Below are 45,536 nucleotides of genomic sequence, written 5' to 3'. Positions count from 1 at the left end.
GTGCTTTTAAACAACCTACCAACATAAGGAATATCACCTAACACCGGCACTTTATTTGTAGTGTTGATTATCTGCTGTTGGAAAATGCCCCCCAGTACGATAGTTTGCCCGTTTTCAACTAATACTTGTGTTTGAATTTCTTGAGTATCTATCGAAACGGCCTCACCGGTACCTGTTTGTACAGTATCGCCACGTGTATCTTGCGTGATAATTAAGTCTAAAATTACTTTATTATCAGGCGTTATATGTGGCGTCACCTCTAAACTAAGTACTGCTTTTTTAAAGCTTACCGTTGTTGCACCACTAGAAGCCGATTCTGTATAGGGTATTTCAGTACCTTGTTCAATGCGCGCTTTTTGCTGATTGGCAGCAATAATACGCGGGCTTGCAATAATCTCGCCTTTATTCTCTTCTTCAAGCGCACTTAACTCTAAATCGATTAATGTCCCGTTGGCGAGTTTTGCTATGTGGAGGCCTATACTTGCCGCTGGGTTTGTAATAGGTAGATTTACATTTAATCTATCTGTTAAGTCAGGGATTACGCCATTTGAAATGGTTTCAGCGCCTTCTAAAGAACCAGATATACCATCACTACCTTGCTGATCGCTAAATCCCCAACGAACACCTAGGTCCTCAGTTACGTTATCACGCACTGTTACCATACGAGATTCAATAACAACCTGTTGAACCGGTATGTCTAGGGTTTCAATCATGCGTCTAATATTTTCTATGCTCTTAACAGTGTCTTTAACGAGTAAAGTGTTAGTACGCTGATCAACCGACACACTTCCTCGTGGAGTAATGATGCTATTAATATCTGTTTTAAGTAAGTCAGCAAAGTCTTCAGCTTTGGCATAATTCAATCGCATATATTCGCTGTAAAGCGGCTCTAAATCTTCAACTTGCTGCTTTGCTTTTAGATCTTTTGCTTCACGGGCTGCAAGCTCTTCTGCTGGCGCTACCATTAAGATAGAACCATCCATGCGCTTGTCCAACCCTTTTATACGTAATACGACATCAAGTGCTTGGTCCCACGGCACGCCATCTAAGCGCAAGGTAATGTTACCGGTAACGGAATCACTTGTTACTAAGTTAAAGTCGTTATAGCCTGCGATAATTTGTAACGCTGCACGGACTGAAATATCTTGAAAGTTTAAGGTCATTGGTCGACCTTGATACTCTTTACCACCATCTAGGTAAGCATTTTGAGTTTCATCTTTTTCAACTGTGAGGGTAAGAATATTGTCTATTTGCTGATACGTGAATGTAAACTCGGCATTAGGTTCTATAACAACGCGGCTTCGCCCTTCTTCTTTAAATGTTTCGATAGTACTAACAATGGTACCAAAGTCTAAAACATCTAACTCATAAAGTAGATCGTCCAGAATATCTGTATGGTGAAAATCTGCGTAAATTTTGCCGCCACTTTCGTGAACCTCTATAGCAGCTTGAGTGTCTTGTAAAAATACAAGTACCTTTGCCTCACCTTTCTCACCACGTCTAAAATCAATAGATTGGATACGGTTAATGTAGTTTCCACTCACATCACCTGTCAGAACGGCTTCATCTTCAGTTACTGAACCGGTTAATGGGTTATCCGATACACGTATTGAAACTAAGTTGTTATTAACTTCTGTTTCATACATTTTTAATCTGTCTAGATTAACTGTTACCTTTAAACCTTGCTCAGATAACACATTGGTGACACTACTAATACCTGCTTGATTAACTTCAACGTCATTTAATCCTAATTCTAACTCTGCAGTATCAAAAAACATTTCAATACGCGCTGGGCTGTTAAATACTTGAATTTGCGGTTCTAAAGTTATCTCTTCGTCGAAAACAAGCTGTAATTCGGTTTCACCTTTAAGTAATGGGTTATAACGTACATCGTAAAGCAATGGTCCTGCCAAAGCATTGTTAGCACAAACCAAAGCGGCTGTTGCAAATAAAGCTCTCGCAATGCGATTAAACCAAAGAACATCCTTATGCATGTTATTTTTACCTTTTTTATTATTAATTTGCGCCATCAGTTGCCGCCTCTAACATTTCCAGTTTAGTCAGGCGCTCTTTCCAACAACCAGACCCATCAGGGATTAATTCAACTAATTCTATAAAATCGTTACTCACAGCTTTTACCTTGCCATCGTAACTACCCAAATAATTACCAATCGTTACACGATGTAATGTTTCATCTGCAGCAGTTATAAGCGCCCAAACTTGACCACTTGAACCAATTGTACCTTTCATTGCTAAATTATCTAACGGGTATTTTTCTAATGGCTCTCTGCGCCTGTCTGGATCTGGATGTAAACAGTTTTTTATTTGCGTCAGTTTGTTCTGAATTATTTCAGGTTGAGGTGCCACAAATGGACTTCGTAAATTACCTGCACTATATTCAAAAATCTCAAATTGAGTAAGTTCAGGAATCGACTCAACTTTAGGTGTTGTGCTCGCTTTTACCTGGTCAATAAACTCTTTTTGTTCTGAGGTATCGTCGTTACACCCCACTAACGCAAAACTAGCCAATATCGGCATTAAATGAAGGAGCCTCATTTTTTAACTCCTTCTTCATAACGGTAAGTTTTTGCAACAACACTAAATGTTAGTTGTTTTTCGCCAGAAGACGTAATAGAAAAGTCATGCAAACTAACTATTCGTGGTAACTGAGCAACTTTGCCAACAAATTCACCAAATTCATGATAAGTACCTACTACTTCTATTTTGATAGGTAGCTCGGTATAAAACTCTTTCTCTACTTCAGGTAACCAACCAATTTTTAAAAATGTTAAACCGCTCGTTGTGCCAACATAAGATAAATCGTCAAGTAAGCCTGGTATTTCGTTTGATGTCGGTAACCGCTTAAGTAATTGAGAAAACTTATCTTCCATTTCTATCATTTGTTGGCGATAAATATCTAGCTTACTCGCTACAGCGTATTTTGTTCTGTAGGTACTTCTTAAGTCGACCTCTTTTGATACCGCATTATGGTAGCTATCAATCTCGTCAGAAACTAACAGGCTATAGCTAAAAAATAATATGAGCCCAGCAACAAATGCACAGCAAATTACTTTTACAGCAGCAGGCCAATCACCAATATTGTCTAACTCAATTTCATTCCAATCTATTTCGCCAAGCGCTTTAAAATCAAGGTTCATTACGTACCTCACCAATCTCGTCAAATGGTTTTACGTAAAACTCCATACTAAAGTCACTAAGTAAACGCGAAGACTGATCACCTGCAACAATATCCTGCATGGTCAAACGCTCTAACAAATATGAACTTTGTACCTGGCGGATCATGGTAGATAAACGGTTATTTGATTCACTTCGGCCAAGTACATAAATCTGGTTCCCTCTGCGCTCCAGCTTTGTTAAGTAAATACCTTGAGGTACTATTTTTGTTACTTCATCCATAATTTGTGTGCCAAGGTTACGGCTACTTTGCAGCTCTTCGATTAATCGCATTCGCTGCTGTAGGTTTTCTTTTCGTTTGTCTAATTCTCTAATATCACTGATCTTTCGATCAAGCATGCTTATTTCAGAACTTAAGTAATTATTTTTTAAGTTTTGTCCGTCTTTTAATGCAGTGTAAAACATACTTAATAAGTACATACTTAAAAAACAAGCTAAAACAATTCCAACTAGTATGGTTACAAATTTCTTTTTAGATTCTTCGCGCTGCAGTTCTCGCCAAGGCAATAGATTTATATGTGGCATGATGAAAAGCTCCTTAATGCCAAACCTGTTGCAATTGCAAACTGTGTTCGATGACGCTGCATAACATTACGATCTACTTTTGGCGAAATTTCCATATTTGCAAACGGTTCTGCAACAACACTGTGTATACCTAATTCTTCAATTAATAAGCGATCAAGCCCTTTGATCATAGAAGTTCCACCGGTAAGCACAATGTAGTCTATTTGTTCTTTACCACTCGTTGTTAAAAACATTTGCACCGCTCTACGTACTTGCTGAAGCAACGCTGTTTGAAATGGTGCTAATACCTCAAAGGTATAGTTAGGTGGTAAGTCGCCTGATGTTTTACCTATTTCAGCTTCATCAAACCCTTTGTTGTAGTAGTTAACAATACTATTTGTGTATTGATCACCACCAAAAACCTGGTCACGTGTATAAATAGTTTCACCAGCTTGCACAACACTTACAAGCATGAGTACGGCACCAATATCTACAACAGCAACACACTTATTGAAGGCATCGCTTGGTAGTTGTTGATAATAAACGTCCATCGCACGGCTTAAAGCGTAGCTTTCTACATCAACAATCTTAGTATCGAGATTAGCCTCTTCTAATGCGCCAACACGTGCTTCAACACTTTCTGTTCGGGCTGCTGAAAGTAATACATTCATTTTACTCGGATCAGCTTCGTTAGTAGAAAGCTTTTCGAAGTCTAAGCTAACTTCATCAAGGGGGTAAGGTATTAAACTATCTGCTTCAATTTCAATTTGAGATTCAAGTTCTGCATCACTTAACGACACATCCATAAAAATTACTTTTGTAATAACCGTTTGCCCTGACACCGCCACTGCTGCATTTTTAAGTGACTTAGGTAATTTTCTTTTTAATTTTGTTATTACATTACCAATCGCTTCAATATCTTGAATTGTTCGTTCACTCATGGCGCCTTTAGGCATGGGCTCAATTGCTAGGGCCTCTAATCGAAATCCACTTTCAATTTCTCTCAGAAGCACCGCTTTAATCGAGTGCGATCCGATATCAATTCCTACCATCATTGGCGACGGCTTTTGAAATAGTTGACTTAGCATGTTTGCAACTTGGCCTTTGTTTTAATAATAAACAAGTTATAATTTTTTTCTGAAAAAATATTATTCATTTTTTAATCAATATATACTATCAGTCCAAACTCGCAATTGGGAGTCCATTTAGGGAAATATAAGTGATTTTATTAAAACGAACTTTACAATTTTTTATCATTTGTACGTTAATCGGTCTGATAACTTTGGTCAGTCTTTATTACTACGTTAAACCTGATATCCCCAGTGTGCAAGTTTTAAAAGACGTGCAATTACAAACTCCTATGCAAGTATTCACTAAAGATGGCCTTTTGATCAATCAATTTGGTGAAAAACGTCGAATTCCGGTCACTATTGATGAAATCCCACAACCTTTAATTGATGCATTTTTAGCAACTGAAGATAATCGCTTTTATGACCATATAGGTATAGACCCTATTGGCATAGTTCGCTCTGCTATTGTTCTTATTTCTACAGGCGAGAAAAAACAAGGTGCTAGTACTATTACCATGCAACTTGCACGTAATTTTTTCTTAACCCGAGAAAAAGCTTATATCCGTAAAATAAAAGAGATATTCATCGCTCTACATATAGAAAATGTACTTACTAAAGATGAAATTTTAGAGCTTTACCTAAACAAAATCGAGCTAGGTAACCGCGCCTTTGGTATTGGAGCTGCCGCTCAAGTTTATTACGGTAAAGAGTTAAAAGACTTAACGCTTGCTCAAATGGCGATGATTGCTGGCTTGCCAAAAGCGCCTTCGGCGTTAAACCCAATTCGTAACCCTACCCGTGCAAAAGCACGCCGTAATGTTGTACTTGGTCGTTTATTAACTGAAAACTACATAACACAAGACGTGTATGATGATGCAACAAGCCAACCTATTACCGCTTACTTTCATGGTGCTGAAATAGATTTATACGCACCGTACATTTCTGAAATGGTGCGTGCAGAAATGGTTTCACGTTACGGAATAGACAAGGCATATAATTCAGGCTTTAAGATATTTACCTCTGTTGAGTCTAGAGTACAAAAAGCGGCGCAAACCGCGCTAGTTAATAATCTTCATAGCTACGATATGCGTCATGGCTTTAGAGGCCCTACCGCTATTTTATGGGATCCTGAAAAACAATCAGCGCTAAGTGAAGATAAAATACTAGCTAAACTTAATGAAGCCAAAGAGATAGGTACACTGAAAGCAGCTGCTGTCATTAACGTGGATGAAAAAAATGCCACAGTATTGCTTAAAAATGCAGAGCAAATAAACCTGAATTGGGACAACTTAAAATGGGCACGCAAATATATAACTCGTTATCGCCAAGGTTTTGCTCCAACTACGGCAACTGAAATATTAACGCCAGGAATGCAAATCTGGGTGCGTAAAAACAGCAATAACGAGTATGAATTAAGCCAATTACCTGAAGCATCAAGCGCGATTGTTTCACTTGACCCACAAGATGGCCGCATTAAAGCCATTGTTGGCGGCTATAGCTTTGAACAGAGCCAATACAACCGAGCTATTCAAGCAAAGCGCCAAGTGGGGTCAAACATAAAACCATTTATTTATTCTGCAGCGCTTGAAAACGGCTATACGCTCGCCTCAATTTTAAACGATGCGCCAATTAATCAGTGGGATAAAAGCCAAGGTGTGGCATGGCGACCTAAGAATAGTCCGGCTGTTTACAATGGCCCGATTAGAATTCGTCGCGCGTTAGCACAATCTAAAAACGTAATATCAGTCCGTTTGCTCCGAGGTGTTGGTTTGCAACGAACAGCAGATCACTTATTAAAGTTTGGCTTTAAAAATTCAGACATTAACCGCAGTGAATCCTTAGCACTGGGCAGTGCTTCAATTACTCCAATTGAACTAGCTCGCGGTATGAGTGCATTTGCGAATGGTGGGCATTTGATTGAGCCGTACTTTATCTCAGAAATCCAAGATGCTTACGGTAATAGTTTGTTTAAAGCTAATCCTTCAGTGGTGTGTGACGACACTTCAGCTCAGCCATTAACCCCAGACAATACTACTGGATTATTCCCACAACAAAATACTGATACGCCACAATTAAAATGTGCCCCTCAGGTCATATCAAAACAAAATGCATTTTTAATTGCTCAAGCAATGCATAGCGCTGTTTGGGGAGGCGGAAACTGGTCACATAAAACGGGTTGGTCAGGAACAGGTTGGCGCGCTCAAGCATTAGGCCGTCGTGATCTATCAGGAAAAACAGGCACAACTAATGACTCTGTAGATACTTGGTTTAGTGGCTTTAATCGAAATGTTATGACCTCGGTATGGGTTGGTTTTGATAACCCTGGCAACCCGCTAGGCAGAACTTCATATAATAATAATCTTGATAGCGGGCAAATATCAGGGGCTGAATCTGGCGCTAAAACAGCACAGCCAGCTTGGGTTGAGTTTATGAAAGTTGCGCTTGAAGGTAAACCTGAAGCCCCCATAGAGCCGCCAGAAGGTTTAGTGTCTATTCGGATTGATTTAGAAACCGGTTTATTAAGTCATAAAAATGATTACACCAGTCGCTTTGAGTATTTTGACAAAGGCACCGCCCCCACAAAATACGTAATGTCTCAACCAACAGATATATTTGAAGAAGACACTAAAACAGAAGAAGAACTGTTTTAAATAAAGAACGGCAGCCATTGGCTGCCGTTTTTAGTTGATACCAAATTTAGCTGTTCTAAATAAGAATTTTTTAACGCATGTAGCGACACGTTTAGCCCCGCAAAATGATTAGGTATTATTGCGGATTGATACAAGGCCCTTGTAACCTTTATTTTATATTTTGTACCAGCCAATATAAGTCAGAATGAATACCCGCCGCGGTTACTTCCTTACCCGCACCTGGCCCTTGAATCACAAGAGCGTTAGCGCTATACCACTTACTATTAATGACAAAAATATTATCGCCAGGTGTTAAATTAGCTAACGCATCACCAATAGGTATATAAGTAATACCTACTTTAGCGGTTACTTTGTTTTCCGTAATTTCAAGTAAACCCGTGTAACGAAGTACGGAACTTTGTGCTTTGGCAGCTGCAGCATGAGCGTCAATAAAGTCATTGAGGGTGGATTCATTAGCTAAAAAGTCGTCCCAACTTCCTATAGCAAGCGTTTCGGGCATGAGTGCTGATAAGCTTATATCATCAAGGTCGAGTTCTAAACCAAGCTCTCTGGCAAGTATAAGCAGTTTACGCTGCATATCACGTCCTGATAAATCTTCACGCGGATCGGGCTCTGTGAACCCCATCTTTTGTGCTTCAAGCACCAGATCAGAAAATGGTATTGTTCCGTCAAACTTACTGCATAACCACGATAACGTGCCTGAAAAAACACCTTCAATACGAGTGATTTTGTCACCACTGTTTTGCAAGTCTGCCAATGCAAAGTTAACAGGTAAGCCTGCACCTACGCTTGTGTTGTAGCGCCAATGCAAATTTCGTTCACTAATGCTCGTACGCAAAGCTTTATACCATGCTGTATCTGCAGTTCCAGCGTATTTATTAGCACTGATCAAGTGGCAATCTAATGCAATAAACTCCGGGTATAACTGGCTAAATGCCTCGCTTGCGGTAATATCAACAACCACTTTATGCTCATAATCAAGTTCACTAATTATGTTTAGTAATGTTTGGTTATTATAAGCTTTGCTTTCTGAGAGAAAATGCGTTTTCCAATCCGCAATGTTTATACCACTGGGATTAAAAAGTAATGTTTCAGAGCGTATTAACCCGACCAATTTAATTGTAAAGTCACCAGATAAACGCTCGAATTGAGCTGACAACTGCTCTATAAATACCTCTCCCACATTTCCAAGGCCCGCGATTATTAAAGCGACTTCTTGGCCTTTATTAATAAGCTTATCGTTTAAAACACTGAGTATATCGCTATCTATAACCTGATCCGTTAATAGTAAAATGTATCCACTGTCTTGGTGAATAAAGCGCGGCTCGATGGCATGAGCATTTAACGTATCAATAGCCAATACATTCAATTTTGAAATATCATTAACAGGCGCTACAACCGCACAGCCATTTAAGCTCGACTCGCTAATGTTTGCTCTACCCTCAAAATAACTAACAACTTTATATGTTGAAGCAGAGGGGACAACTAAATAAGTTTCACCATTTTGACTAAAGTGATGAATGCTGTGTTGAATAAGCTGGCTAACATCTGCGACTTCGCCTTCGGCCAGCTTTTCAACTGTTAATAAATCGATGTTGTTTAAGGTGGTAATAAAACGCTTTTGTTTTACATTTCCTTCTTTAACTATATCTGTAGGCGTTGCTTGCACATCAAAACTACTACGAACAGATAGTTTTATATCGCTGTTTCTTAAAGGAGAAAGCGTTTTAGCGTGTAAAACAGGATTACCTAATCGCGCTAATAGGTTAGCTTGACCTCTACATACTTTATTGTATTTAACCGCTTTACTAACTTTGCGAGGGTCTGTGCTGTATACACCTTGTGTATCAGTCCAAATACACACCTGCTTAGCATGGCAGTAATTAGCGAGTAGGGTTGCACTATAGTCACTCCCATTGCGACCAAGTGTAACCGTGTCACCCAACGTATTTGATGCAATAAAGCCTGTGACAACATTAATGTAGTCTGGGGTTATAAACTTCGCACATTGCTGCGCATTTTGGGTATGTAACAATTGCCCATTATTTAATGTAAAAAGTGTTCGAGCATCAAGGTCACAAGCATTAATATTTAATTGCGTAAGGTAAAGCGCCAATAAGCGTGCAGACCATACCTCACCATGAGCAAGCAAGGGAGCTTCTTTCAAGCCTTGGTTTTTTATCAATTCACTAATCGCTGTTAGTTCACTATGCAAACGCGTTAAAGCAGTTCGCTTAAGATCTGCATGAAGTAACTGTGTGATTAAATCAGTTTGATGATTATTTAATTGCAGCAATATATCAGCAACGACATGCGTATCTTGTTGCTGATAGCTTTGCCATAACTTTACTAAAGTATCGGTTGTTTTTCCCGCCGCAGATACAACAACACAATCGCCCGGCTGAGTATGCTCTAAAATAATACTCGCAACCCGCTCATACCGCTGAGCCGAACTAAGGCTTGAACCACCAAATTTATGTACTGTTTGTGTCATATTGTTCACCAAAGCGCTGGATGAGCGGCACTTAATTTAATGTCACCGCCTGCTCCTTTGTTTAAATTTGCTTTACTGCCTGGCTTTACAAGCTGAAACACGCGCTCTAAATCAGCTAATAAGTCGTTTATATCTTCTATACCTACTGAAACTCGAATAAGTGTATCGCCCACTCCCGCTTCAAGACGAGCTTTAGGCTCCATGCCAGCATGGGTCATGGTTGCAGGATGGCATATTAGGCTCTCTACTCCGCCCAAAGACTCTGCCAAGCTAAAGTCACGTAAGCTGGTTAAAAACGCCGCAGCATCGTTTACGTCTCCTTTAATATCAAAACTCACCATGCCACCAAAGCCTAGTTGCTGCGCTTTGGCTAATTCATGCTGTGGGTGTGATTCAAGACCAGGGTAATAAACTTGGCGAACAAATTCCGACTTTTCTAGGTATTTAGCAATCGCTAATGCGTTTTCTTGATGCTGCTTTAAACGCACATTTAGTGTTCGCAACCCGCGCAATGTTAAATAACTATCAAATGGCGCACCTGTAATACCTATATTATTTGCCCACCATGCCAGCTCATCGCCCAGCTCTTGTGAAGCAGCAATCACCGCACCGCCCACTACATCTGAATGACCATTGATGTACTTGGTGGTGGAATGTACAACTATATCAACACCAAATTTAATAGGGTTTTGTAATGCTGGTGATAAAAATGTGTTATCGGCAGCGACTAAAGCACCGCACTGCTTAGCAACATCGGTTATTGCTTTAATATCAGTTAAGCGTAGTAATGGGTTACTTGGTGTTTCTATCCAAATTAGCTTAGGTTTAATTGCTAAAATTTTATCTAAACTGTGTGCTTGTGTTAAATCTAAAACTTCTAGCTTGAGCAAACCGCGCTTTTGCAGTGAAGTAAATAAACGATAGCTTCCGCCGTAACAATCATGTGGGATCACTAACGTATCGTCATGATTCAGGATTTGCGTAGCCAAGTGAACGGCAGACATACCCGTAGCAGTAATAATACCGCGTGCGCCACCTTCAAGCTCAGCCAAGGTTTCGGCTAAAATATCACGATTGGGGTTACCACTTCGCCCGTAATCGTATTGACGCTTTGTATCAAAGTCGGCAAACGAATAGGTGGTTGATAAGTAAATAGGTGCGACAACTGCGCCATGATGCTTGTCTGCTTCAACACCACTTCTTACTGCAATGGTTGCTTTATTTTTTTCGCTCATATTCGTCACCTATTTAATTTGGATGTTTAGACGTCTAAAAGAGTAATTTATCTTATTAAAGATGTCAAAACATTTAAAGCTCCAGATGGCTAAACAACTAGTATTTGACTATCTTTTTTAAATCGATAGAATTTCACGCATATTCATATGCATTGTAGTGCATATGAGCAATTATTAATCTGAGGCGACGATACATCTTATGGCTAAATGGAATGGTGAGTATATTCACCCATACGCAGAACACGGGAAAAAATCAGAACAAGTAAAAAAAATTACCGTTTCAATCCCACTAAATGTATTAAAGGTATTAACGGACGAACGCACGCGTCGTCAAATTAATAACTTACGTCATGCAACAAATAGTGAATTACTTTGTGAAGCATTTTTACATGCATTTACCGGTCAACCTTTGCCTAACGACGACGACTTACGTAAAGACAACGCCGAAAAAGTTCCTGAAGAAGTGAAAAAAATAATGCAAGAAATGGGGCTAGAAGTGCCTGTTTTAAACGAAGATTAAACGTAATTTAGACACAAAAAAACCTCAATTAATTGAGGTTTTTTTGTGTCTAAATTACGACTTAGTCGTTATTCCATATAGTTTTCTGGTAAATCAATTTGTGCAACACCTGACTCTACAGCAGCTATTGCAACCGCTTTTGCAATGCGTGGTAATAAACGAGGATCCATTGGTTTTGGAATAATATACTTATCACCAAACTCCAGCTTATCAACACCCGCAGCCGTCAGTACTTCAGCAGGTACAGGCTCTTTAGCAATACTTCTTATCGCTTCTACAGCTGCAATTTTCATTTCATCATTTATTGCACTGGCGCGTACATCAAGAGCACCGCGGAATATAAACGGAAAACACAGAACATTATTAACTTGGTTAGGGTAATCTGATCGACCCGTTGCCATAATTAGATCGTTTCGAGCAGAATGAGCCAGTGCAGGATCAATTTCTGGATCTGGGTTTGAACAAGCAAACACAACTGGTTTTTCTGCCATTAATTTTAAATCATCGGCAGCTAATAGATTAGGCCCCGATACACCAACAAATACATCTGCATCTTCAATAACATCTTGCAACGTGCGCTTGTCTGTATTGTTAGCAAAAAGTTTTTTGTATTCATTTAAGTCATCACGACGAGTATGAATAACACCTTTACGGTCAAGCATATAAATGTGCTCGCGCAAAGCACCACACTTAATTAACAGCTCCATACAAGCAACCGCAGCAGCACCGGCACCCAAACACACAATAGTCGCATTTTCGATAGACTTGCCTTGCACCTCAAGCGCGTTCAACATACCCGCAGCAGTTACAATGGCAGTACCGTGCTGATCATCATGAAATATCGGAATACTGCAGCGCTCAATCAATGCTTTTTCTATTTCAAAACACTCTGGCGCCTTAATATCTTCAAGGTTAATTCCGCCAAACGTGTCGGCAATATTAGCAACTGTATTAATAAAGTCTTCAGTAGTGCGGTGTTTCACTTCGATATCAATAGAATCAAGGCCAGCAAATCGCTTAAACAGTAACGCCTTACCTTCCATTACAGGTTTTGAAGCAAGTGGGCCTAAATTACCTAAGCCTAAAATTGCAGTACCATTAGTGATAACCGCAACCATATTCCCTTTGCCTGTGTATTTATAAGCGTTTGCAGGGTCTGCAGCGATTTCACGTACGGGTTCTGCAACTCCTGGGCTATATGCTAATGCGAGATCTTTTACCGTTTCAGCAGGCTTTGTTAGTTCAATGCTAATTTTTCCTGGAACGGGGTGCGAATGATAGTGTAGTGCTTGTTCACGAAAGTCTGACATAACGCGATTGTATCCTGCAATTAAAGTAAAAGTGAGAGGTGAAGTTTAGGCTACGATACCCTTATTATTTTTAAATTCCAAGCAATATCAGGTCTATCCTGTTATATGCTAGTTCGATTAATTTTAAGAGGTTTTTCAATAACTTTTGTAAATTATATCGACACTTTATAAATAAAAATTCATCCAATAACGGATTCTAAAGGCACATTTGTTCTTTCATTATTTTTTATAAAATATCTTAATAAAGTACTATAAAAATAAGCAAAAATAGGCTTATTCACATACTTTAAAAACATATAACTTCACGTTAGCTGCATTTAACCACTTAGTTAAAAAATGAACTAATTAAAAATATAGAGAATAATTTGCGGTTTGTCTGTAAAGGTTTATGCATATTCAGAATAAGAACAGGAAATAGTTATGCATAGCAGGGAAATATGAAAATCGAGCAATAAGCTAAATAATTTGTTATTTAGTTGTCCTATATTAAAAAACATTGACGCCATTCGTGTAAAACTTAATTTTTTAAATCGAAACGTTATTACTATTAAATTGGTATAACTAAATTAAAAGCATAAAAAAAGCACCCTAAGGTGCTTAATTTAACGAGACAGCAAAAATTACTTCTTGCTACCAAGTGCACCGAAACGCTTGTTGAAACGATCAACACGTCCGCCAGTGTCTAAAACTTTTTGCTTACCAGTGTAAAAAGGGTGACACGCTGAACATACGTCAAGGTGAATGTCTTTACATAGAGTAGAGCTTGTTTCGAATTTATTGCCGCATGAACAAGTTGCAGAAATTACTTCGTACTTAGGGTGAATACCTTCTTTCATAGAAACCTCTAGTTAAGGCCGCATCGCTCTCCAAACCCGAAGTCTGGCACCATACGTCGTTAAAACAAATTTGTTGGTCGCGGATTTTATCCAACTACCATCAAACACACAAGCTATTATTAACTGTTTTGCTAAAAAAGTAGGCAAACACTTAAGCAAGCAATATTTGCTAGTAGGTTTTTAACGTTATTTTTAGTACATTACATCATTAATTTTATGAGTTGAGTTGCTATGTGTTTTGCTGAAGTCGCTATAAAAGTCCCCTTACCGCGCACCTTTGATTATAAAGTAAGTAAGCAACTCGATGGCATGGCATCACCACTTAAACCGGGTATGCGTGTGTTGGTGCCTTTTGGTAACCAAAAAAAAGTCGCCGTTGTTTTAGCTATTAAAAGCATGACCGACGTCCCCGAAAACAAAATAAAATCCATCATCGAAGTCATTGATGACGCGCCTATTTTATCATCTGAACACATTGCGCTTTTGAGTTTTACATCTCGCTATTACTGTTACCCACTCGGCGAAACAATTCATATAGCGCTACCTAGTGCGCTGCGCCAAGGTGAGTCACCGGATAAAACCAGTATCAATATGGTTATGCTGACAGAAAAAGGATCAACACTTCCGTCACTCAAAGCAAAAACTCAACTTAACTTATTAAAGCAACTTGCACAGTCAGGTAAATCATCATTAACCGAGCTTAAAGCACTCGGCTTTAGTAAAAAAACTATCGATAGCCTTATTGCAAAAGCGCTTGTTACACAAACCATAGAACATGATAATCAGTGGCAAAGTACTGCACCAACAGTGGGTAGTAAGCCTACACTGAATAAAGAGCAAGCCGTAGCTTGCACTGCAATTAACCAAAGTAAAGGCTTTAACACGTTTTTATTAGAAGGGGTTACCGGTAGTGGTAAAACCGAAGTCTATCTTCAATGTCTTGAAGAAGTATTAAAGCGAGGTGAGCAAGCCTTAGTACTTGTCCCCGAAATAGGCCTTACCCCTCAAACGGTAAACCGCTTTCGTCGCCGCTTTCCAGATACACCCATCATGTTATGGCACTCTGCACTTACCGATAACGAACGCCTACAAACATGGCGCTTTTGCGAAAAAGGGAGTTGCGCTATTGTAATAGGTACGCGATCAAGTATTTTTTTACCCTTTTTAAAGCTCGGTATGATTGTAGTTGACGAGGAACATGACTCATCATTTAAACAACAAGATACCCTTCGTTACCATGCTCGAGATTTAGCAGCTTATCGTGCATTCCAGCATAAAATCCCACTTATACTCGGCAGTGCTACTCCAGCGCTCGAAACCTTGCATAAAGCCATTAATAACAAGTACCAACTATTAAGCCTGACTGAGCGCGCTCAAACCTCAACCGATAACCAATTTAAATTACTCGACATGAAAGGCCAGCCCGATCAGGCGGGTATTGCTCATGCAAGCCTTGCTACTATGCGCCAACATTTAAATCGTGGTAAACAGGTTATGGTGTTTTTAAATCGTCGTGGTTTTTCACCTACACTTATTTGCCATGAATGTGGTTGGTTAAGTGAATGTAACCGTTGCAGTACTAGTGCCACGTTCCATAAAGCGATTGGTCAAATGATTTGCCACCATTGTGGCGACCAACATCAAGTACCTCATCAATGCCCTGATTGCGGGAGCACGCAAATATTCCCTAATGGCAAAGGTACTGAACAAATAGAAGAGTTTTTAACAAACGAGTTTCCTGATACGCCAGTAACCCGTATTGATCGCGATTCAACTCGTCGTAAAGGCAGTTTAGAAAAAGCCCTAGACGAAATTAATTTAGGTGGAGCGCGCATATTAGTAGGTACGCAAATGCTTGCAAAAGGCCATCACTTTGCTGATGTAAGCCTTGTCATAATTTTAGACGTAGACAGCGGCCTATATTCTTGCGACTTCAGAGCAACGGAACATTTAGCGCAGTTAGTAACTCAAGTAGCAGGACGTGCTGGTCGCTCAGGAGAGCCTGGCCAGGTGTTATTACAAACTCATTTTCCCGAACATCCACTTTTACAAGATTTGGTCAATAATGGTTACCAAGATTTTGCACGCTTTGCGTTAAGCGAGCGTGATGACGCCGATTTACCTCCCATCACAAATATGGCTATAGTCCGTGCACAAGGGCTCAGTATTAAACTAGTCGTCGACTTTTTGACAGATTTGGTTCCAGTTAACGAGGTATCTGGTATACAATTGCTCGGTCCGATCCCTGCCCCATTAGAAAGAATTGCGGGTATGTATCGGTTTCAATTGCACATTCAAGCGCAAGATCGCCGCATATTACATCAGTATCTTGCGCAAATGGTTGATTATTTAAGCACCAGTAAACTTGCACAAAAAGTTCGCTGGAGTTTAGATGTAGACCCTATAGATATGATTTAGGTTAAGGCCAAAATAACGCTATGGCACAGCACGATTACATTAATAAAAAACCAAAAAATAGAAAAAACACCAAAAAAGAACCTGCTAAAAAGCCATTCCCTTATCTTTTGGTAATTGTTGCAGCTTTGCTTGTGGGCGGTTTTGCCTATGGATTATGGTTTATTAAAAATAATGCCGACCCCGAGCTTGTTGAAAAACAAACTAACCCAGCCGAAAAAGAAAAAATAGAAGTGGTCGTTCCTCGTGCGCCTGAATTTATAAAAGAAATCAGAAACCATGAAGTGCAAGTAGAAGTAAAAGAAATTGAACAAAAAGGTCCATATGTTATGCAATGCGGCTCGTTCAGGACTCATGAACAGGCTGAATCGTTAAAAGCTAAAATAGCCTTTGCTGGTCTTATATCTGAAATAAGAGAAACCAAAGGCGAAACGGGTATTTGGTATAAAGTACGTTTAGGGCCTTATAAAACGAAACGCCAAGCAGAAAGTGATAAAAATAAACTCAAGCGTGTCAAAGTCGTCGGCTGCGGAATTTGGGGCTGGACTTGAAAATAAACCATTCACCCATATAACCTCATCATAATCGTTTTTAACGAGTTGCCCCTGCAACTCGATGATGAGGAATAACATGACCACTATTGTAAGTGTACGCCGCGACAACAAAGTTGTAATTGGTGGCGACGGCCAAGTTTCATTGGGTAATACCGTAATGAAGGGTAACGCCCGTAAAGTTCGACGCCTTTATAATGGCAAAGTAATCGCAGGTTTTGCCGGCGGTACTGCTGATGCCTTCACCCTGTTCGAACGTTTTGAAAGCAAACTAGAAATGCATCAAGGTAATCTCACCAAAGCTGCTGTTGAAATGGCGAAAGATTGGCGTAGTGACCGTGCACTCAGAAAGTTAGAAGCCCTTTTAGCTGTAGCCGATGAAACTGCCTCTTTAATTATCACCGGTAACGGCGACGTCGTTCAGCCAGAAAATGACTTAATTGCCATTGGTAGTGGTGGTAACTTTGCCCAATCGGCCGCAACCGCGTTATTAGAAAACACCGATTTAAGCGCTCGTGAAATAGTAGAAAAAAGCCTAACTATTGCAGGTGATATCTGCGTATTTACTAACAACTTCCAAACTATTGAAGAATTATAATAGGAACCGCTATGTCTGCTATGACCCCAAGAGAAATTGTTCACGAGTTAGATCAACATATTATTGGCCAAGCTAACGCAAAAAAAGCCGTTGCTATTGCACTTCGTAATCGCTGGCGCCGTATGCAATTAAACGATGATTTACGTGCAGAAGTAACGCCAAAAAATATTTTAATGATTGGTCCTACAGGTGTTGGTAAAACAGAAATTGCGCGCCGCTTAGCCAAACTTGCTAATGCCCCTTTTATTAAAGTAGAAGCAACCAAGTTCACCGAAGTGGGTTATGTTGGTAAGGAAGTTGAAACCATCATTCGCGACTTAGTTGAAGTGTCTATTAAAATGACACGTGAACAACAAACTAAAAAGTTTAAACACCGCGCAGAAGAAGCGGCCGAAGATCGTATCTTAGATGCACTTTTACCACCTGTTAAAGATCAATACGGTGAAACTCAGCGTGATGAAAACTCATCAACACGCCAAACATTCCGTAAAAAGCTTCGCGAAGGTCAACTAGACGATAAAGAAATTGAAATCGATTTAGCACAAGTACAACCAAACGTAGAAATTATGGCGCCTCCTGGTATGGAAGAAATGACCAACCAGCTACAGGGCATGTTTCAAAACATGGGTGGCGATAAGCGCACTAAGCGCAAGCTCAAAATTAAGGAAGCCTTTAAGTTACTAACCGAAGAAGAAGCGGGCAAATTAGTAAACCCAGAAGAGCTAAAAGAGCAGGCTATATTTGCTGTAGAGCAAAATGGTATTGTGTTTATCGATGAAATAGACAAAATTTGTAAGCGCGGAGATTCATCGGGTCCAGATGTTAGTCGAGAAGGTGTACAACGCGATTTACTTCCGCTTATTGAAGGTTCAACAGTAAATACTAAGCACGGTATGGTTAAAACTGACCACATGCTATTTATTGCCTCTGGTGCATTCCAAATGGCTAAACCATCAGACATGATCCCTGAACTACAAGGTCGCTTACCTATTCGCGTTGAGCTTGAAGCGCTTACTGCAAACGACTTCAAACGTATACTTACAGAGCCTCATGCTTCACTCACAGAGCAACAGCGCGAGCTACTTAAAACAGAGCAAGTTGATGTTCAGTACAGTGATGACGCTATTGAGCGTATTGCAAAAGCGGCATGGCAAGTTAACGAGAAAACCGAAAATATTGGTGCTCGTCGTCTTCATACCGTGATGGAAAAGCTAATGGAAGAGATTTCATACGATGCGTCTGAGCAAGCTGGGTCGTCGGTAGTTATTGATGCGGCTTATGTTGAAAAACATTTAGGTGCACTAGTTGAAGATGAAGATTTAAGCCGCTTTATTCTTTAATTGGTACTATAAGTAGTTATACTAAAAGCCTCCATATTGGGGGCTTTTTTAATGGGATACCAAACATGAAACACGTAACAAAAGTGCATTATCATAGCGTGAGCAAAAATTTAGATGTTTACTTTGACGATGATAGTAAAGCCGTATTTAGTTGTGAATTTTTACGTGTTCACTCTCCATCAGCAGAAGTACAAGGCCATGGCTCTGGCCCTATGAAGCTGGTTTTAAACAAGCAATCAGTCGGGATAAAAAAAATAGTCCCGGTTGGTCATTACGCATTGCGCCTAGATTTTGACGATGGCCATAATAGCGGATTATTTAGCTGGAACTATTTTGCTAAGCTGCAAGAACAGCAGACTCAGTTGTGGAATGAATATTTAGAACGTGTAAGCGAAAACACAAAAAATAAAGACAGTGTGCCAATAAAGTTTATTCCTTAAACTTTATTGGCTCTTTAATAAATTTAGACTTTAAATTTATCTATCGCAGCATATAGTACGCGACCTTGCTCAGATACCTCTTCACTGGTTTGCGCGTTACGCGATGCATGCTCTGATGCATCTTGTGCAATATCTCTAATACGTACCACGTTTTTATTAACCTCTGATGCAACTTGGCTTTGCTCATCAATAGCAACGGCAATTTGTGTACTCATTTCCATAATGGTTTGCACATCTTCAGTAATAGCACCCAACAACTCACCCGCTTTAATTGCCTGAGATGCACTTTCATCACCTTGTGAGCGACATTGGTGCATAATGCTTACAACTTCCTGAGTACGTTGCTGTAGGGTATTAATAATCCCTTCGATTTCACTTGTAGATTCTTGCGTACGCTGGGCTAGCGAGCGTACTTCATCAGCAACCACCGCAAAGCCGCGACCTTGCTCACCAGCACGAGCAGCTTCAATTGCCGCATTAAGCGCAAGTAAGTTAGTTTGTTCTGCAATACCACGAATAACATCAAGCACCGAGCCAATCGTTTCACCGTCTTTTTCTAGTTGAGACACCACATCAGATGCACTGCCTAAAGATCCAGACAATTCTCTGATATGGTTAACGGTTGATTCAACTTCGCTACGGCCTTGTTGAGCACTCAAGTTTGTAGACTCCGCTTTTTTAGCAGCCGCTTCAGTGTTGTGCGAAATATCCTGAATAGTCGCTTGCATTTCTGTCGCTGCGGTAGCAACCATGTCAGCTTCGTGTAATTGCTCTTGCATACCTGAGCTTGTGGCTGCTGTGCTCTCAGATAAATGATCTGTTGCTACATTGAGTGTGTTTAATGCGCCATTTACTTCGTAAATCAGGTTTTTAAAGTCACCTATTAAACTATTAAAGTCAGTCGTCATGATAGTGATTTCATCTTTACCTGTTTGCTCTATCATTACGCTTAAGTCGTTATTGCGCCTAATGTCATTTATGCTGTGATAAACGCGTTCAATAGGCACAATAATAGAATGGCTAGTAAAATAAACCAATACTAAAACAATAACGCCTGCAATAACGAAAATAGTAATTGCCAAAAACTGTGCCTCACTTACGCTGTTTTTAACATGAGTTACTGTTTCTTCAACAATTTGGCTAACAACAGTGTCACTTTTTGACACGCTTTCTCGCATTTTACCAAGAGCTCCTGACTCTAAGTTTACCCCTAATTCAACTTGGGCTTTTACCAGCGCCTGAAAAGAACTTTGATAAGTAGCAATTAAGCTATTGAGCTGTGATTTGGTGTTTGAGTCTATTGTTGAACGAGAAAGGCTTTGTTCAAGCTTAGTAATTGTGTCATCAAAACGGGGGAGATACTTGGTATCTAAACGCAGCATAAAATCTTTTTCAGCACGTCTTAATTGCAACATAAGTACTAGCAACTCATCGCTTTGCTGCTCGTTAAGCAAGGTTTCTACTTTATGCACAGCACTTCTTAGTTCACCATAAAGAGCGTCTTTTGGATTTAAGCCTATTTTTCTTTGAAGAGAGACTACGTTATTAAAATCGCTATTATATTTAGCAACTAAGCTTTTTAGCTGAATTGCTTTCTGAGTATCTATATTTAAACTAGCCATTAAAGCCTGTAATTCAGCTAACTTTGTATCTAGGACTGCATACTCTTTTTCGAACGACTCTAAAGAGCTCTCTGTTTTGTAAAACAAAAAGTTTTTTTCATGCTTTCTTAACTCTAATTGCTGAATATTCAGCTCTTTCGCTAGCTGTATAGTCTGATTTAATTTAAGATTTTCCTTTCCCTCAAAAATAGTTACACATAATAGAATAACCATTGCTAAACCAACTACCAAAGCATTAAGTTGCAATCGCCTCTTAATCGTTAAATTTTCTAAAAAACTCATTTCAAACACCTTTGGTTAATATGCAACCTTATTATAGACTAATGTACTAATCTGCTTTTATTTTTTTTAGCTTTTTGCAAACTGGTCATACCTGAAAAATGTATGGCATTACAAATTAACACTTCCCCATAAACCTCTGTGTAGTAATTGAGTTTTATGCCACTGTTTTTGTAATAACCAATCTACAAGTGGTTCAGGGTCGCTAGGGTAATTAATTTGCCTGTTTTGAGGTGCATTATTCCAGTCATCTAATGCTTGTGGATTTAAGTAATTCATTACATGAGCCATTCCCATAGTGAGTAATGTTTGTGCATTTTCACTTTGTTCAAACTGGCCATCTAACGGCTTTAGTAATAACTTTTTACCCAACTTTAATGCCTCACTGGCAAGTTCAAACCCGGCATTACCAATCACGCCGCTTGTATTGGCTAAATCATTTAAAAAGTCAGATCTTGAAGGCGAACGTAAATGTATATTACCCAGCGATCTATTTTGCGCATCGGGGTGATAACAATAAAACTCTTTTTCGGGAAAGTCCTTTAGGTAGTCAATAATGCTAGCAAGGTTTTCAAAGGGTAAGTACACCAACACTTTGTTAATAATCGCAACAGGATTACTATGTTCATGATGTGCAATAAATGGTGGAATAATGTTTTCAGCAAATGGCTGCCAATGAACCCCCAAATACGTATCAGCAGGTGCATAATATTTTATTAACGACTTACGTAAAATACCTCGGCTAAACATAGGAACACTGTTAGATAAAAAAGCCGCCTGGTGACTGATACCAACCACAGGAACACCCGCTCGTTTAGCTGCCCATGCAGTAATTGGCTCGAAGTCATTAAGCACAAAGTCATACTGCTTTACATCGAACGATTTAATGTCTTTCACTAACTTACAAATACGCGCATTTTTAACGGTTTGAAGGCTTTTTACTTGCCCGTTTTTAGTATTAAACGACAGCCCTCTAAAGCTTTTATAGTTCGCAAAGTCGTGCATATCAAAGTAATCTTTATTTGCACGTCCTGAAAAAACATAATCAACGTCAATGTTTAGTTTTTTAAAGCAGCTAGCCATAACGCGGGCCCTTGTTATATGGCCATTCCCAGTGCCTTGAATACCGTATAATATTTTCATGCTGGCACCACTAGTGCCAATGCAAATAACCCACATGAACTACCTATCAGTGCACCAATAATAATATCAGCAGGATAATGGACCCCCAATACCACTCTCGATATTGCCACACCACCAGCCCAGCCTAAAAATAGCCATACATACTGAGGGAAAAAGTGACACAAAATAATAGCAACTAAAAAAGCGGCAGCACTGTGACCTGACGGTAAGCTAAACTTGTCACTCGGTACTATATAGGCATTGGTTACTAAACAATCGCATGGCCTTATTCGTGCAAAATACTTTTTAGCTAAAAAGTAAATGGGCCGCTCAATAATAAAGCCAAGCATTATTGCGATTGGTAATAGCTGGTGCAGCTCGTTTTTACTAAGCCACCACACACCTGCACATATAACTAAATACAATCCGCCGTCACCACTTTTAGATAATCCAAACGCCATTTTTTTTAGCCACTTAGGTGAGTTACAATTAAACAAAGTTAAAAATAATCGCTCGTCAAACTGAGCTACTTTTTTAAGTATATTATTATTACCCATTGCTTATTCCTCATCGCATAATATATGAACACTGATTTAGCTTAGGTGTTGTAAATAACAATTGAGTGACGCTTTTAAGACACTATTGTTGCCATTCTTGATTTACTCCTTGTTTTGCTTAAATTTACTACGATTAAGTCGTTGTTATTGGTTATAAGGCAGGTATACTGAGTTATAAATTAATGTACCTTTTGAGGATAAAATAATGGATTACAGCACTTCTGATTTATGTGACCACTTTGCTGACGTGGTTGACGTGCTAGAACCAATGTTCATCAACTTTGGTGGTCGACACAGTTTTGGTGGCCGCATTAAAACGGTTAAATGTTTTGAAAATAATGAACTGATCCGCGAAATACTATCTCAAGACGGTACAGAACAAGTGCTATTAATTGACGGTGGTGGCTCTACTCGCCGTGCACTTATTGATATTGAACTTGCTGAACTAGCTTTTGAAAACAATTGGAATGGCATTGTTGTATACGGAGCTGTCCGCCATGTGGATGAGCTAGAAGAGCTTGATGTAGGTATTCAAGCGATAGCATCAATCCCTGTGGCTGCCGACAGCGAAGGCGCTGGCGAAAATGGGATTGGTGTTAACTTTGCTGGTGTGTCGTTTTTCGATGACGACTTCATCTATGCCGATAGCACGGGTATTGTGTTATCTGCTGAGGAACTTGAGTTGGAAGTTGTAGAAGTATAACGTGACCACTCAGTTAAAAGTATATGATGAAAGCGCGGTTAAAGCCTTATGCTCTACCCGCGCAAACGAAAAAAAAGCATGGCAAGCCATGTCTTTACTCGACACTCACGTAGATGTTCAACAAGCCCTTGTTGATGCCGCTGAGTTTGGTATGCGCTATGTACTTTTAGGCATATGTGAAGACATTGGCCCTAAAGCAAATTTAGGCAATAGCGGGGCAAGTGAAGCTTGGCCTGCTTTTTTATCTAAATTTTTAAACCAACCCCATAATCAATTTATTGCCACTCAAAAAGTGTTGTTACTTGGCGAAGTCCACGTTGATGACCTAATGGCGCAAAGTAACCAATTAAACAACAAAAACCCTGAACAACTTCAGCAACTACGTTTGCTATGCCAACAGTTAGATGAGCGCGTAGAAAGTGTATTAAATCTAATATTTAAAGCGGGTCTTGAGCCAATTGTGATTGGTGGCGGGCACAATAACTGCTTAGGGATTATTCGTGCACTTAGTGGTTCACAGCATACACCAGTTAATGCAATAAACTTTGACCCTCATGCTGACTTTAGAGAATGCGAAGGACGCCACAGTGGCAATGGGTTTCGATATGCTTATAACGAGAAGCTACTGAATAATTACCATGTTATTGGCCTACACGAGCAGAAAAATAACCAAGCAATTATTGATGCCATGACGCAGGCAAACTTCACGTTTGATAGCTACCAGTCACTCAAAGTAAAACGCGACATAACGCTTACTCAGTCTATTGATAAGGCTATTAACGGTTTTGATTCATTACCCCTAGGTATTGAAGTAGATCTAGACAGTATTACATTTATGCCTGTAAGTGCCTATACATGCTGTGGGTTTAGTGTCAGCGACACTGAACATTTTATATATAAAGCAGCAAGTAACCGAAACGCTAAATACTTACACCTATGTGAGGCATCACCGAGCCAACACCCAAACGGACCTGAAATAGGTTCAACCCATGTAGGACAAGTGATCAGTGCATTGGTAAATAGCTATTTACTGGCAAAAGAAAGCGAGTGCTCATTCAAATAAATTTGATCGTGATGTGAGGCTATAAATTAATAGATAATGTAACCTTAGCAGCATTACTCTCCTGTATTACAACCTTGAAACGTCAGTAAGGTAGCGCAAAACGAAGTCCTTTGCGCTCACTCTAATTAACCTTGTGCTTGTTGCCACTCTTTTAACCAGCTCATTAAGCCTATGCTACTAAGCGGATGCCCAAAGTAATAACCTTGGGCAGCATAGGCATTTAAACTTTTAACAAATTTAAGTTGCTCAAGGGTTTCCACCCCTTCAAAAATGACTTTTGTTTTTTGCTGATTATGCATTTCAACCATACCGCCAACTAAACTGCGAATATTATTTTGGTTGCTAAAATCAGCCGTTAATGACGGCGCTACTTTTATATATTCCACCGCTAAGCTAGGTAACTTAGAAAGCAGTACAGGGTTATCACCTAAGCCATCAACACAAAGCTTTAAGCCAATATTGTTCAGCCTTGCGATCATCGCTCTGCCTTTATCATCGAGCCCCGTAAATATATGTAATGGACACTCAACAATTAAATCCCCCATTTGTAAGTTGTGCTCTGTTATTACATTATCAACAAACTCAACAAACTCTTCATTAAGCATTTCTGGGCCAAATACGTTAATGCTTAGCGGTATAGCTATGCCTTCCATTCTAAGTGCCATAGCAAGTTCTGCAGCCCGTTCTATAACAAACTTAGCAAGTGGGTAACCAAGTCCTGCAATTCTAATATCATCAATAAAACGATTAGCAGATAAAATCCCTTGTTTAGGATGCTGCCAACGCAATAACAATTCTAAAAATTCAATTTGACCATTTTTATTACAAATAACCGGTTGAAAATACAACTCAAGCTCGCTTGCAAAGTCAATGTTAGCAAGCTCTTTTAAGCGCGCTTGCTGTTCCAATTGCTCAATCATCATTTGCTGGTGATAAGGCACCACTTTTTGAGTAGGCTGGCTATCAAGGGCTAAGTAGGCATAAGAAATTAAATCGTCAAAGTTAGTATCTTGCTCATTACAGGCAACGTAGCTTGCTCGCGCTTTCACTTCAACCGTACAATTGGCGACATTAAAAGGCTTAAGTGTTGCACCGAGTATGGTGTCAATAATCTGTTCGTGTAAATGCTTATGATTGGCTAAGCTGCAAATAAACGCAAAATTTAACCCACCTAAATGAGCAAGTTTTTCATTACCCACTAAAGTAATCACTTCTTCGCTTTCTAATTGTTCTTGTATTCTATTTGCTGATTGCGCTAATAAAATATCGCCAAAGCCACGGCCTATATGCTGATTAACTTGCTCAAAGCCTTCAAGTCGAATAATAATAAGCACGGCTTCAACTTGAGTATCATCACACCACACGTAGTAACCTTGGCGTAACTCTTTTTTGCTAGCAAATACTGAAAGAGGTGACTCTTCTACAAAGGCGTCGTCGACCTGCTTTGGGGCCATGCTAACCTTGGGCTCGTCACTTTCATCATTTAGCAAACCAACTACAGCACACAGTAATATAGCTAGTACAACCCAAAATAACGGCACATCCAATAACAAATGTGCTGAAAACAACACCACAAACAACAGTCCCGCGGCAGAGCTGGTAATAATCATACTCCAATTATTACGTTCGAATGATTGCCATAAATGAAAACAAAAACCAAAGGCCAATAAAATAGATAACCATGCTTCACCGCTACTTAAAATAGCTAAACCTACAACACCGGTGCATAAATAACTAAATTTAATGTTGGTATTTTTAACCGAAAATAAAGTGGTGATCATCGCCATTAAAAGCGCTCCACTAAAAAAAATCGGAAAATTACTGTCGGTTAATATATTCAAGTTAACGGCACTCGTATTCGTAAAAAAACTTTAACAACAACATGTTAAATATGAACAAAAATAATACAAACTAATTAAGTTTACCCAAAATCCATAAATTTGACAGTTTATTTACGCCGAATTGGTAACTTAATTGCGATGGGTGGCTTATTTGCCAATGTGCAACGTCGGCTCTGGCTCCCACTTTTAACACTCCTCTATCATTTAATCCCAGTGCTTTAGCTGCGTTGCTGGTAACACCTGCCAGTGCTTGCTCTGGTGTTAATCTAAAGAGTGTACATGCCATATTCATCATTAATTGCACCGAACACAGGGGGGAAGTACCTGGGTTAAAGTCGCTCGCAATCGCAATTGGAACCTTATATTGATTAAGTAGCTCTATGGGGGGCTGTTTAGTTTCTCTTAAAAAATAAAATGCCCCCGGTAACAGCACAGCTACAGTGCCAGCCTTTGCCATGGCTTCTACACCTTGCTCATCAAGGTACTCTATATGATCTGCCGATAATCCATTAAATTCGGCCACCAGCGCAGCACCATGCTGATTAGATAACTGCTCTGCATGGCATTTTACTGGCAAATTATGTTTAGCCGCCGCCGCAAATACGCGCTTAGTTTGCTCATAACTAAACCCTACATTTTCGCAAAACACATCAACGGCGTCGGCAAGGCCACCTGCAACGACTTGCTCAAGCATCTCGTTGCACACCAAATCAATATATTCATCTGCACGGCCTTTGTATTCCTTAGGTAATGCATGAGCGCCTAAAAATGTTGTTTTTATATCAATAGGGTGATGCTCACCCAGTAGTCTTGCCACTTCTAATAGTTTAATTTCGTTTTCGGTATCAAGCCCATAACCCGACTTAATTTCAACTGTTGTTACGCCTTCTTTTAACAGTGTATTGAGCCTGTCTTTGGCATCAACAAATAGTTGCTCTCTATCTGCAGCTCTGGTTGCTTTTACTGTACTTGCAATGCCTCCGCCTTGCGCTGCAATTTGTTCATAGCTTACGCCTTGTAATCGCTGCTCAAATTCTTGCGCACGAGAACCAGCAAATACCAAATGTGTATGGCAATCTATTAAACCAGGTGTTAGCCATTGCCCTTTTATGCTCAAAGTTGGCGTTGCAAAAGCGTCAAATGGCGGTAACGATGCTTGTTCACCTAACCATACAATTATTCCGTTTTTAATGGCTAACGCTGCATTTTTGATGATCCCATAAGGTGTATCTCTAGTAGGATCCATTGTGGCAATATTTGCATCGATTAAAAGTAAATCGATATTTTCTAAGTTATTATTTTGTTGAGTGTTTTGCATATTGCAGTCCATACATACCCTGACATGATTGAAATATAGTCTAACAACACATCTTGTATATACAAGAGGATTGTGTCATCTTATTTAATATAAATTACTCCTAATGCAGCTACCCAGTTAATGACAACACCTAAATTTGCGCAAATAAAACAATTTATTGTTGATAAAATTCGCAGCGGTTTGTGGCAAGAAAACCAACGCGTTCCCTCTGAAAACGAGCTAAGCACACAATTTAGCGTTAGCAGAATGACTGCTCGCCGCGCACTTAGCGAATTAACAGAAGCTGGAATACTTACGCGTAGCCAAGGCCTTGGAACATTTGTTGCTTCGTTTAAGTCGCAATCTTCATTACTTGAAATTAAAAATATTGCCGATGAAGTTAAAGAACGTAACGGCAACTACACCTGTAGCGTGCTTATACTTGAATCAATAAACGCGGTGGCCCCTATTGCTATCGCACTAGGAGTAGAAGTAGATAGCGTCGTGTACCGAAGCGTACTGGTTCATAACGAAAACGACAGCCCAATACAGCTTGAAGAACGCTTTGTAAACCCTGCGCTTGCTAGCGGCTATTTACAACAAGATTTTAGTGCAACGACTCCTCATGAGTATCTTTCAAGTGTTGCACCTCTCACCCAAGCTAGACACACAGTAGAAGCCATTATGCCCAACAACGAAATGTGCCAATGGTTAAACCTATATAACGAAGAGCCTTGCCTGCAAGTTATTCGCAGAACATGGTCAGTTAACGGTATTGTAAGTTTTGCACGACTTGTATCGCCTGGTAGCAAATACCGCTTGGGCGGACACTTAACGTTTAAAAAATAAGATAAACAAAATTGCGCATCATGCGCTTTTTTTGTGACAAATCACCTTGTATATACAACAGGAGCAACACATGACTAACCGACTCGACACAAGTCGCATAATACGTGCACCGCATGGCGATATGATAAGCGCAAAAAGCTGGCAAACTGAAGCGGCAAAACGCATGCTCATGAACAATTTAGACCCTGAGGTTGCAGAGCATCCTCACGCATTAGTTGTTTATGGTGGTATTGGTAGAGCGGCACGTGATTGGCCAAGTTTTGATAAAATAATAGCAACCCTAGACCGATTAAATGATGACGAAACATTGCTTGTTCAGTCAGGTAAACCTGTTGGCGTATTTAAAACACACAGCAATGCTCCTCGCGTTTTAATTGCAAATTCAAACTTGGTACCCCACTGGGCTAACTGGGAGCACTTCAACGAGCTAGATAAAAAAGGTTTAATGATGTACGGCCAAATGACGGCTGGATCTTGGATTTATATTGGCTCTCAGGGCATTGTACAAGGCACATACGAAACATTTGTAGCTATGGCTAAACAACACTTTAATGGTCAAGCTAAAGGTAAATGGGTGTTAACAGGTGGCCTTGGTGGCATGGGCGGCGCGCAGCCACTGGCGGCAACTATGGCGGGCTTTTGCGCCTTAGTTGTTGAGTGTGACGAAAGCCGCATCGATTTTCGCATTAAAACTGGCTACGTTGATGTAAAAGCCACAAATCTTGAACATGCACTGCAGTTAATTACTGACGCATGCGTTAACGACAAAGCAATTTCGGTTGGCTTGCTGGGCAACGCTCCAGATATATTTAGCACACTTGTAAGCAGTGGCATTACACCCGATATAGTGACTGACCAAACATCAGCACACGACCCACTTAATGGTTACTTACCACAAGGTTGGACTATGGAGTACGCCGCAAAAATGCGTGAACAAAATCCAAAAGCGGTTGTAAAAGCAGCCAAACAATCAATGGCTGTACAAGTTAATGCCATGTTAGCCCTACAAAAAGCAGGCGCAGCAACCACTGACTACGGTAATAATATCCGCCAAATGGCATTTGAAGAAGGTGTTACAAACGCATTTGATTTCCCTGGCTTTGTTCCAGCTTATATCCGCCCATTATTTTGCCAGGGTATTGGCCCGTTTCGATGGGTCGCTTTATCGGGCGATCCAGAAGATATTTATAAAACAGATGCTAAAGTAAAAGAACTAATCCCTGATGATGCACATTTGCACAATTGGCTTGATATGGCGCGCGAACGCATTCAATTCCAAGGCCTACCGGCTCGTATATGCTGGGTGGGTTTAAAAGACAGAGCACGCCTAGCACTGGCATTTAATGAAATGGTAAAAAATGGTGAGCTTAAAGCACCTATTGTTATTGGCCGTGATCATCTTGATTCTGGCTCAGTAGCAAGCCCTAATCGTGAAACAGAAAGCATGAAAGATGGTTCAGATGCCGTCTCTGATTGGCCATTGCTTAATGCGTTGCTTAACACTGCAAGCGGTGCTACGTGGGTATCACTTCACCATGGCGGTGGTGTAGGAATGGGCTTTAGCCAACACTCAGGTGTTGTTATTGTTGCCGATGGTACAGACGAAGCGAAAGCACGTGTTGGTCGCGTGCTTTGGAATGACCCCGCTACCGGTGTAATGCGCCATGCAGATGCCGGTTACGACATCGCAAAAAACTGTGCCAAAGAGCAAAACTTAGACTTACCAATGCTGAACGAGGAATAATCATGGTCGAACTAACTCTCACGCCCGGCTCGCTTGATTTAAATAGTCTAAGAAAGATTAATGCATCAAGTGTACAAATAAACCTTGAAAAAAATGCCGAATCTCAAATCGCTGCCAGCGCACAAACCGTTCAAAATGTCATTAATGAGCAACGCACAGTGTATGGAATTAACACCGGGTTTGGCCTGCTTGCTAATACCAAAATTGCCGATGACGAGCTTGAGCTACTTCAGCGTTCAATTGTGCTTTCTCATGCCGCTGGCATTGGCGAGTACATGGACGACAGCACAGTAAGATTGATGATTACACTAAAAATCAACTCACTTTCTCGTGGCTTTTCTGGCATTCGCTTACAAGTCATCGAGTTCTTTATACAGTTGCTAAATAGTGAAGTTTACCCATGCGTTCCTAAAAAAGGCTCTGTTGGCGCTTCGGGTGACTTAGCTCCACTTGCACATATGTGCTTACCCTTGCTAAGCGAAGGCCAGATGCGCCATCAGGGTAAAATAATCAGTGCGGCTGAAGGTTTGAAAATAGCAGGGCTTGAACCGCTTACGCTTGCAGCAAAAGAAGGTTTAGCGCTGCTTAACGGTACTCAAGCGTCTACCGCTTTTGCATTACAGGGGTTATTTAGAGCAGAAGATTTATATGCGCAAAGCTGTGTAATAGGCTCTATAAGTATTGAAGCAGCAATGGGGAGCCGCGCTCCCTTTGACTCACGTATTCACGAAATTCGTGGGCAACGTGGTCAAATAGATACCGCACAAGTGTTTAGAGATTTGCTTGATACTCAATCACAAATTAGCGACTCACATGTAAACTGTGAAAAAGTACAAGACCCTTATTGTTTACGCTGCCAACCTCAAGTATTGGGTGCGTGTTTAACACAAATACGCCAAGCAGCTGACGTATTGCTGTGCGAATCAAATGGTGTAACCGACAACCCACTCGTATTTGCTGATGTAGGCGATATTATTTCTGGCGGAAACTTTCACGCTGAACCTGTCGCTATGGCCGCCGACAACCTCGCTGTTGCAATTGCTGAAATTGGCGCTTTAGCAGAGCGCAGAATTGCTCTACTTATTGATTCTAACTTATCAAAATTACCGCCCTTTTTAGTTGAAAACGGTGGCGTAAACTCTGGCTTTATGATTGCTCAAGTAACAGCAGCAGCATTGGCATCTGAAAATAAATCGCTTGCGCATCCCGCGTCTGTAGATAGCTTACCAACATCTGCCAACCAAGAAGATCACGTTTCAATGGCTACGTTTGCCGCGAGGCGGTTACAAGAGATGGCAAATAATACACAAGGTGTTTTGGCTATAGAGTGGCTTGCATCAGTACAGGGCTTAGAATTTAGAAAACCGCTAAGCCCGTGTGAAAAAGTATCAAAGGCAAAAAATTTACTACGCGAATACGTGACCTACTACGATAAAGATCGCTATTTTGCACCCGATATAGAACAAACTAACACTCTATTGAGCGAAGGTAAATTGTGCGACTTTATTGACCACAACCCTCTCCCTTCTTATTAAAATAAGTGTTAAATACCGTACTGGTAAGTAAAGTCTAACGCCTCGATAGCTGAGCCAATAACCTTGCGCTCAGCTTTTTCATCGCTCGTAAATTTTGGTATTTCGCCACCATGCTGCTTACACTTTAATGCATAGTAATCGGCTTTTGTTGGGTGCTCGGGGTTAACGATATTGTAAATATTTTGCCCTACTTGCCAATGCGCTATTACCGCAAAAATAGCATTTATTACATCTTGCTGATGCACCATATTCACCACTTGCTGACTTGAGGTATTAAGCTCTTTACCCGCAACAAACTTACCCGGTTCTCTGTTTGGGCCAAGTAATCCTGCCAAACGCAGTACCTTACCGTTTTGCTCAAGGACTTGCTCTTCGGCCTGATATAATTTTGTTTGCCTTGGATTGGTGCAAGCAATATCGCTACTTTCACTGTATACACCGGGTTCTTGGTCGTAAACCCCTGTGGATGAACATAATAAAAACCCTTTTGCATTTAACTTTTTAGACAACGCCAAGGCTGCAGTAAGTGTTTCTGGGTAATTACTCTCGCTATGACGACTTCGTGGTGGAATAGCACAGACCCAAAACGCATTGTCTAAATCAACCTGATGTATTAGCTGATTACCTTCTAATTTAAACTGGCGTTCAAAATCAAATTCTCGTGTATTTGACCGACGAGTACCCTGCACCTTCCAACCTGCCTGTTGTGCATTAACACATAGCGCATGACCTAACCAGCCAGCACCCAATACAACTAATTTATTCACCTTATTTTGCATGTTGAAACACACCTTCGCGTTAAGCGCACCATTGTTTAATGCTGTTATCTGAGCATAATTTTCTAAAGTTCACAAATGTAACGCCCCCCTTGTTTTTAATTTTTTAAGCACCATATATTCACAGTTCATTACTATTTTTATAGTAATGAGTTAATACCACGGCTTTTTTAGAATGCAGATCAAATTTTTCTATTTTATATACAGATCTTTTGGCTGAGATAGTTTGTTGTTTGGCAGAGTCTGGTATAGTAGCGCACGTAATAAACAGTGCTTTTTGAATGGTTTAATACAAAATTGCTAATTAATATGTACTAAGTGTTACTTAAAAGCACATATTAATTACCAATTGTTAAAAATGGGTTAGCCGATACGCGGCTAACAACGAATTGATTGTAACGGTTTTATCATGATATCTAATTTATTTACCAAGATTTTTGGTAGTCGCAACGACCGCACTATTAAAAACTTTAGAAAGACGGTCGCGCTAATCAATGCGCTAGAAACGCAGTTAGAAGCCCTTTCTGATGAAGATTTACGCGCTAAAACAGCAGAATTCAGAGAACGTTACGATAACGGACAAAGCCTTGACGATATTCTACCTGAAGCATTTGCAGTAGTTCGTGAAGCATCTAAGCGCGTTAATGGCATGCGCCACTTTGACGTACAGTTACTAGGCGGCATGGTTTTACACGAAGGCCGTATTGCAGAAATGCGTACCGGTGAAGGTAAAACACTTACTGCAACCTTACCTGCTTACTTAAATGGCTTAACTGGTAAAGGGGTTCACGTTATTACCGTGAATGACTATCTTGCAAAACGCGATGCTGAAACTAACCGTCCGTTATTTGAATTTTTAGGCCTAACGGTTGGCTGCAATGTTCCTGGCATGATGCCACAACAAAAAAAGCAAGCGTATGCTGCTGACATTACCTACGGTACAAACAACGAGTTTGGTTTTGATTACCTTCGCGACAACATGGCATTTAGTATTGATGAGCGCGTTCAGCGTCCATTATTTTACGCTGTAGTCGATGAAGTTGATTCAATCCTAATTGATGAAGCGCGTACACCGCTTATCATCTCAGGCCCAGCCGAGGACAGCTCACAGCTATACACTGAAATAAATACCATCGTTCCTTTACTTGAACTACAAGAAAAAGAAGACGAGGAAGGTGTTGAAGGCGACGGCGATTACACAATCGATGAAAAGTCTAAGCAAGTTCATTTAACTGAGCGCGGCCAAGTTAAAGTAGAAGAATTACTTAGCGAGCGCGGCTTAATTGAAGAAGGCGATTCGCTGTACTCTGCCGCAAGTATTACCTTGTTAAGCCATGTATATGCTGCACTTCGCGCGCACAAATTATATCAAAAAGATGTTGATTACGTTGTTAAAGAAAACGAAGTTATCATCATTGACGAGCATACTGGTCGCTCAATGGAAGGTCGTCGTTGGTCTGAAGGTTTACACCAAGCTGTGGAAGCTAAAGAAGGTGTTAAAATTCAAAACGAAAACCAAACATTGGCGTCTATTACGTTCCAAAACTACTTCCGTTTGTACGAAACATTAGCGGGTATGACAGGTACAGCCGACACCGAAGCATTTGAGTTTCAGTCAATTTATGGCCTAGATACGGTTGTTATGCCAACTAATAAGCCTATGATCCGTGATGATCGCGCTGATTTAGTTTACCTAACGCAAGAAGAAAAATACGAAGCTATTTTAGTTGATATTAAAGACTGTCAAGAACGCGGACAGCCTGTACTAGTAGGTACTATCTCAATTGAAAGCTCTGAGTACTTATCACAGTTTTTACGCAAAGAAAAAATTAAGCACAATGTACTTAATGCTAAATTCCACGCACAAGAAGCTGATATCGTCTCAGATGCAGGTTTACCTGGTACTGTTACCATTGCAACTAACATGGCCGGTCGTGGTACCGATATTGTGCTAGGTGGTAACTGGAATAGCGAAGTTGAAAAACTTGATAATCCAACTGATGAAAAAATTGCTGAAATTAAAGCAGCATGGAAACTTCGCCACGATGCAGTCATTGATGCTGGCGGTTTACACATTATTGGTACTGAGCGCCATGAATCGCGCCGTATAGATAACCAATTACGTGGTCGTTCTGGTCGTCAAGGTGATGCTGGTTCTAGCCGTTTTTACCTTTCGATGGACGATGCGCTTATGCGTATATTTGCCGGCGAGCGCATGACTAACATGATGCGTAAACTAGGTATGCAACGCGGTGAAGCAATTGAACACCCATGGGTTAACCGCGCAATTGAAAATGCACAGCGTAAAGTAGAAGCACGTAACTTTGATGTTCGTAAACAGCTACTTGAATACGATGACGTAGCAAACGATCAACGTCGTGTTGTTTACTCTCAGCGTAATGAATTACTTGAAGAAGGTGATATTTCAGAAACTATCACTGCAATTCGTGGTGACGTACTAAGCAATACAATAGATCAATACATTGCTCCACAAAGCCTTGCAGAAATGTGGGATGTACCAGGTCTTGAAGAGCGCTTAAAACAAGACTTCTTAATTGAGCTACCAATTACTCAATGGTTAGCAGACGACAATAAACTATACGAAGAAAAACTTCGTGAGCGTATTGAAGAAGCTGTTGATCAAGCTTACAAGCAAAAAGAGCAGCAAGTTGGTGATTCAGTTCTACGTCAATTCGAAAAAGCAATTATGCTTCAAAGTCTTGACCAACATTGGAAAGATCATCTTGCGGCGATGGATCATTTACGCCAAGGTATTCACTTACGTGGCTACGCGCAAAAGAATCCAAAGCAAGAGTACAAACGCGAGTCGTTTGAACTGTTCTCTGAAATGCTTGAAAACTTAAAAGTTGATGTAGTTAGCATTTTAAGTAAAGTACAAGTACGTGCAGAAGAAGATGTTGAAAAAGTAGAAGAGCAACACCGTAAGAGTGAAAATGCCCCTCGCGAGTACCAACATGAAGAAGCTGAGCACGTAGGCGGCGAAGCACCTCCAAGTGCTACGGTAATGGCCAGAACAGAGCCAAAAGTTGGTCGTAACGATCCGTGTCCTTGTGGTTCAGGTCAAAAATTCAAGCAATGTTGTGGTAAATTAAAATAACCACGCATTGTAAGTAATTAAAAAGCGGCGCTTGCGTCGCTTTTTTTATGGGATAAAAATATGACAATAAAAATAGTAAATGTAGCCGTTGGTGTAATTAAAAAAAATAATGCAATATTTATCTGCAAACGTGCCGATGACCAACATCAAGGTGGCTTATGGGAGTTTCCTGGTGGTAAAGTTGAAGCGAATGAAAGTGTATTTGCAGCGCTTAAACGTGAGTTGACTGAAGAAGTAGGTATTACTATTCACAGCTCTAGCCAGCTCATGGTGATCGAACATGATTATGGCGACAAATGCGTAAAACTCGATATTCACGTTGTCAGTAACTTTAGCGGTGAAGCGCATGGCGCTGAAGGGCAACCTAGTGAATGGGTAAATATTAGTGAGTTAACTCACTATGACTTCCCCGCCGCTAATGCTGAAATAATTGAAAAACTGCAATCTCGATACGCTTAATTAAGTGAGTTACGATGAATAACACTGTACAAAATACGTTGAGTAAACTGCTAAAACTCAACCCTGAAACAACTCAGTTGAGTACCATCAGTCGCGGTCATATCAATAGCACATGGCTACTAACACATTTTGAACAGCGATTTATTGTGCAAAAACTTAACACTCATGTATTTAAGTACCCAGCTCAAATTGTCAGTAACGCACAACTTATTGAGCAACACCTAAATACTAAGCAGAAGCAAAAAAACTATCCGCTCGATATTGTTAAACACATTAACACAGGCAAAAACGAGTATTTAACCATACTTAATGAAGAGCCATATCGCGTACTTAACTATATTGAGCACAGTTACAGCGAGGATGTTGTTAAAAACCCAGAGCAAGCGCATCAAGCTGCTTTGGCCTTTGGTACTTTTGCAAGTGCCTTACACGATTTTGACACAGCCACACTGCATACTGTGATTGATGATTTTCATAACTTGGCTATGCGCTTTGAGCAGCTAAACACAGCAATAACTCATAGTGATGAAAGCAGGCTTAACCGCAGTAAAAAAGACATTGAATTTTGCTTATCGCAACAACACTTAGTAAATGAACTTAAAGCTATAACTCAGCATTTACCTATTCGAGTTTGCCACAACGACACTAAAATCAATAATATGCTCTACTGCAGTAAAACTCATAAAGCGAAAGCTGTTATTGATTTAGACACCTGCATGCCTGGTTTTTTATTACACGATTTTGGCGATATGGTACGTACATTTTGCTGTGCAGAAGCAGAGGATTCGACACGTCTTGATAAGGTTGTTATTAGAAAAGAGGTTTTTGAAGCACTCGTTAAAGGTTACTTAGCACCACTCAAACCAATATTGAGTAAACAAGAACAGCTCAGTTTACTTTTAGGCGCTAAAATAATGCCCCTGATGCTCAGTGTGCGCTTTTTAACAGATTACTTAAATAACGACGTGTACTTTAAAACCGCATACCCCGAACACAATTTAGTACGCACTCAAAACCAACTCGCTTTATATAAAAACATTTTAGTTAACGAAGCATGGATGTACGAAACCCTAATGAAACAATAAAGTAAGCGTTTAAAATTTCGTATCAAAAAAGCCAGTAAGTTAAACTTACTGGCTTTTTTATTCACTGGTTTTTAGTTAACTAGTACCAATCTGCTTAATTAAGTGATCTATTTTGAGGATAGATAAACGTGTTGATAGCTAGGCAAAAAATTCGTTATTTAGTTATTCTAAATGAAAATTTTTTAACGCAGATAACGACACTTTTAGCCCCTAAAAATAATCAAGTATTATTGCGAATTGGTATAACATTATCTGATTACCAAATTTTTACGCGATCTTCTGGTTTGATATACATTTTGTCGCCTTCTTTTACATCAAACGCTTCGTAAAACTCTGGCATATTAGACAAAATACCAATTACACGATAATGGCTTGGTGAATGCGAGTCGGTCATTAAACGGTTACGTAATTCTTCATCGCGGTAGTTACGACGCCAAATTTGCGACCACCCCATAAAGAAGCGTTGATCGCCTGTGTAACCATCAATAACTGGCGCTTTATTATCACCTAATGATAGCTGATATGCCTTATACGCGACTGTTAACCCACCTAGGTCACCAATATTTTCGCCAAGCGTAAGCTCACCATTTACATTCGCATCGTCAAACGGTTTGTACTTGTTAAATTGCTCAACTAACGCACCTGAACGCTCTTCAAACTGTTTAAGGTCGCTTTCAGTCCACCAGTTACGTAAATTACCATCGCCGTCGTATTTAGAGCCTTGGTCGTCAAAACCATGGCCTAGCTCGTGTCCAATTACCGCACCAATAGCACCATAGTTTACCGCATCATCCGCTTCTAAGTTAAAGAATGGTGGTTGTAAAATAGCAGCAGGGAATACAATTTCGTTGTTTACCGGGTTGTAGTAGGCATTCACTGTTTGCGGTGTCATGTACCATTCTGAACGGTCAACAGGTTTGCCTAATTTGGCAATCATGTCTTTATACGCCCATTGGCTGTAACGGATGTAGTTACCTACTAGCTCGTCTGAATTAATTTCAAGCTCAGAGTAATCCTTCCACTTATCTGGGTAGCCAATTTTAGGAATAAATTTGTCTAGTTTTTCCTGTGCTGCAATTTTTGTTTCAGGTCCCATCCAATCAAGACCTTCAATTGCAACACTGTAACCTTTAATTACGTTATCAACTAGCTCTTCCATACGTGCTTTAGCTTCAGGCGGAAAATTGTCTTTAACGTACACTTTACCTAAAATTTCACCTAACACACTGTTAGACGCATCTACGGCTTTTTTCCAAAGTGGTGCTTGCTCTTCTACACCACGTAATGTCGTACTGTAAAAGTTAAATTTAAGGTCAACCAAATCATCATTTAATAGCTGCGCATAGCCACTCACAAAATGAAACTTAAGGTAGTTTTTCCAGGTTGCTAAGTCGGTGTTTTGATAAATACCACCCAGCGCTTCTAAAAAGCTTGGTTGGCGCACAATAATATCAGCGGTGTTTACACCTGCCTCTTTAAAAAATGTCGATAAATCAAGCTCTCCAGCAAGCTTATCTGCCTCTGCTAGGGTCATTTTATTGTATGACTTAGTTGCATCACGGCTTTGTACACGGCTCCACTGCGCATCAGCAATGGTTTTTTCAAAGGCAAGTACGCTTGTTGCTGCTTGTGCGGCCTCTTTGACACCCGCTTTAGCTAATACATCAGTTATGTATTGCTCATAAGAGGCGCGAATTTTAGTAAATTTCTCATCGTCTTTTAAGTAGTAATCGCGATCAGGTAAACCCAAGCCAGATTGAGATAAATACAAAGCATATTCGCTTGAATTTTTAGCATCGTTATTGATAAACCAACCAAACGGTAGAGTGCCGCCTTGCTGTTGAATAGACGCCATAAGGCTAATTAGATCAGACTTAGATTTTACACTATCAATACTATCTAGCGACGGTTGCAGCGGTGTAACACCAAGCTCATTACGGGCGTTTTTATTCATATAGCTTTTATAAAACGCGCCAATTTTGTACTCGTCGCTGCCTTTTTCAGCCGACTTATTGGCCGCTGCGTTTTCAAGCGCCGTTTTCATCGCTTTTTGCGACTCATCATATAATTGCGAAAAAGAACCATAGTTAGACTTGTCACCTGGAATTTCGGTTGTTGCTAACCAAGTGCCATTTACATGGTAGTAAAAGTCATCCTGCGGGCGAACTGAGCTGTCCATATTAGCCAATTCAATACCTAGCTCTAACGGTTTTTCTGCCGGTGCTGTTGCTGCTTGAGTGTCGGCTACTTGGGTTTCTTGTTGTTTTTCGCCACAACCTACTAAGCCAAGCGCAAGTGCAATACTTGCAGCGGCCATTGTTACTTTATTCATAATTAATCCATTTGTTAGTCAATTTTATAAATTGCTCATACCAACTCCATTAAGCTCTTTCACAAGATAGCAGTCAGCTTTTACTTAATGGAATGGGCATCAACTTACACTAATTATTGAGTGCAATAACGCTATAATAAACCTGATTTTGAGAACATTGAAATAGATTATGTAACAAAGTATTTTGAATGAGATAAACGTTCTAAATTGCCCTACCAATAACTTAATAAAGTAGCCGGCAATTAACCCTTATTTTTACCGTGCAGGGCCAAACGTTGTAACTTCTCTTTTAATGAAGGTGGTGCTGAGTCGGCAATCGCATTTAAATAATCGGCTGTTTGCTCACTCATTTTACGTGAATTTGTGACGGCGGCTGATGCGGGTTTGTTGGCCGAACTTAATCGCTGAGTTGCCTGTGGATTAGCTGTAATTTTAATTTGCCCTAGTTCAGCCATCCCTGCCGCTCTAAAGTGCGAAAGCATATCCATTTTTAAATAATTAAGCCGAAGCGCTATCGGGGCCGATACCGCTTCAATCATTAAAGTGCCATCGCGATAATTACTTACGCGGCACTTATCCCCTAATTTAGGGCCTAAAAAACCTTTAAGTAAAGTTTGCTGAGTATCAAGAGCTTGGCTTTTACCAGCGTAAGCCGACAGACGGTTGTTTAGGCCCGCCATAATATCGGTGAGTGGTTTTGGTGCGTATCTATCTTTAGCCATTAAATATCTCAACTCGTACTTATTTACACACTTAAATTTAGCACCATCAGAGTAAACTAAAGTGTGTCCATAATTAAGCATAAATCAGGTATTAAGCACCCGCTATTTGCATTTGCTCGATTAGAACAGAGCCAGTTTGAATGCCGCCTCTGCGCTCAATATCACCACCGATAGCAGAAATACCTTTAAACATATCTTTTAAATTACCGGCAATCGTAATTTCACTTACTGGATATTGAATCTCTCCATTTTCAACCCAAAAACCACCAGCACCTCGAGAGTAATCACCTGTTACTGTGTTTACGCCTTGCCCCATAAGCTCGGTAACTAACAAGCCGGTACCCATTGTTTTTAACAATGCTTTTAAATCATTATGCGTTTGTTCTACTAACCAGTTGTGAATACCGCCGGCATGACCTGTAGGGGTCATATTCATTTTACGCGCGGCGTAACTTGCTAATAAGTAAGTTTGTAACTCACCACCTTGAATTATTTCACGATCAACCGTTTTAACACCTTCGCTATCAAACGGTGATGAAGCTAATCCTTTTAAAATATGCGGGCGTTCAGCAATATTTACACAATGACTAAATACTTGCGTACCTAAACTGTCGAGTAAAAAGCTCGACTTACGATAAAGTGCGCCACCGCCAATTGCCGAAACCAAGTGACCAAACAATGAGTTTGCAATATCAGCCCTAAATACAACCGGGACTTTCATTGTTCCTAATTTTTGGCTGTTTAATTTAGCCAATGTTTCTGATGCGGCTTCAAGCCCAACCGCGGCTGCATCAGTCAGACCTGCTTGATCGCGGGCAACCGTGTATGCTGAGTCGCGTTGCATTTGTTCACCATCTTTACCAATTACCATGGTGCTGATGCTATGACGAGTGCGAGGAAAGCCAGCCATTAAACCATGGCTATTCCCATAAACACGAAGCCCTTGATGCGATGAAAAACTCGCGCCATCAGAATTTACAATACGTTCATCAGCATTTAATGCCGCTTGCTCAGCTGTATGGCAAAGCTCAATACCTTGCTCTGGGCTTACATCCCAAGGGTGGTATAAATCGAGATCTTGTGGATTAAACTCAAGTAGCTCTTTATCGGCGACCCCATTGAAAGGATCGTCTGATGTGAACTTTGCAATATCAATGGCTTTCTCTACCACTGTGCGCAACGTTTTAGGGTTTAAATCAGCCGTTGAGGCAGAGCCTTTATTATTGCCAACATAAACACTAATACCCAGGCCACCATCTTGGTTAAACTCAATGGTTTCTACTTCACCCATTCGTGTACTCACCGATAAACCCGACGTGCTAGACATTGCAGCTTCAGCTGCTGTAGCACCTAATTTTTTAGCATGTTCGAGTACTTCTGCTACCGCATCTTTAACCTGCGATATTTGAGAATAAATTGGATCGTTTTGTTGGCTTTTCATAAATTAAGTCCTGAGCCTTAGAGGCATAATGCATGCATTTCTTATAGTTAAATGCTAACACACTCACTGCACCACATCAGCTAATATTAATCACTAAAAGAATGGCGTATAATGTCGCCAGTTATTTTTATTTAAGAGCACCCCATGGCGAAGAAAAAAGGCAAGCCTGCTGAAATTGAAGAAGAAATTGAATACGTATCAAGAACAGAGCTTAAGCGCGAAGCACAAGAATTTCATCAGTTAGGTTCTGAAATTGCCAAAATGGGTAAAAAGCAGCGTGAGCGCCTACCATTAAATGACGATTTAAAAGAAGCGATGGTTGTTGCTGATAAAATTAGTAACAAAAGTGATGCATATCGTCGTCATTTAAATTACATTGCAAAAACGCTTCGCACAGTAGAAAACATTGAAGATATTAAAGCTATTATCGATGTAATGCTTAATAAAAATAACCAGGCTGAAGTATTGGTTAAAAAAATAGAGCAACTGCGCTCAGACTTAATAGAACAAGGTGATAGTCTTATAAACGAGACTATTGAGCAGTTCCCATCGCTTGATCGTCAAAAAATGCGTCAATTAGTGCGTAATGCAGCAAAAGAGGTCAAAGCCGAAAAGCCAGGTAAAGGCTATAAAGAGCTTTTTCAGTATTTAAAAGATGCGCATACCGTCACGTACTAACGCGTAATACGTTGCGATAAAAAGGTGCTTCGGCACCTTTTTTGTTATAGATCAACATATCTCCTTAGTTACTTTTTTATAATCACGGCTCTAGTTAAAACTTAGGTGCGCGTGATGATAAAACTTCCTCAATGGGACCAAGCTCTCATTAATAAATACAATGTGTCTGGTCCGCGGTATACATCCTACCCTACCGCATTATCTTTGAATGAGGGATACGATAAACACGATTTAATAAGCGCTGTAGAATCATCTCAATCTCGTTCGCTTTCTCTATATGTTCATATTCCATTTTGCAGTCAGCTTTGCTACTACTGTGGTTGTAATAAAATAATCACTCGCCACCAATCTAAAGCCGATACATATATAGACTTTTTAGCAAAAGAAATTGCCGCACAAGCACCTTTGTTTAAGCACTACAGCGTTGAGCAACTGCATTTAGGTGGAGGCACTCCTACCTTTTTAACCCCTCAACAAATGAAACGCTTAATTACCCTGCTCGAACAGCACTTTAATTTTACCAGCACAACAGAGCGCGGTATTGAAGTTGACCCACGATCGCTTGCTGAAAATATGTTGGTTGATTTAAGAATGCTTGGTTTTAACCGAGTGTCGTTTGGGATTCAAGACTTTAATGACGACGTGCAACTTGCAGTTAATCGCCCTCAACATGCCGATACCGTTAAGCGGTTAATTACTCAGGCACGTGAATTGGGCTTCAAATCAATTAACGCCGATATGATTTACGGGCTTCCACTGCAAACCCCCGAAAGCTTTAAACAAACAATAGAGCAACTCATTGAGCTTAGCCCCGATCGTGTTTCGGTATTTAACTACGCTCACTTACCAGAGCGATTTGCCGCACAACGCAAAATAAAAGAGCACGACTTACCAAACGCTCACGACAAGTTAACCATGTTTAAAAATACCTTAGAGCAGATGACAAAAGCAGGGTATCAGTTTATTGGTATGGATCACTTCGCGAAAGCAGACAACGAGCTGGCTATCGCACAAAATGAAGGGGAATTGCATCGAAACTTTCAAGGTTATACAACGCATGGTAATTGTGATTTATTAGGGCTGGGTGCATCGTCTATTTCACAAATTGGCACCGCTATTTTACAAAATAAAAAAGAGCTAAAGCATTACTACCATAGCATTGAAACGCAAAGCGGCTGCGCACTTAGTAAAGGTATGCATTTAACCCATGATGATGTTATTCGAGCGGATGCTATTAAGCAGCTTATTTGTCAGTTTGAACTAAACATAGACGAGTTTGCTAAAAAGTATCATATTGAATTTGATACCTACTTTGCGGAGGCTTTGGTTTCTCTTAAACCACTTATAGACGAGAACATGGTGATTATTGAAAAAAATCACGTCAGTGTCACACCCCGGGGTAACTTATTCATTCGTATAATTTGTATGTGTTTTGATGCCCACTTACAAAATAAAATCAACGCAACGCGTTTTTCTCGAGTCATTTAGCCCCATAATTAAATATTATTTGGGCACAAAAAAAGCATACCTAGGTATGCTTTTTTAATGTTATGAACGAGATTTAGTTAAAAACTACGTTTTCACTACCTGGAGCAGCTTTGAACTCAGAAATAATTTTAACGCAATCGGCCTTAATCTCATCACTGTAGCTTTCTTCTGCACGCCAACGCGCCGTGTCTTGCTTAAATATTTCTTTTTTAGAATATTTTTTTCGGGCATCGTGTGTCGGCATTTCTTTTACCACTTGGTACATCTTATAAATGCCAGGGTACTGTATGGTTAAATCTCGCTCGTCTTCAAAGCCATATTGCGACATAAGCACCCACACGCGCAAACATCCCTCTGAAAACTCACATTGTTCTTCTTTCATTGCACGCGCAATTAGATGAATACTGTCGGCAAGCTTAGCATTTCGCTTTAAACGAGATGCTGCAAGCTTTTGCTTTTGCTCTGCTTGCTTTTTAGCTATTAACTTTTTTTGTGCACTTAACTTGTACAACAACTGACCCGCATAGAATGCCAAACCAGCTATAATAATAGCGCCTAAACACAAGGCTATGATCACAGCAGTACTCATTGATTACCCTTAATTACTTATCTTCGTCTTCATCATCGTCTAGCCATTCACTGGCAAGATCGTTTGATAAATACTGGTCGAAGTCTGAATTACTCTCTTCGCCAAAGTCATCTTCATCATCAAACTCGTCTTCATCCTCAAGGCCTAATAATTTGCATAGAACCTGATGGCGAGCAATTCGACTATTAAAGTACTTAGCATCTTTACCAGTCAGCATCTCACCGCCTTCATGACGCTCAACCAACTTAAGTAAGCGTACATCATTTTCAAGCTCTTCAAGCTCTTGTTCTGGTGTAAGCTCTGGCTGAACTACTTTTTTAAGTTCAACCACTGGTTTTAAGTTACGTTTCATTTCTACTTTTGGTTCAGCAGCAACAGGCACTAAAGACACCGGCTTTTTACTACCAATACGTTTATCTCTCGAACCTGAATGCGATGTTTGGTTTTGTTCTTCAACCAAATCTGGCGCATTACGAGAACCAGGCTTAGCACCTTTAGTTTTTTTAACGCGCTGCTCTTTTAACGCACGCATTTCTTTAAGCTTATCTTGGCTTAAGCGAACAGGTCCATTTGATGGGATTTTGCGTGACTTTTTCTTTCTACTCATATCTTGATCATCTCACTTAAGAGGTTTTGAGCGAGGCGTATATTAATAGGCATCGCAATGCTGGCATAGCCAGAAGAATTCAGTTTGCGCTTTAGAGGTTGGGCTTCTCTTTAACATGACGCACTAGCATATTGCTAAACGGTGGGTATTGTAACAGGACAAATAAAAAGGCGGTAGAGAAAACATCTCTACCGCCTACTAATCTGAGCGCCATAAAATGGACACTTCTCCCTTCGACTTTTTAGTCTTTATTATTTTTATTATTATCAGTCCGTATTGTTATTATTTTTACGTTCCTTGTTTCATTCCATTTTGTTTTTATTATTAAACTTCCATGAGTTATTTTATTATTTTCGGTCATCCTGACTCTTTTGTAGTATTTCCTTTAGTAGCACAATCTTTGTGCTATGTAGTCGTGCCGCGCTACTTTCCTTATAGCTGTTTCCATTTTTTTATTGTTTTTTGCGACA

Annotated in this window: 37 protein-coding genes; 17 read left to right on the top strand and 20 right to left on the bottom strand. The window is 40.1% G+C overall.

The genetic code is table 11. The annotated features are described in order from the left end of the window. The 5 genes from BCG07_RS16755 to BCG07_RS16735 all read right to left on the bottom strand — a co-directional run. On the bottom strand, nucleotides 1-2,030 hold a 2,030-nt coding region (locus BCG07_RS16755), incomplete at its 3' end, for a type IV pilus secretin PilQ (RefSeq protein WP_286891194.1). After that, entirely contained in the window at nucleotides 2,017-2,556 is a 540-nt protein-coding gene (locus BCG07_RS16750; protein ID WP_286890230.1) for a pilus assembly protein PilP, read from the bottom strand. The genes BCG07_RS16750 and BCG07_RS16755, both read right to left, overlap by 14 nt. Next, nucleotides 2,553-3,158 carry a type IV pilus inner membrane component PilO gene (locus tag BCG07_RS16745; RefSeq protein WP_006793100.1) on the bottom strand — a complete coding sequence of 202 codons (606 nt, stop codon included), beginning with the start codon at nucleotides 3,156-3,158 and terminating at the stop codon, nucleotides 2,553-2,555. Before BCG07_RS16745 ends, BCG07_RS16750 begins: the two co-directional genes overlap by 4 nt. Further along, entirely contained in the window at nucleotides 3,148-3,720 is a 573-nt protein-coding gene (locus BCG07_RS16740) for a PilN domain-containing protein (RefSeq protein ID WP_286890228.1), read from the bottom strand. Before BCG07_RS16740 ends, BCG07_RS16745 begins: the two co-directional genes overlap by 11 nt. Further along, complete coding sequence (locus BCG07_RS16735; RefSeq protein ID WP_006793098.1) at nucleotides 3,708-4,787, bottom strand: pilus assembly protein PilM; 1,080 nt, start codon at nucleotides 4,785-4,787, stop codon at nucleotides 3,708-3,710. Before BCG07_RS16735 ends, BCG07_RS16740 begins: the two co-directional genes overlap by 13 nt. Before the next feature lie 131 nt (nucleotides 4,788-4,918). Here BCG07_RS16735 and BCG07_RS16730 point away from each other — a divergent pair, with 131 nt between their 5' ends. After that, the gene (locus tag BCG07_RS16730) at nucleotides 4,919-7,420 is read left to right on the top strand and encodes a penicillin-binding protein 1A (RefSeq protein WP_286891192.1); all 2,502 of its coding nucleotides are present in this window, start codon (nucleotides 4,919-4,921) and stop codon (nucleotides 7,418-7,420) included. A gap of 148 nt (nucleotides 7,421-7,568) precedes the next feature. On the opposite strand, the gene metL is transcribed toward BCG07_RS16730, so the two are convergent. Both metL and metB read right to left on the bottom strand, forming a co-directional pair. Then, on the bottom strand, nucleotides 7,569-9,914 hold the full coding sequence (gene metL, locus BCG07_RS16725) for a bifunctional aspartate kinase/homoserine dehydrogenase II (protein ID WP_286891190.1): 2,346 nt from the start codon (nucleotides 9,912-9,914) through the stop codon (nucleotides 7,569-7,571). Between the two features lie 5 nt (nucleotides 9,915-9,919). Then, nucleotides 9,920-11,149: a cystathionine gamma-synthase gene (metB, locus tag BCG07_RS16720; RefSeq protein ID WP_286891188.1), complete on the bottom strand. Its 1,230-nt coding sequence runs from the start codon at nucleotides 11,147-11,149 to the stop codon at nucleotides 9,920-9,922. Between the two features lie 199 nt (nucleotides 11,150-11,348). Here metB and metJ point away from each other — a divergent pair, with 199 nt between their 5' ends. Next, nucleotides 11,349-11,669, top strand: coding sequence for a met regulon transcriptional regulator MetJ (gene metJ, locus BCG07_RS16715; RefSeq protein WP_006793094.1), 321 nt, complete (start codon nucleotides 11,349-11,351; stop codon nucleotides 11,667-11,669). A 68-nt stretch (nucleotides 11,670-11,737) separates the two neighbouring features. On the opposite strand, the gene BCG07_RS16710 is transcribed toward metJ, so the two are convergent. Then, the gene (locus BCG07_RS16710; RefSeq protein WP_006793093.1) at nucleotides 11,738-12,979 is read right to left on the bottom strand and encodes a malic enzyme-like NAD(P)-binding protein; all 1,242 of its coding nucleotides are present in this window, start codon (nucleotides 12,977-12,979) and stop codon (nucleotides 11,738-11,740) included. Nucleotides 12,980-13,599: 620 nt separating this feature from the next. Continuing rightward, entirely contained in the window at nucleotides 13,600-13,815 is a 216-nt protein-coding gene (gene rpmE / locus BCG07_RS16705) for a 50S ribosomal protein L31 (RefSeq protein ID WP_006793092.1), read from the bottom strand. A gap of 231 nt (nucleotides 13,816-14,046) precedes the next feature. On the opposite strand from rpmE, the gene priA reads away from it, so the two are divergent. The 5 genes from priA (at nucleotide 14,047) to BCG07_RS16680 (ending at nucleotide 19,159) form a co-directional block, all read left to right on the top strand. Further along, a complete protein-coding gene (priA, locus tag BCG07_RS16700) occupies nucleotides 14,047-16,233 on the top strand; it encodes a primosomal protein N' (protein ID WP_286891185.1) in 2,187 nt (728 codons plus the stop codon). Nucleotides 16,234-16,253: 20 nt separating this feature from the next. Then, a complete protein-coding gene (locus tag BCG07_RS16695) occupies nucleotides 16,254-16,781 on the top strand; it encodes an SPOR domain-containing protein (RefSeq protein WP_006793090.1) in 528 nt (175 codons plus the stop codon). Between the two features lie 79 nt (nucleotides 16,782-16,860). Then, nucleotides 16,861-17,379, top strand: coding sequence for an ATP-dependent protease subunit HslV (hslV, locus tag BCG07_RS16690; protein ID WP_006793089.1), 519 nt, complete (start codon nucleotides 16,861-16,863; stop codon nucleotides 17,377-17,379). Nucleotides 17,380-17,390: 11 nt separating this feature from the next. After that, a complete protein-coding gene (gene hslU, locus BCG07_RS16685) occupies nucleotides 17,391-18,719 on the top strand; it encodes an ATP-dependent protease ATPase subunit HslU (protein ID WP_006793088.1) in 1,329 nt (442 codons plus the stop codon). Nucleotides 18,720-18,784: 65 nt separating this feature from the next. After that, nucleotides 18,785-19,159, top strand: a complete 375-nt coding sequence (locus BCG07_RS16680) for a gamma-butyrobetaine hydroxylase family protein (RefSeq protein WP_008128222.1) — start codon at nucleotides 18,785-18,787, stop codon at nucleotides 19,157-19,159. A gap of 23 nt (nucleotides 19,160-19,182) precedes the next feature. On the opposite strand, the gene BCG07_RS16675 is transcribed toward BCG07_RS16680, so the two are convergent. The 3 genes from BCG07_RS16675 to BCG07_RS16665 form a co-directional block, all read right to left on the bottom strand. Next, nucleotides 19,183-21,063 (bottom strand): methyl-accepting chemotaxis protein, encoded by a 1,881-nt coding sequence (locus tag BCG07_RS16675; protein ID WP_286891183.1) that lies wholly within the window; start codon nucleotides 21,061-21,063, stop codon nucleotides 19,183-19,185. Between the two features lie 108 nt (nucleotides 21,064-21,171). After that, nucleotides 21,172-22,203 (bottom strand): MJ1255/VC2487 family glycosyltransferase, encoded by a 1,032-nt coding sequence (locus BCG07_RS16670; protein WP_006793085.1) that lies wholly within the window; start codon nucleotides 22,201-22,203, stop codon nucleotides 21,172-21,174. Next, nucleotides 22,200-22,739 carry a phosphatase PAP2 family protein gene (locus BCG07_RS16665; protein WP_006793084.1) on the bottom strand — a complete coding sequence of 180 codons (540 nt, stop codon included), beginning with the start codon at nucleotides 22,737-22,739 and terminating at the stop codon, nucleotides 22,200-22,202. The genes BCG07_RS16670 and BCG07_RS16665 overlap by 4 nt, the downstream gene beginning before the upstream one ends. Nucleotides 22,740-22,944: 205 nt before the next feature. Here BCG07_RS16665 and rraA point away from each other — a divergent pair, with 205 nt between their 5' ends. Further along, entirely contained in the window at nucleotides 22,945-23,442 is a 498-nt protein-coding gene (gene rraA / locus BCG07_RS16660) for a ribonuclease E activity regulator RraA (RefSeq protein ID WP_006793083.1), read from the top strand. Nucleotide 23,443: 1 nt separating this feature from the next. Continuing rightward, the gene (locus BCG07_RS16655) at nucleotides 23,444-24,505 is read left to right on the top strand and encodes a formimidoylglutamase (RefSeq protein WP_286891180.1); all 1,062 of its coding nucleotides are present in this window, start codon (nucleotides 23,444-23,446) and stop codon (nucleotides 24,503-24,505) included. Between the two features lie 125 nt (nucleotides 24,506-24,630). On the opposite strand, the gene BCG07_RS16650 is transcribed toward BCG07_RS16655, so the two are convergent. Then, the gene (locus BCG07_RS16650) at nucleotides 24,631-26,292 is read right to left on the bottom strand and encodes an EAL domain-containing protein (RefSeq protein ID WP_248518715.1); all 1,662 of its coding nucleotides are present in this window, start codon (nucleotides 26,290-26,292) and stop codon (nucleotides 24,631-24,633) included. 124 nt (nucleotides 26,293-26,416) lie between these two features. Next, entirely contained in the window at nucleotides 26,417-27,664 is a 1,248-nt protein-coding gene (hutI, locus tag BCG07_RS16645; protein WP_286891177.1) for an imidazolonepropionase, read from the bottom strand. 120 nt (nucleotides 27,665-27,784) lie between these two features. On the opposite strand from hutI, the gene hutC reads away from it, so the two are divergent. The 3 genes from hutC to hutH all read left to right on the top strand — a co-directional run bounded on the left by hutC (nucleotide 27,785) and on the right by hutH (nucleotide 31,771). Further along, nucleotides 27,785-28,492, top strand: a complete 708-nt coding sequence (hutC, locus tag BCG07_RS16640; protein ID WP_039036251.1) for a histidine utilization transcriptional repressor HutC — start codon at nucleotides 27,785-27,787, stop codon at nucleotides 28,490-28,492. Between the two features lie 70 nt (nucleotides 28,493-28,562). Next, nucleotides 28,563-30,236 carry a urocanate hydratase gene (gene hutU / locus BCG07_RS16635; protein WP_243532492.1) on the top strand — a complete coding sequence of 558 codons (1,674 nt, stop codon included), beginning with the start codon at nucleotides 28,563-28,565 and terminating at the stop codon, nucleotides 30,234-30,236. Nucleotides 30,237-30,238: 2 nt separating this feature from the next. Continuing rightward, a complete protein-coding gene (gene hutH / locus BCG07_RS16630) occupies nucleotides 30,239-31,771 on the top strand; it encodes a histidine ammonia-lyase (RefSeq protein WP_243532490.1) in 1,533 nt (510 codons plus the stop codon). Nucleotides 31,772-31,779: 8 nt separating this feature from the next. Here the strand turns inward: hutH and BCG07_RS16625 are convergent, their stop codons facing one another. Next, nucleotides 31,780-32,550 carry a Rossmann-fold NAD(P)-binding domain-containing protein gene (locus BCG07_RS16625; protein WP_286891173.1) on the bottom strand — a complete coding sequence of 257 codons (771 nt, stop codon included), beginning with the start codon at nucleotides 32,548-32,550 and terminating at the stop codon, nucleotides 31,780-31,782. A gap of 406 nt (nucleotides 32,551-32,956) precedes the next feature. On the opposite strand from BCG07_RS16625, the gene secA reads away from it, so the two are divergent. From secA to BCG07_RS16610, 3 genes are read left to right on the top strand one after another with little or no spacing between them, the layout of a single operon-like run. Continuing rightward, nucleotides 32,957-35,665: a preprotein translocase subunit SecA gene (gene secA, locus BCG07_RS16620; protein ID WP_008128203.1), complete on the top strand. Its 2,709-nt coding sequence runs from the start codon at nucleotides 32,957-32,959 to the stop codon at nucleotides 35,663-35,665. Between the two features lie 60 nt (nucleotides 35,666-35,725). Beyond that, nucleotides 35,726-36,124, top strand: coding sequence for an 8-oxo-dGTP diphosphatase MutT (mutT, locus tag BCG07_RS16615; RefSeq protein WP_010557984.1), 399 nt, complete (start codon nucleotides 35,726-35,728; stop codon nucleotides 36,122-36,124). Between the two features lie 14 nt (nucleotides 36,125-36,138). Next, the gene (locus BCG07_RS16610) at nucleotides 36,139-37,209 is read left to right on the top strand and encodes a phosphotransferase enzyme family protein (protein ID WP_286891170.1); all 1,071 of its coding nucleotides are present in this window, start codon (nucleotides 36,139-36,141) and stop codon (nucleotides 37,207-37,209) included. 256 nt (nucleotides 37,210-37,465) lie between these two features. On the opposite strand, the gene BCG07_RS16605 is transcribed toward BCG07_RS16610, so the two are convergent. From BCG07_RS16605 to pmbA, 3 genes are all read right to left on the bottom strand, one after another. Then, a complete protein-coding gene (locus BCG07_RS16605) occupies nucleotides 37,466-39,541 on the bottom strand; it encodes a M13 family metallopeptidase (RefSeq protein ID WP_286891169.1) in 2,076 nt (691 codons plus the stop codon). 242 nt (nucleotides 39,542-39,783) lie between these two features. Beyond that, the gene (locus BCG07_RS16600; RefSeq protein WP_010557986.1) at nucleotides 39,784-40,263 is read right to left on the bottom strand and encodes a DUF721 domain-containing protein; all 480 of its coding nucleotides are present in this window, start codon (nucleotides 40,261-40,263) and stop codon (nucleotides 39,784-39,786) included. A 91-nt stretch (nucleotides 40,264-40,354) separates the two neighbouring features. Continuing rightward, nucleotides 40,355-41,704: a metalloprotease PmbA gene (pmbA, locus tag BCG07_RS16595; protein ID WP_243532480.1), complete on the bottom strand. Its 1,350-nt coding sequence runs from the start codon at nucleotides 41,702-41,704 to the stop codon at nucleotides 40,355-40,357. Between the two features lie 144 nt (nucleotides 41,705-41,848). Between pmbA and yjgA the strand changes: the two genes are divergently transcribed. Beyond that, nucleotides 41,849-42,382 (top strand): ribosome biogenesis factor YjgA, encoded by a 534-nt coding sequence (gene yjgA / locus BCG07_RS16590; protein ID WP_006793069.1) that lies wholly within the window; start codon nucleotides 41,849-41,851, stop codon nucleotides 42,380-42,382. A gap of 114 nt (nucleotides 42,383-42,496) precedes the next feature. Next, complete coding sequence (gene hemN / locus BCG07_RS16585) at nucleotides 42,497-43,870, top strand: oxygen-independent coproporphyrinogen III oxidase (protein ID WP_243532478.1); 1,374 nt, start codon at nucleotides 42,497-42,499, stop codon at nucleotides 43,868-43,870. Between the two features lie 73 nt (nucleotides 43,871-43,943). Here hemN and BCG07_RS16580 read toward each other — a convergent pair whose 3' ends face one another. Together BCG07_RS16580 and yihI are read right to left on the bottom strand one after the other, a co-directional pair. Then, nucleotides 43,944-44,459 carry a DUF2489 domain-containing protein gene (locus tag BCG07_RS16580; RefSeq protein WP_058428231.1) on the bottom strand — a complete coding sequence of 172 codons (516 nt, stop codon included), beginning with the start codon at nucleotides 44,457-44,459 and terminating at the stop codon, nucleotides 43,944-43,946. A gap of 13 nt (nucleotides 44,460-44,472) precedes the next feature. After that, nucleotides 44,473-45,066 (bottom strand): Der GTPase-activating protein YihI, encoded by a 594-nt coding sequence (gene yihI / locus BCG07_RS16575; protein ID WP_008133239.1) that lies wholly within the window; start codon nucleotides 45,064-45,066, stop codon nucleotides 44,473-44,475. Nucleotides 45,067-45,536: the final 470 nt, after the last annotated feature.

The sequence above is a fragment of the Pseudoalteromonas sp. ESRF-bin5 genome (assembly GCF_002632075.1).
Taxonomy (GTDB): domain Bacteria; phylum Pseudomonadota; class Gammaproteobacteria; order Enterobacterales; family Alteromonadaceae; genus Pseudoalteromonas; species Pseudoalteromonas marina.
Note: the sequence above shows the minus strand (reverse complement) of the source record. Positions and strands in the feature narration are given on the sequence as shown.

Coding starts and splice junctions, on each gene's coding strand:
- BCG07_RS16750 (WP_286890230.1), bottom strand. CDS start 2,556: ATGAGGCTCCTTCATTTAATGCCGATATTGGCTAGTTTTGCGTTAGTG.
- BCG07_RS16745 (WP_006793100.1), bottom strand. CDS start 3,158: ATGAACCTTGATTTTAAAGCGCTTGGCGAAATAGATTGGAATGAAATT.
- BCG07_RS16740 (WP_286890228.1), bottom strand. CDS start 3,720: ATGCCACATATAAATCTATTGCCTTGGCGAGAACTGCAGCGCGAAGAA.
- BCG07_RS16735 (WP_006793098.1), bottom strand. CDS start 4,787: ATGCTAAGTCAACTATTTCAAAAGCCGTCGCCAATGATGGTAGGAATT.
- metL (WP_286891190.1), bottom strand. CDS start 9,914: ATGACACAAACAGTACATAAATTTGGTGGTTCAAGCCTTAGTTCGGCT.
- metB (WP_286891188.1), bottom strand. CDS start 11,149: ATGAGCGAAAAAAATAAAGCAACCATTGCAGTAAGAAGTGGTGTTGAA.
- metJ (WP_006793094.1), top strand. CDS start 11,349: ATGGCTAAATGGAATGGTGAGTATATTCACCCATACGCAGAACACGGG.
- BCG07_RS16710 (WP_006793093.1), bottom strand. CDS start 12,979: ATGTCAGACTTTCGTGAACAAGCACTACACTATCATTCGCACCCCGTT.
- rpmE (WP_006793092.1), bottom strand. CDS start 13,815: ATGAAAGAAGGTATTCACCCTAAGTACGAAGTAATTTCTGCAACTTGT.
- priA (WP_286891185.1), top strand. CDS start 14,047: ATGTGTTTTGCTGAAGTCGCTATAAAAGTCCCCTTACCGCGCACCTTT.
- BCG07_RS16695 (WP_006793090.1), top strand. CDS start 16,254: ATGGCACAGCACGATTACATTAATAAAAAACCAAAAAATAGAAAAAAC.
- hslV (WP_006793089.1), top strand. CDS start 16,861: ATGACCACTATTGTAAGTGTACGCCGCGACAACAAAGTTGTAATTGGT.
- hslU (WP_006793088.1), top strand. CDS start 17,391: ATGTCTGCTATGACCCCAAGAGAAATTGTTCACGAGTTAGATCAACAT.
- BCG07_RS16680 (WP_008128222.1), top strand. CDS start 18,785: ATGAAACACGTAACAAAAGTGCATTATCATAGCGTGAGCAAAAATTTA.
- BCG07_RS16675 (WP_286891183.1), bottom strand. CDS start 21,063: ATGAGTTTTTTAGAAAATTTAACGATTAAGAGGCGATTGCAACTTAAT.
- BCG07_RS16670 (WP_006793085.1), bottom strand. CDS start 22,203: ATGAAAATATTATACGGTATTCAAGGCACTGGGAATGGCCATATAACA.
- BCG07_RS16665 (WP_006793084.1), bottom strand. CDS start 22,739: ATGGGTAATAATAATATACTTAAAAAAGTAGCTCAGTTTGACGAGCGA.
- rraA (WP_006793083.1), top strand. CDS start 22,945: ATGGATTACAGCACTTCTGATTTATGTGACCACTTTGCTGACGTGGTT.
- BCG07_RS16650 (WP_248518715.1), bottom strand. CDS start 26,292: ATGGCGATGATCACCACTTTATTTTCGGTTAAAAATACCAACATTAAA.
- hutI (WP_286891177.1), bottom strand. CDS start 27,664: ATGCAAAACACTCAACAAAATAATAACTTAGAAAATATCGATTTACTT.
- hutC (WP_039036251.1), top strand. CDS start 27,785: ATGACAACACCTAAATTTGCGCAAATAAAACAATTTATTGTTGATAAA.
- hutU (WP_243532492.1), top strand. CDS start 28,563: ATGACTAACCGACTCGACACAAGTCGCATAATACGTGCACCGCATGGC.
- hutH (WP_243532490.1), top strand. CDS start 30,239: ATGGTCGAACTAACTCTCACGCCCGGCTCGCTTGATTTAAATAGTCTA.
- BCG07_RS16625 (WP_286891173.1), bottom strand. CDS start 32,550: ATGCAAAATAAGGTGAATAAATTAGTTGTATTGGGTGCTGGCTGGTTA.
- secA (WP_008128203.1), top strand. CDS start 32,957: ATGATATCTAATTTATTTACCAAGATTTTTGGTAGTCGCAACGACCGC.
- mutT (WP_010557984.1), top strand. CDS start 35,726: ATGACAATAAAAATAGTAAATGTAGCCGTTGGTGTAATTAAAAAAAAT.
- BCG07_RS16610 (WP_286891170.1), top strand. CDS start 36,139: ATGAATAACACTGTACAAAATACGTTGAGTAAACTGCTAAAACTCAAC.
- BCG07_RS16605 (WP_286891169.1), bottom strand. CDS start 39,541: ATGAATAAAGTAACAATGGCCGCTGCAAGTATTGCACTTGCGCTTGGC.
- BCG07_RS16600 (WP_010557986.1), bottom strand. CDS start 40,263: ATGGCTAAAGATAGATACGCACCAAAACCACTCACCGATATTATGGCG.
- pmbA (WP_243532480.1), bottom strand. CDS start 41,704: ATGAAAAGCCAACAAAACGATCCAATTTATTCTCAAATATCGCAGGTT.
- yjgA (WP_006793069.1), top strand. CDS start 41,849: ATGGCGAAGAAAAAAGGCAAGCCTGCTGAAATTGAAGAAGAAATTGAA.
- hemN (WP_243532478.1), top strand. CDS start 42,497: ATGATAAAACTTCCTCAATGGGACCAAGCTCTCATTAATAAATACAAT.
- BCG07_RS16580 (WP_058428231.1), bottom strand. CDS start 44,459: ATGAGTACTGCTGTGATCATAGCCTTGTGTTTAGGCGCTATTATTATA.
- yihI (WP_008133239.1), bottom strand. CDS start 45,066: ATGAGTAGAAAGAAAAAGTCACGCAAAATCCCATCAAATGGACCTGTT.